This window comes from Streptomyces sp. NBC_01017 (assembly GCF_045162795.1).
GTDB classification, from domain to species: Bacteria; Actinomycetota; Actinomycetes; order Streptomycetales; family Streptomycetaceae; genus Streptomyces; species Streptomyces machairae.
The window spans coordinates 9,100,660-9,158,330 of record NZ_CP108683.1 but is presented as its reverse complement, the minus strand read 5'-3'; the positions used below and the strand labels follow the sequence as shown (position 1 = coordinate 9,158,330).

The window sequence follows — 57,671 nt, the reverse complement described above, 5'->3', positions numbered from 1 at the left end:
ACGGAGCTGTGCAGCGATGAGCGACCCCAGGATCCTGACCGTGCGCCCCGAGCCCGGCGAGTACGCGTGGACGTTCGGCGGCGCACCGCCTGTGGCCCGCATCGCGCCCGGGACGGTGCTCGATCTGTACACGGAGGACTGCTTCGCCGGGCGGGTGCGGTCGGAGAAGGACCTGGTGTCCCAGGTGTGCGAGTTTCCCTATCTCAACCCGCAGACCGGACCGTTCCACATCGAGGGCGCCGAGCCGGGCGACACCGTGGCCGTGCACTTCGTATCGATCGAACCGGCACGGGACTGGGCCGCGTCGACCACGGTCCCCTTGTTCGGCGCGCTCACCTCGACGCACACCACGGCCACGCTGCAACCGCCTCTGCCGGAGACTGTGTGGATCTGGCAGCTCGACCGGGCACGACGTACGGCGTTGTTCCGGGCCCACGACAGTGACATCGAGGCGGAACTGCCCATGGACCCGATGCACGGCACCGTGGGGGTGGCCCCCGCACATCTGGAAGTACGCTCCGCCCTGGTGCCCGACGCGCACGGCGGGAACATGGACACGCCCGAGATGCGGGCGGGCGTGACCTGCTATCTCGGGGTGAACGTCGAGGGCGCGCTCCTCAGTCTCGGTGACGGACACGCCCGGCAGGGCGAGGGCGAGACCTGCGGCGTCGCCGTCGAGTGCGCGATGAACACCGTGGTGATCGTCGAACTGCTCAAGGGAGTTGCCACACCATGGCCCCGCATCGAGTCGGACACCCACATCATCGCGACGGGTTCGGCCCGGCCGCTGGAGGACGCGTTCCGGATATCCCAGCTCGACCTGGTGCAGTGGCTCGTGCGTGACTACGGGTTCAGCGAGCTGGACGCCTACCAGTTCGCGACCCAGGTCGTCGAGTCGCCGCTGGCCAACGTGTGCGACACCAACTACACGTGCGTGGCCAAGATCCGCAAGGAGTGGCTGCCGGCACGCGAGACGCACCGCGGAGTGCACGCGCAACTTCGCGAGACGGCAGCGACTCTGAGTTGAGCGCCCCGGCCGAACTCAACGGCTGAGGGCCGGGGCCAACCCAGGCCGCTGAGCGCCCCCGGCCGACCTGAACCGCTGAGCAAGCCGGCCAACCTGTGCCGAAGGCGCAATTCCCTGACGCTGAAAGACAGACCGCCGCCCCTGAAAGGGAAACCCCTTTGAAACGCGCAAGACCACGCCCCACCCGTCGGCTGATCCTCCAAGGCACCGCACTCGCCGCACTCCCGTATGTCCTGCTCCCCGAGCGACCGGCCGGTGCGCATGCCCCTGCACCGGACTACGCGCTCGCTGTGTGGCGCCCGGCGAGCGCCGCCAACTACACGGTGGCGAACCACTCAGCGGCCCGTCCTGTCGATCGGGTGATCATCCACGTGACTCAGACGATCTACACCAAGACCCTGTTCGTCTTCGAGAACCCCAGGCAACACGTGTCCGCGCACTACGTCGTCCGGTCGGCCGACGGACACACGTCACAGTGCGTCCGCGAGGCGGACATCGCCTGGCACGCCGGGGACTGGGAGCACAACAGGCGCAGCATCGGCATTGAGCACGAGGGCTGGGTCGACGAGCCCGCCTACTTCACCGGCGTCATGTACGAGACGTCGGCCCGGCTCACGGCTGCCATCTGCACCAGGTACGGCATACCGAAGGACCGGGAACACATAATCGGCCACCATGACGTGCCGGGCACCGACCACACCGATCCCGGCCCCCACTGGGACTGGGAGCGCTACATACGGTTGGTCAACGCGGCCTGAAGTGTCACATGGCGTCACCGGCATGGCCATCGTTCGGGTGACCCGGGTCGAAAAGGTTGTCCGCGTGCGCACCCGGAGTGACGATGTCCTCAGCCGCATCGCCTTCCGGGAGGCCGAGTTGACCGATCCATGGGTGGCCCTGGAGCCGGGGGCCGACCCTGCCGAGCGGATACGGGTGCTGCGTCATGCGCATGAGACGTTCACCGAGGTGGGCACGGTGCCGAAGCCGGTACGTGCCGTGGTGGCCGACTCGTGGCGGCGTTCGGCGCGGGCGGGTGTGGGCCCGGACGTTACCGCCAGCGTGGAGCTGGCGGACGGCGATCTCGGCGCCTATCGCGCGGAACATCCGCTGGCGCGGGTGATGCCGTTGTTCCGGGAGCTGTTGGGCACGTTCGCCGCCGACGGGGAGCATCTGCTCGCGGTGTGCGACGCGCACGGCAGGCTGCTGTGGGTCGAGGGCGATCCGACGACCCGGCGCAGGGCGGGACGGATGAACTTCGTGCCGGGTGCGCGGTGGGCGGAGTCCGCGGTGGGGACGAACGCGCCGGGCACGGCGGTCGCGGTGGACCGGCCGGTGCAGGTGTTCGCGGCCGAGCACTTCATCCGCCGGGTGCAGCCCTGGACCTGTGCGGCAGCACCGGTGCACGATCCACGCACGGGACGGGTGCTGGGGGCGGTGGACATCACCGGCGGCGACGGGCTTGCGCATCCGCACAGCCTGGGGTTCGTGCAGGCGGTGGCGCGTGCCGCGGAGTCCCAACTGGCGCTGCTCGCCCCGCGGGTGCAGACCACCGACACGCCCGAGCTGTGCGCTCTGGGCCGCGACGAGGCGCAGTTGCGCATCGGAGGCCGCCGGATCAGGCTCAGTCGTCGGCACAGCGAGATCCTGGTGCTGCTGGCGCGCCACCCGGAGGGGCTGACCGGTGACGAGTTGCTGTGTGCGCTGTACGAGGACGAGTCGGTGACGCCCGTTACCCTGCGGGCCGAACTGGCCCGGCTGCGCCGGATCGTCGCTCCCGGGCTGCTCGGCTCCCGGCCCTACCGGCTCACGGTGCCGGTCGAGTCGGACGTGACGGTCGTCGAACGCCGTCTGGATGCCGGTGCGGTCACTGGTGCGGCCATGGCATACGCCGGCCCGCTGCTGCCCGGCTCCCAGGCACCGGCGGTGGTGCGGCTCCGGCGGCGCCTCGCGGACGGGGTCCGTACGGCGTTGATCGCCCGCCGTGATCCCGACCTGCTGGCGGACTGGGCGCACGCGCCATGGGGCGAGGACGACCTCGACGTATGGCGAGCACTCGCGGCGGTGCGTCCGACGTCGGCGGTACGGTCGCGGCTGACCGCGCTGGAGTACGAACTCTCAGCACCGCATGCTTGGCAGCGCCGTGCGACCCGCTGACCCGCCTCCGGCGCGCTGACAGAACCCTCGGTGCTCCGGCAGAACCCCAGGCGCGCGCAACGTACTTGCAACCTCGCCGTCCCTAGCCTCGCGCCGAGAGCTGCCCAACGGCGGGCAGCGCTTCTTCGGGAGGCAGAGCAGCATGACCCGTTACACGGCGCCCGGCACCGAGGGTGCGATCGTCTCCTACCAGGCGCGCTACGACCACTTCATCGGCGGTGAGTACGTGCCGCCGATCCGGGGGCAGTACTTCGAGAACCCGTCGCCGGTGAACGGGCAGCCGTTCACCGAGATCGCGCGGGGCACGGCGGAGGACGTGGAGCGGGCGCTCGACGCGGCGCACGCGGCCGCCCCCGCGTGGGGCCGCACGTCGGTGACCGAGCGGGCCGACATACTGCTCAAGATCGCCGACCGTATGGCGGCGAACCTTGAGCAGTTGGCGGTGGCCGAGAGCTGGGAGAACGGCAAGCCGGTACGCGAGACGCTGGCAGCGGACATTCCGCTGGCCATCGACCACTTCCGCTACTTCGCGGGCGCGATCAGGGCGCAGGAGGGGTCGCTCGGCGAGGTCGACGACGACACGGTGGCGTACCACTTCCACGAGCCGTTGGGCGTGGTCGCGCAGATCATCCCGTGGAACTTCCCGATTCTCATGGCGACATGGAAGCTCGCCCCCGCGCTGGCGGCCGGCAACGCGGTCGTACTCAAGCCGGCCGAGCAGACCCCTGCGTCCATTCACTACTGGCTCAGCCTGGTCGCCGACCTGCTCCCGCCCGGCGTGCTCAACATCGTCAACGGCTTCGGCGTGGAGGCGGGCAAGCCGCTGGCGTCGAGCCCCAGGGTGGCCAAAGTGGCGTTCACCGGTGAGACCACGACCGGCCGGCTGATCATGCAGTACGCCTCGGAGAACATCACTCCGGTCACCCTCGAACTCGGCGGCAAGTCCCCGAACATCTTCTTCGACGACGTCTGGGCGGCGAACGACGACTTCCGGGACAAGGCGCTCGAGGGCTTCACCATGTTCGCGCTCAACCAGGGCGAGGTGTGCACGTGCCCGTCCCGGGCCCTCGTCCAACGCGGCCAGTACGCCGACTTCATGGAGGCGGCGATCGCCCGCACCGAGCAGATCAAGACCGGTCACCCGCTCGACACGGACACGATGATCGGCGCGCAGGCCTCCAACGACCAGTTGGAGAAGATCCTCTCGTACCTGGACATCGGTCGGCAGGAAGGCGCCAGGGTTCTCACGGGCGGCGAACGCATCGAGCACGACGGCGAGTTGAAGGGCGGCTACTACGTCCAGCCGACGATCTTCGAGGGCGACAACCGCATGCGGATCTTCCAGGAGGAGATCTTCGGCCCGGTCGTCTCGGTGACGTCCTTCGACGACTTCGACGACGCCATCAAGATCGCCAACGACACGCTGTACGGCCTCGGCGCGGGCGTATGGACCCGCGACATCAACACCGCGTACCGCGCGGGCCGCGCGATCCAGGCGGGGCGTGTGTGGACGAACTGCTATCACGCGTACCCGGCGCATGCGGCGTTCGGCGGCTACAAGGGCTCGGGCATCGGGCGTGAGACGCACAAGATGATGCTGGAGCACTACCAGCAGACCAAGAACCTGCTGGTGTCGTACGCGCCGAAGAAGCTGGGCTTCTTCTAGGCGCAGGAAGAAGGGCGCCTGACCAGGCAAAATGCCTGGTCAGGCGCCCTTCGGAGTGCACGGCCGAGTGGTAGGTCGAAATACGCGCCTACTCGCGAGGCAGGCGCCAGGTTGAGAATCCTTGGGCCGGGGGGCTGCTCCTCCGCCTAGGATCCCGATCATGTTCAAGTCAGGGGTGGGGTTCCTCGCGCTGTTCGGGCTCGGCTGGTGGCTGCTGGGCTCGAGCGCATTCGACGGGGTGACGCGGCAAGTTCTGGTCGTAGGTGGCTGTGCCGTTGCGGTGGGGCTGATGCTCGCCGCGCGCCGTTTTCTCCCCTCATCGGCAGGGGGGCCATTTCCTGTCGGCCGGCGTCGGCGGTTCAACCAGATCAACGGGCTTCAGTGGCTGCTGATCATCGCCATCGCCGTAGTCTGCGGTCAGGTCGGCGTGCCGGTGCTCATTCCCCCGCTGGTCGCGCTTGTCGTGGGGCTCCACTTCCTGCCGTTGGCGTCGGTGTTCGAGCAGCCCCGACTGCGGATACCGGCGGCCCTGTTGATCGCTTCCGGGGCTGCGGGCATGACCGTCTGGCTCACGAACGGCCCGGACGAGACCGTTCGCCTCGTGGTGGGCCTTGCTTCTGCGCTCTCCCTGTGGGGCATGGCGATATGGACAGTCGCGGGGGCGGCATCCGCTGCCGACCAAGGGGTAGTCAATGGGTAGTCAATGAGGTATCTGGCGGGGCGTGACAGCCACCCTGTGCTGGTGGCAGAGCGCGTACGCGTGCACAAGATCCGTTCGACCCCGCTCCTCCTTGAGAGTACGAGGCGGTGCCGCCCCATCGGGTCCTGGTCGTGCAGCGTCCGGCGGGGCGCCGGCGGCCTCGGCGCCGCCATTTCCCGACGGCAACTGCCTTTTCCCCGGGGTGACTTCCTTGGCCCCTCGTGCAGCTCTAGGCTCGTGACGCGGGTTCCGCGGGGGAACTTTGCCGTCCGTGGACCGGGGGCGACGTGGATGTGCCGACGCTGATCCTGCTGGGTGCGGTGGGAGGTGTGCTGCGCGGGGGTCGTCGACCTCTACATCCAGTTCGCGAACTGGCGTTCGGCTCGCGGCGCCCATCAGCGCGAACAGCTGTCGGAGCACGTGAGACCCCGCCTGACGCAGTACTTCGACCCGGCCGTCGACCTGGCCGCGGCCGGCGTGCACAGTGTGATGGGCGCCGGGATGGCGGTCCTGTTCGGCACCACGGGCCAGATCAGCGGCCCGTACGCGGCCATCGTCGTCGGCGCCTCCGCCCCGGTGCTCCTGACCCAGCTGGCCCGCATCCAGTCGGTGAGCGAGGCCCTGGGGGGCGGGCAGGCGGGTGCGGGCCCGGCCGACCCATCAGCCGGAGTGGGCGCCGGACCGGCCGAGCCCGCGGTGACCATGGGGGCCGGCCCGGTCGATCCCACCGTGACCATGGGCGCCGGCCCGGTCGATCCCGTTCAGCGGCCCGTGCCGTCCATGGTGCAGCCAACGCTCCCCGAGCAGGGGGCTGCCGTACGCGACGAGCCGCAGGCTGCCGCCGCCTCAGGGGCTGCCGCGCTTCAGCCCGACGCCGAAGCGGGACAGTCGCAGCGGACGTCGTCGCACCTGCGGTCCGCCGCTTTCCGGCAGGACACGGAGACGGCCCAGCCGCACCCGAACGGGCAGCCCGCCGATCCTGGACATGGCCATGGTGGCCGGGGGACGCCGCCGCTGAGGCATGAGCGGGCCGCCGGTGAGGAGGGGAGGCCATGACCACGCGCCCCTCCGTGAGCCGCCGTATCGCCGCGGCGGTACTCGGCGTGGAACGCCCCGGCCGCGGACCGCGGGACGCCACCGCCCGTCGCGACCTGCCCTACGGCCGTCGCCTGCTGGCCGCGGTGCTCGGTGTGCGAGCGGGGGCACGACCGGTCCCGGCCCGGCCGAAGACCCGGGCGCGGATCGAGGAGGCGGACGTGAGCTCTGCCGGGGCCCGGATCGACGAAGCGGACGCGAGCTCTGTCGGGGCCCGGATCGACGAGGCGGACGCGAGCTCTGCCGGGGCACGGTTTGAGACGTCGGCCGAGACACGGGCCGGGGTGGTCACGAACCCGAGGCTCCGACCTCCCTCGCAGAACGAGACATCCGAGCTTCCGACCACACCGGTGGCCCCTCTGCCCTCGGTTGCTGTGGAGCCGGACTCGCCCCCTCACCCACCGGTGGAACGGGAGGAGTCGTGGGAACGCGTCGGCCCCGAGGAGCCGCCGTCGACCCCGCCACGGCGTCCGCCCCGAAGGTCGTACGCAGGGGTGGGGGTGCGCAGCACTCCACAACATCTGCTGGTAGAGGACCGCCGGGACTACGAGCGGCTCCTCGACGAGGCTCTGTACACCGCACCGGACCGCCAGGGACTGACGGCCGTCGGCCGACGGCTCCACCCCGAACAGCTGCGCACCATGGCTCTCAACGCAATCCCGATCATCACCGCTGCCGCGGCGACGGAGTACCAGCACTACGTCCGTGTCCGCGAGGAACTGCGCGACCCTGCGGCGCACCCGCGAGGGTCCGACGTCACCGAGGCGGTGCCGGCCAGCAACATGCGAGCCGTCGAAGAGACGACGGGCGCGGGTGCGCTCGCCGTCGCGGTGGTCCTGACGCCCGTGCTGGCGGGCACCGCCGCGACGATCTTCCTCGGCGTCGGCCACCTCCTGGAGCTCGTGGGCCGTGCCTCCTCCTTCAGCGGCGGCCTCATCACCACAGGATGGGTCTTCGGCGCCGTCACGGCGGCAGCGGTCCTGGTCGCCGCCGTCGGGCTCCTGCTCAGCGCCCTCCGCAATCGGCCGCCGACCGAGACCGGGGAGTACAGCGAGTTGAGCGCCGAGGTGGATCGTGCCAAGGAGGCCTGGCGCGCGGCGCTGCTGGAGCGCGGCATCCACCCCTTCCTGCGGGATGCGCTCGCCGATCCCGGCACGGCATCGGCGCAGTATCGAGCCACGTCCTCGGGCGGCCGCATCCCTCAACTCGGATACAGCCGCCCGGGCTTCAGCAGCCCGGAGGACGAAACCGAGCCGGGGCCGCGCCCGAGCTTCACCAGCAGGGACTTCACGAGTCCTGACTTCACCGGTCCTGACTTCGGAGGCCCCGAACACGAGCCTGAGTAAGTCCCGCACCCCGCATCGCCGTGCCTGGCTGCTGTGAGGCCCGTCCGGTCGAGCATGTGACAGCTCGTTGTATGTGGTTCCGACCGGCCCAGAGGAAAATGGATCTTCGTCCACTGCCGGTTGTGGCAAGGTGCCCGCATGTCCGACCCCATCGCTTACCCGGTCTTCCGCACCACCGACCCCGTACTGGCCCTGCACGTGGCGCGGCAGCTGGTGGCACTGGGCGACCGGCGGTACACGAAGGTTTCCGTGGACGTCGAGCTGCGCACCGCCGGGGAAGTGTTGCGGATACGCGAGGCGCTGCCGGATGCCTGGGTCCGGAAAGAGGACGTCGAGGGCTGGGCGCGGGATCCGTCCGACCCGACGGGCTTGCACGGAGGTGTCCACGCGCCCGAGCTCTCCACTGACCTGGCCTTCCTCTCCTCGCACCTGCCGCTCTGGGCATCGATGGAATACCGGCCCCTGGGCAGCGTTGAGGAAGAGTTCGCTGCCTTGGTGGGCCCGAACATCGGCGAGATCTGGTGGTCGAGCTTGATCTGGCCTGACGTACCGGACCGTGGCATCTACCGCGAAGCCGACAATGCCCGGGTTTCCCTGCTGTTCAATTGCCGCACCACCGAGCTCGACGAACGCGCCGATGACCACACTGTGCTCGTCCATGTGCGCCGCGGGAACCGCGACGGGGCCGAGGAACGGCACGCTTCGTGGCTGGCCGAGCAGATCGGCCAGTCCGTCATCGGCCCACCGCAGGAGTAACCGCCGATCGGCCATGGCTGCGCTCGTCGACGCGCTGGGACAAGGCATGCGCATCGCCGAACCGGCCTTCGGTCCGGCGCCAACGACTGACGGCTCGGGAAGTGGGGCCGCCCCAAGTCCAGGTCACATACCGGGTCGGGCCTCCAGCACCCGGTGCAGCTGTCCGCGGTCGACTCGGACCCGGACTCGGACTGCAGCGCGGCAGTACGCCCTCGGTCGGCGCCGGCGGCGTCCGCGGTCGGCTGCGCGGCCGCGGTCATGGCCGCGGGATCCTTGAGCCTGCGCTCGCCGCCGTCGGAGTGCCGATCGATGAGCCGCGGCAGACGCGCCGTATCGAGGACATCGGCGAGCCCGGCGCCGTGCCGGGGTCGGCCTAGCGGACCGCGATCGGTCGGCACCACGCGGACACCGAGCCGGCCGGTCAGGCCCACGGGCCGCGCGCGGCCAGCCGCAAGGATCCGGGCCCGGTGCATGTGCGTCCGAGCCACACCGCCCCCGTCCGCAGCCCGCCCCCGTCCGCAGCCCACCCCCATCCGCAGCCCGCCCCGGCCGGCTCCCGCCATCGCACGAGCAGCTGCCCGTGCGACATCGGGGCACCGGGTCGGTCAGCGCGAGCGCCGCCGTGCCGCGCTCCGCAGCGCGCTGGACCGAGGCATCCACCATCACCCGGAATCACCCGGAATCACCCGGAATTCGTGCAGACATTCGATCGATGGCTGGGTTGGAGGCCCCTACGGTCCGACCAGGGCTCGGTGAGAGCCGAGCGTGCGGGCGTCCCGGGACGCCCGCACGCCGACTCTGCCGGGATCGGTACCGGAGGTCCGCCATGTCGACACGGGCCACAGGCAGCAGCTAGTCCCGTTTGACACGGTTCGGGCCAGTGGCATGGTGGGAGGCGGGGGTGAGGGTCAGGAGGCTCGGTATGGCATCCGGTTCGGCTTGGCGTTCGGCAGCGCGGCAAATGCCGCTCAGGCTCACCGCCGGTGCGTTCTTTCTCAACTCCGGACTGTCGAAACGCGACGCGGACCAGGCCACCGCTGAGCAACTCCACCAGCTCGCCATCGGCACCTACCCCTTCCTGGGCAAGCTCGACGCTCGGACGTTCACCCGGCAGCTCTCCACCGAGGAGATCGCCATCGGCGCCGCGCTGCTCCTGCCCGTCATCCCTGCCGCCGTGGCCGGGACTGCGCTCACCGCATTCGCCTGCGGCACTCTCGGGCTGTACCTGCGTACGCCGGGCATGCGTCAGGAAGGCGGTCTGCGCCCCACTGAGCTGGGCACCGCGCTGGCCAAGGACGTCTGGTTGCTGGGCATCGGCATCTCCCTCATCGCCGAGGGCGTGACTGGGCACCGGAGCCCCGCGGCCTCTGCCCTCGGGCCGTGGCGCCGCATGCTGCGACGCTGATCAGGCCCTCGCGCCGAGCCTTTCCAGCGCGGAGTCACACGTCCGTCCGGTCGTTGTGCCGGCTCCGTGGCTGACACGCTTTCGATCGTGTCGATGTGCCCCTCGACAGCGGTTTTACAGCTGGGCCGAGGGCGAGAACTTCTGGCCGGCTACGGAAGGCGTCGACGGGGCCCACCCGTTCGCTCCCGCCTCCGGGCTGGTCCCCTTTCTGGCCGCTCAGCGGAGGCTGGACCGTCTTGGAGTTCGGGTTCCAGGGCTACTCCTGGTTGACGACAGCCGGCGCCGCTACCCGGCGGATGTGGCGGTGGTTGAGGACGTTGCCGGCGGCGCTCTGGAAGCGCTCCTGAGTACGTCCTGCACGCGCATCGGATGCCTTGAGCGAGCTGGCAGCGATGCTCGACGTGATGCGCCAGCAGCACAGTGAGCATTAGGGCCGGGTATACGTGCTCGAACGGAGCGACAAATGGGGCGACAAGGCGAGGGGCGCTTCTTGCGAGCAGCTGGTGCTTGAGCGTGCCCTCGGGGATCTCGCGGAGGCGGCCGAACGCAACAGTGGGAGCACGTGTTCCTGCAGCTCGGTTCCCTGCTGGTCCAGTAACACCGCACCAGCCACATGGAGTTCGGGAAACCCTCCGCTGACCAGCAGGGCCTCTTCGACGGCTCCTGCCGGCAGGCGCTTCGTCGCCGCGCCTGCCCGCTGGCCGTCTGCGACTGTCACATCGGCTACGTCCATCTGGAGACCCTGCCGCTGTACGACGTGTTCGCGGGCGGAGTCCCGGAGCGGATACCGGCCGGGCTCCCGGTACCGGCCGGTGATCCGGCGGGAGTCGTCGGCGGCGAGGAGGGCCGCCACGCCGGCCGCATGGGAGGGCCTGCGGATCCGGTCGAAGCCTGATCGCACAGCAGGACTTGTCTTCGCGCCCTTGTCAGGCGCCCTTCGTTCCCTCAGCCCCCTCGTCCACCGCCCAGATCCGGCTGCTCAGGTCCGAGCCGCGTAGGACCTGGACGCGCCAGGGGTCGATGCGCAGCAGGTGGTAGTCGGGGCTGTCGGGGCCGGTGCTCCAGTAGAGGTGTGGGTCGTAGCCGACGCCCGGGGGGCTGTTGCGGTGGTACAGGTTCCAGGCGCGCAGCTTGGTGGCACGGTCGTGTACCCAGGCCGAGACGCTGTCGATGAACACCGCGTCCTGGCGGGGGTGCCAGTACGCGTAGGTCGTGTGGGGGTTGTTCGCCAGGTGGGCGGCCTTGATCGGGGTCCGGAAGACGGCCAGCCAGCCGACGGGGCGCCCATCGGCGGTCTCCCAGACGGGCTGGACGATGCGGGCGCGGGGGCGGTTGTGACGGTCGACGGTGATCATCGTGCAGTAGACAGTCTGCTGGACGTACTCGACGAAGGCGGCCTCGATCTCGGAGAACGAACGCACCTGTGCAGCGCCCATGGCGGTACCTCGGATTCGCGGACGTGGAAAGGGAGAGGGTGCGGGGAGGGAAGCGGAGGGGAGGGGAGGGGAGCGGAGGGGAGGGGAGCGGAGGGGAGCGGACGGAAGGTCGAGGAAACGGGACAGACCGCCCGGCTGCTCGCGGGGAGCAGCCGGGCGGCCGGCCGGAGGTGTCCGATCGGCGGACCCACCGGTCACGGGGCGGGCGGGAAGTGACCTTCCTGGACGAAGAACTCCACGTACCTGGCGAAGAGTTCGCGGGTCAGCGGCGGGCAGGTGATGTGCGTGCCGACGAGGGCCGCCTCGGTCTCGGTCGTGTCGATGGGCGGGTAGAAGCCGTCGGTGTCGGACGTCATCATCTCGAAGGCGTGCAGCAGCGGAAGCAAGGCGTTGTCCCGGTCGGACCGCACCGCTGCGCTCCACCGCTCACGGTCCGTCTCGTCGAGGCGGTACCCGAGTTCGCGCAGGTACGACACGCAGTCCGCGAGACTGAGCGAGCTCCGGTTGAACAGGTGGAAGGTGCCGCCGGCCGGCTCGCACTGCGAGATGCCCACGATGGCGGCGCTGACGTAGTCGACGGGGAGCAGATGGAAGCGGCCGTCGACACCGGCCGGCGCGGCCTGCGCCTGGAGGAGGCCCTTGAGGCTGAGCCAGACGAAGTCGCGGGTCTGGCAGGCCCCGTTGCGGGTGTCGCCGGAGATGACGTCGACACGGTGCACGGACACCGGCAGGCCCCGGTCCCGGGCCAGGCCGACGAGTTGTTCGGCGACCCACTTGGACTGGAGGTAGCCGCTGGGCAGCGCCTCGGCGGGGCCGGTCGGGTCGGTCACCTTCAGGGGAACGCCGGGCGTGACCGGGCCGTTGAAGACACCGACCGTGGAGATGTAGTGCACCGGCACCGTGCGATGGCGGGCCGCCAGGCGCAGGATCTCCCCGGTGCCGTGGACGTTGGCGGCGCGCAGTGCCTCGTAGGGGTGCAGCCAGTGCACGGTGGCGCCCGCGTGGTAGACCGCGTCCACGGTACGGGCGAGGTCGTCGAACACCTCCTCCGTCAGGCCGAGTCGCTCGTCGGCCAGATCCCCGGCGCGGACCCGCAGCCGGCTCTCGTCGATGTCGTCCCAGACGCGGTACCAGGTCAGGCTGGAGCGCAGGCGCCGGTACGCCGTCTCGTCGTCGGCGCCGCGCACCAGGCAGTGGACGCGGGCGGTCGTGGTGCGCATCAGATCGCGCACCAGGAACGCGCCGAGGAATCCGCTCGCGCCGGTGACCAGGATGTCGGACGGGTCGGTGACGGTACGGACCACCTCGTCCGCGGGGCGGATGTCGGCGGGCAGATCGAGGTCGGCGGCGTATTCCACGGCGAGGGCCGGCCCGGACGGCTCGGGCGCGTCCCGGGCCGCGAGGAGTTCGATGCGCAGGTGTGCTGCCAGGGCCCGGGGGGTCGGATGGTCGAAGACCAGGGTGGCCGCCAGCCGCAGGCCCGTGAGCGTCGCGAGCCGGTTACGGAGTTCGACCGAGGTGAGGGAGTCGAAACCGCTGCTCTGCAGCGGGCGTTCGGGGTCGGTTCCGGTGGGGTCGGTACGGCCGAGGACACGGGCGATCTCGGCCAGTACGGCATCGAGGACGACCGTGAGTTGCTCCTCTTCGCCGAGTCCGGCGAGGCGGTCGGTGAGCGCGGGCCCCGCGTCGGCCGCTCCGCGCGCCTTGGCGCGGGCCGGCACGCGCACCAACGACCTCAGCAGCACCGGCACCTGCGGCTGGCGGCGCAGGGCCGGGATGTCGAGGGGGGTGGCCACGAGGTACGGCCGGCCGGTGTCCAGAGCGAGGTCGAACAGGGCCGTGCCCAGCTCCTGGGGGACGGTGCGGAAGCCGCTGCGGGCGATCCGCTTGAGGTCCGTCTCGGTCAGACCGCCCGTCAGCCCGGTCTCCTGCTCCCACAGGCCCCAGGCGATGGACGTGGCGGGCAGCCCTGACGCGGCGCGGTGCTGGGCGAGGGCGTCAAGGTGGGCGTTGGCCGCGGCGTAGGTGGACTGGCCGGGGCCGCCGACAGCGGCGGCCACGGACGAGAACAGCACGAACGCCGTCAGGTCGGCGTCCCGGGTCAGTTCGTGCAGGGCCCACGCCGCGTCTGCCTTGGGCCGCAGTACGGCGTCGAGCCGCTGCGGGGTCTGCGAGCCGATGACGCCGTCGTCGAGGACACCGGCGGTGTGGACGACACCGCGCAGCGGGTGCTCCGCCGGCACCGACGCCAGGACGCGCGCCAGGGCGGTGCGGTCGGCCACGTCGCAGGCGGCCACGGTCACGGACGCGCCCAGGGCGTGCAGTTCGGAGCGCAGTTCCGTGGCGCCGGGGGCGTCCGGGCCGCGCCTGCTGACCAGCAGCAGGTGGCGGACGCCGTGGTGGGTGACCAGGTGACGTGCGAAGTGGGCGCCGAGCGATCCCGTACCGCCGGTGACCAGGACGGTGCCGTCGGCGTCCCAGACCGTGCGGGGGCCGTCGGTTGCGGGCTCCGGGAGCGGGGTGCGCAGCAGGCGCGGTACGTGGATTCGGGGCGCGCCGCCCGGGGTGGTCACGCGGATCGCGGCTTGCGGTTCGCCGGAGGCGACCACGGCGGACAACGCGTCGGGGACGGAGGAGGTGTCCACATCCACATCCAGGCCCAGGCCCGGGTCCAGGTCCAGGTCCAGGTCCAGGTCCGTGTCCGTGTCCGTGTCCGTGTCCGTGTCCACCAGGACGATCCGTCCCGGCGTCTCCGACTGGGCCGATCGCAGCAGGCCCCAGGCCGCCGCGGCGGCAGGGTCGGTGACGCCCTCGTCGCCGGTGACGGCCACGGCGCCGCGGGTCACGACGACCAGCGGCGTCGTGGCCAGGGTCTCCTGGGCGAGCCACTGGCGGGCCCAGGACAGGGCGAGGCCCACGGTGTCCCTTACGGCGTCCTCTGCGGCCGGCCCTGCCGGGGTGGTCAGGTCGAGGCGTACGGCCCCGATGGGCTCGCCGGTGGCCGTGGCGGCCGCGAACACGGCCTGGACGTCCGGGTGTGCGGAGGAGCCGAGGGTCAGCCAGTTCAGGGAGGCGGCGGGCAGAGGCCGGGGCAGCCACTCCACGTGGTGGAGCGCGTCGCGGTGCCGGGAGCGGGCGGCCCGCAAGGCTTCGGCGCGGACGGGGCCGACGGTTACGGCGTCGGCCACCGCGACGGGCTGTCCGGCCGGGTCGGTGAGGCGCACCGCGTAGGTGTCGTCGGCGCCGGGGAGCGGGGCGAGGTGGACGCGCAGGGAGCCAGCGCCGGTGGCGTACAGGCGCAGGCCGCGCCAGCGGGTCGCAGCGGGCGGCAGGCCGGGCAATCCGGTGGCGTACAGCGGCTGCAAAGCCGCCTCCAGCAGGGCCGGGTGGAGGCCGAACCCTTCGTCGCGTGGGTCGGCGTCGGAGGCCAGGTCCACCTCGGCGAACAGCTCACCGCCACGCCGCCACATCCGGGTGAGGCCTCGGTAGGCGGGCCCGTAGTGCACACCGGCGGCGGCGAAGCGGTCGTACAGAGCGGACGGGACGTCAGGGGCGTCAGGGGCGTCGATGCCGTCCAATTCGCTGCCGGTGCGCGGGACTGTGGTGGTGACCGGTTCGGCACCCGAGGCCGACTCGGCACCCGTGGCCGGCTCAACACCCGAGGCCGATTCGACTCCCCCAACCGACTCCCCGCCCGTGAGTGGCTCAACGTCGCTCGGCGGCCAAGGCGTGCCCGGTTCGGTGTCCGCCGAGGGGACGAGCGGACCCTCGCTCAGGAGTCCGTGCGCATGGCGCGTCCAGGACGCGTCGGCGTCGTCGGGCCTGGCGTGGACGGTGAGGACGCGTCGGCCGGCGGTGTCCGGTTCGCCGACGCGGACCTGGAGGTGCAGGGCCCCGTCGCGGGGGAGCACCAGCGGCGTGTCGACGACGAGTTCGTCCACCGCCGTACAGCCCGTCTCGTCTCCGGCCCGGACGGCCAGTTCGGCGAGGACCGTGTTCGGCACGACGGTTTCCCCTGCGACGGTGTGCGCGGCGAGTAGGTGGTTCGTGCGGGCCGACAGACGGGCCGTGAACAGGGCCTCGTCGCGGTCGCCGGGGAACAGCGCGGCGCCGAGGAGGGGATGATCGGTGCTGTCCAGCCCGAAGCCACCGGCGTCGCGGCTTCCGGCAACGAGCGCCTCGGCCCAGTAACGCTGGTGGCGGAAGGCATACGTCGGCAGCTGAACCCGGCGGGCTCCGGTGCCGGCGAAGAACGCCTCCCAGTCCACGGTCACGCCTCGCGCATGAAGCGTGCCGATGCCGTCGACCAGCGCTGACGGTTCGGTCCTGTCAGGTCGCTGGAGAGCATGTACGGCGATGTCGTCCCGGTCGGCGAGGACGGTCCGGGCAAGGGCGGTGAGGACGCCGCCGGGGCCGATCTCGACGACAGTGCGCACCCCTTGCTCGTACAGGGTGGTGACGGCGTCGGCGTAACGGACCGGTTCACGTACCTGGGTCACCCAGTAGTCCGCCGACCGCAGATCCTCACCCACAGCCACCCGACCCGTCACCGTCGACACCACCCCCAACCGAGGCGCCCCGTACCGCACCTCCTTCGCCACCGAACGGAACTCCTCCAACATCGGCTCCATCAACGGCGAATGAAACGCATGCGACACCTCCAACCGACGCACACGCCGACCCGGCAACGCCCCCAGCACCTCCCCCACCGCATCCCCGGCACCCGACACCACCACCGCCGACGGCCCATTCACCGCCGCAACCCCCACCCCATCACCACGACCACAACCACCGATCGCAGCCCGAACCTCCCCCTCCGAAGCCTCCACCGCGACCATCACACCCCCCGCCGGCAACCCCTGCATCAACCCCGCACGAGCCACCACCAACCGCCCAGCCTCACCCAGACCCATCACCCCCGCCACATACGCAGCAACCAACTCCCCCACCGAATGACCCACCACAAAATCAGGCCGCACACCCCACGACTCCACCAACCGGAACAACGCCACCTCAAACGCAAACAACCCCGGCTGCGTCCACCCCGTCCGCCCAAGCAAACCCGCCCCAGCAGAACCCTCCGACGCGAACAACACCTCCCTCAACGACCCGCCCAACAACGGATCCAACACCCCACACACCTCATCCAACGCCCCGGCAAACACCGGAAACGCCCCATACAACTCACGCCCCATCCCCGCCCGTTGAGCACCCTGACCGGAAAACACCACAGCCAGACCACCGGGGCGGGACAGGGCCTCGACGCTCGCGGGCGCGGCGCCCGGTTCGGCGGCGAGGTGGTGCAGGGCATCGGCCAGTTCGTCGCGGCCGGTTCCGGTCAGTACGACGCGGCGGTCGTGCAGGGTGCGTGTGGTCGCGAGGGAGTAGGCGAGGTCGGTGGCGGACTGCTCGGGGTGGGCGGCGACATGCTGGTGCAGCCGCCGGGCCTGGGCGCGCAGGGCGTCCTCGTCCGGGGCGGACAGGAGCCAGGACACGGCCGGGAGCGTCCGGTCCGGCGACTCCGGGGCGGCGGCCTCCGCTGCCGGGGCCGCCTCCCCCGCCGGGGCCTCCTCCAGGATGACGTGGGCGTTGGTCCCGCTCACGCCGAACGCCGAGACGGCGGCACGGCGCGGGGCCGATGCCCGGGCGGGCCACTCGCGGGCCTCGGTCAGCAACTCGACCGCACCGGACGTCCAGTCGACCATGGGCGTGGGCCGGTCGACGTGCAGGGTCCTGGGCAGCACTCCGTGCCGCATCGCCTGCACCATCTTGATCACGCCGCCCACGCCGGCCGCGGCGACGGTGTGGCCGATGTTGGACTTCAGCGAGCCGAGCCACAACGGCCGCTCCCGGTCCCGGCCGTAGGTCGCCAGCAATGCCTGTGCCTCGATCGGATCACCCAACCGCGTCCCCGTACCGTGTGCCTCCACGGCGTCCACGTCGGCCGGGCCGAGACGGGCGTTCTCAAGGGCCTGGCGAATGACGCGTTCCTGCGACGGGCCGTTGGGCGCCGTCAGACCGTTCGACGCACCATCCTGGTTCACCGCACTGCCCCGTACGACCGCCAGCACCCGATGCCCGTTGCGCACCGCGTCCGACAACCGCTCCACCACCAGCAGACCCACACCCTCCGACCAGGAGGTGCCGTCGGCGGCGGCCGCGAACGACTTGATGCGCCCGTCGGGGGCGAGTCCGCCCTGGCGTGAGAAGTCGACGAATCCACCCGGCGTCGCCGTGATCGTCGCTCCGCCGGCGAGCGCGAGGGTGGACTCCCCGCGGCGGACCGACTCCACCGCGAGGTGAAGGGCGACCAGCGACGAGGAGCAGGCGGTGTCGATCGAGACGGCCGGACCTTCGAGACCGAAGGTGTAGGAGATTCGGCCGGAAGCGACACTGCTGAGCTTCCCGGTCATGAGGTGGCCCTCGAGCTCGGACGGGCCTTCGAGTCCGAGGTAACTCTGCTCGATCACGCCGGCGAACACGGCTGTACGGCTGCCGCGCAGCGTGGCGGGGTCGATGCCAGCGTCCTCGAACGCCTCCCACGCCGTCTCCAGGAGAACGCGCTGCTGCGGGTCCATGGCGCGGGCCTCGCGGGGCGAGATGCCGAAGAAGTCGGCGTCGAACAGGGCGGCTCCGTCGAGGAATCCGGCATCCCGGGTGTACGACGTGCCGGGCTCGTCGCGGTCCGTGCTGTACAGGGCGTCGAGGTCCCAGCCGCGGTCCGTGGGGAACGGGCTGATGGCGTCCCTGCCTTCGGCGGCGAGGCGCCACAGGTCGTCCGGTGACTCGACGCCGCCCGGGAAGCGGCAGGCCATGCCCACGATCGCGACCGGTTCGGTGGCGGCCGACTCGAGCGTGTCGATGCGCTCGCGCGCCTTCCGCAGGTCGGCGGTGACCCACTTCAGGTAGTCGACGAGCTTCTGTTCCTTGGTCTGGGCCTGCTCCTGCGCACGGGACATGTCAGCGGACATGCGGAATCAGTCTCTCCTCGGTACCTGAAGGGATGGTGGTGCGGGCGGCGGGACGCGCGGCGTCAGTCCGCGGCCCGGCCGAGCTGTGTGTCGATGAAGTCGAAGATCTCGTCCGCGGACGCGTCCTGGAGGTCGGCGACCCCGGCCTCGGCGGCGGACGGGAACGATGCGTCGGCCGGTCCCGCGAGGCGGTCGGCCAGCGCCCGCAAGCGCTCGGACAGCGCCACGCGGGTCTCGTCGGGGTGCGAGCCGGCCACCGCCAGGGCGTCGACGGAGGCCTCCAGCCGGTCCAGTTCCTCGTTCGCGGTACGGGCCGGCGTGCTGCCGGGGCCGGGTGCGGCGGCCCGCGTCTGTACGTAGGCCGTGAGCGCGGCGGGGGTCGGATGGTCGAAGACGACGGTTGCGGGCAGCGGGAGACCGGTCTCGGCGCCGAGCCGGTTGCGCAGTTCGACGCCGGTCAGGGAGTCGAAGCCGAGTTCCTGGAACGGGCGGTGCGGCACGACGGCCGAGGTGTCGGGGTGCTTGAGCACCTTCGCGACCAGTTCCGTGACGAGGGTCAGGAGGTACTGCTCCCGCTGTGCCTCGCTCAGCGGCGCCAGCCTCTCGGCCAAAGGCACGATCCGGGGTGCCTCCTCCGGGACTTCGGGCGTGGCCGGCGAGACGGGACCGGCGTCATGGCTGCCGGTCACGCGTTCGTCGAGCCAGTACCGCTGGTGGTGGAAGGCGTACGTCGGCAGCTGAACCCGGCGGGCTCCGGTGCCGGCGAAGAACGCCTCCCAGTCGACGGTCACGCCTCGCGCATGAAGCGTGCCGAGCGCTTCGACCAGGGTTTCCGGCTCGGGGCGTCCCGCGCGGGTGGCGACCGTGGCGGTCAGGGCGTCGGGGTCACGGACGGCCTGGGCGGCCAGGGCGGCGAGGACTCCGCCGGGGCCGAGTTCCAGGAGTGTGGTGACGCCCTCGAACTCCAGGGTGGTGACGGCGTCGGCGTAGCGGACCGCTTCGCGTACCTGGGTCACCCAGTAGTCCGCCGACCGCAGATCCTCACCCACAGCCACCCGACCCGTCACCGTCGACACCACCCCCAACCGAGGCGCCCCGTACCGCACCTCCTTCGCCACCGAACGGAACTCCTCCAACATCGGCTCCATCAACGGCGAATGAAACGCATGCGACACCTCCAACCGACGCACACGCCGACCCGGCAACGCCCCCAGCACCTCCCCCACCGCATCCCCGGCACCCGACACCACCACCGCCGACGGCCCATTCACCGCCGCAACCCCCACCCCATCACCACGACCACAACCACCGATCGCAGCCCGAACCTCCCCCTCCGAAGCCTCCACCGCGACCATCACACCCCCCGCCGGCAACCCCTGCATCAACCCCGCACGAGCCACCACCAACCGCCCAGCCTCACCCAGACCCATCACCCCCGCCACATACGCAGCAACCAACTCCCCCACCGAATGACCCACCACAAAATCAGGCCGCACACCCCACGACTCCACCAACCGGAACAACGCCACCTCAAACGCAAACAACCCCGGCTGCGTCCACCCCGTCCGCCCAAGCAACGAACCTTCTGTAGCGAACAGCACCTCCCTCAACGACCCGCCCAACAACGGATCCAACACCCCACACACCTCATCCAACGCCCCCGCAAACACCGGAAACGCCCCATACAACTCACGCCCCATCCCCACCCGTTGAGCACCCTGACCGGAAAACACCACAGCCAGACCACCACCGGAGGGGGCGACCGGGGCCAGGTGACGGAGACCGTCGAGGAGTTCGGTGGCGTCGGCGCCCACGACCGCGGCGCGGTGCGGGAGAACGGCGCGGGTGGCGGCCAGGGAGTAGGCGATGTCCAGGGTGTCGGGGGCGCCTGGGGCCGAGGCGAAGGCGTGCAGGCGTTCGGCCTGGGCGGTGATTGCCTGGGGGGTGCGCGCGGACAGGAGCCACGGCAGTGCGGGCAGGGTACGCCCGCCGGTGGGCTCGGCGGGTGGGAGGGCCGGGGCCTCCTCCAGGATCACGTGTGCGTTGGTGCCGCCGAATCCGAAGGAGGAGACGCCCGCTCGACGCGGCGCTTCCTCACGCGCCGGCCACTCACGGGCCTCCGTCAGCAGCTCGACCGCACCCGTGTCCCACTCCACGAACGGCGAAGGCTCGTCCACGTGCAGCGTCCGGGGCAGGACTCCGTGCCGCATCGCCTGCACCATCTTGATCACGCCGCCGACACCCGCAGCAGCCTGCGCATGCCCGATGTTCGACTTCAACGACCCCAACAGCAGGGGCTGTTCACGGTCCTGGCCGTACGTCGCCAGCAGCGCCTGTGCCTCGATCGGATCACCGAGACGCGTGCCCGTGCCGTGTGCCTCCACCGCGTCCACCTCGGCGGCGGACAGACCGGCCGCGGCCAGCGCCTGCCGGATCACGCGCTCCTGGGACGGGCCGTTCGGCGCCGTCAGACCGTTCGATGCGCCGTCCTGGTTCACCGCACTGCCGCGTACGACCGCCAGCACCTGGTGGCCGTTGCGCACCGCGTCCGACAGGCGCTCCATCACCAGCAGACCCACACCCTCCGACCAGGCCACACCATCGGCCCCCGCCGCGAAGGACTTGCAGCGGCCGTCGGGAGACAGGCCCCGCAGGCGGGAGAACTCCAGGAAGGCCACCGGTGTCGACATCACCGTGACGCCGCCGGCGAGGGCGAGCGAGCACTCGCCGCCCCGCAGCGCGTTCACCGCCAGGTGCAGGGCGACCAGCGAGGATGAGCAGGCCGTGTCGACGGAGACCGCCGGGCCCTCGAAGCCGTAGGTGTAGGAGAGCCGGCCGACGGCGATGCTGCCGGCGCTGCCGCTGTACAGGTAGCCCTCGAAGTCCTCGGGGGGCAGGTGGGGGCGTGAGCCGTAGTCGTTGTACATCTGGCCGGTGAACACGCCCGTGTCCGAGCCGCGCAGGGCGGTGGAGTCGATGCCGGCGTGCTCGAAGGCCTCCCACGCCGTCTCCAGGAGCAGCCGCTGCTGCGGGTCGATCGCCATGGCCTCGCGCGGCGACATTCCGAAGAAGGCCGGGTCGAACTGGTCGGCGTCGTAGAGGAATCCGCCTTCGCGGGTGTACGAGGTGCCCGTGCGGTCGGGGTCCGGGTCGTAGAGGCCGTCCACGTCCCAGCCCCGGTTGCCGGGGAAGCCGCCGACGGCGTCGGTGCCGTCGGCCACGAGGCGCCACAGGTCGTCGGGCGAGGACACGCCGCCGGGGTAGCGGCAGGCCATGCCCACGATCGCGATCGGCTCGCGCTGCCTGTCCTCGACGTCCCGCAGCTGCCGGCGTGCCTCACGGGCATCGGCGACGGCCTTCTTGAGGTAGTCGCGGAGCTTGTCCTCGCCCGCCATGGTGTGTCAACTCCCGTGTGTCGTGTGGTGATCGGTGCCGTTGTGGGCGTTGGGTTCAGTTCAGTTCGTCGACGAGGGCGAACAACTCCTCGTCCGTGGCCGAGTCCAGGTCGTCGACCAGGTCGTCGTCCGGGTCGTCACCCAAGTCGTCGTCCAGGCCGTGGTTCCGGTCCTGGTCCGAGGTCCCGGCCGCGCTGTCGGCGGCGTCGAGGAGTTCCCGGAGGCGGGCGGTGATCCGGCCGTGTGCGGACGCGTCGGTGGCGGCTGCCTCGATGGCGGCTTCGAGCCTCGCCAGTTCCGCGAGCACCGGCTCGTCCGGCGAGGTCTCCTCGACGGTGAGCCGTTCGCCCAGGTACGTGGCGAGCGCCCTCGGCGTGGGCTGGTCGAAGACCAGGGTGGTCGGCAGCCGCAGTCCCGTCTCGGCGGCGAGCTGGTTGCGCAACTCGACGGCGGTGAGGGAGTCGAAGCCGAGTTCCTGGACGGGCCGGTCGGCGTCGATCGCCGTGTGGTCGGCGTGCCCGAGGACGGCGGCCACCCGGCCCCGTACGAGCTCCACCAGGGCCCGTTCCCGGTCCGGCGCGGACAGGACGGCGAGCCGCTCGGCGAGGCCCTGGCCCTGGCCCTCGGGACGGCCGACCGGGGTGTTGCCCGCGGCAGCGGGGCGGCGGGCACTGTTCCCGCTGTTCCCCCGCACGAGCCCGGCGAGAAGGGGAGGTACCTGGTCTCCCAGGGCGCGGATCGCCCGGGTGTCCAGCCGGGTGACGGCGAGCACGCTCTCGCCGGTGGCCGGGGCGGCGTCGAAGAGGGCCATCGCGTCGTCGGTGGCCAGGGGCAGGAGGCCGGAGCGGGCCAGACGGCGCAGGTCCGCCTCGGCCAGGTGGCCGGTGATGGTGCTGGTCTCCTCCCAGAGGCCCCAGGCAAGGGAGGTGGCGGGGAGCCCGGCAGCGCGGCGGTGGGCCGCCAGCGCGTCCAGGAAGGCGTTGCCCGCGGCGTAGTTGGCCTGGCCCGCCGTGCCCAGCAGGCCCGCGATCGACGAGTACAGAACGAACGCCCTGAGGTCCATGTCCCGCGTCAGCTCGTGCAGGTGCAAGGCGGCATCGACCTTGGGACGCAACACGGCGTCCAGCCGGTCAGCGGTCAGTCCCTCCACCGTCACGTCGTCCAGCACACCCGCCGTGTGCACCACACCGGACAGCTCGCCCACCTCGGCCAGCAGCGCAGTCAGGGCCGACCGGTCCGACACGTCACAGGCGGCCACGGTCACCGAAGCGCCCAGAGTCTCCAGCTCCGCACGCAACTCCCCCGCACCAGCGGCCGACTCACCACGCCGGCTCACCAGCACCAGCGACCGGACCCCGTGCTGCACCACCAGATGCCGGGCCACGACAGCGCCCAGCCCACCGGTGCCGCCGGTCACCAGCACCGGACCCGAACCCCACGACACCGCGCCCTGACCGGGCACAGCCCGCCGCAATCGGGGCACCAGCAACTCACCCGACCGCACCGCCGCCTGCACCTCACCCGAGGCGACTGCGGCCGGGAGGGCGGGCGTGTCGGCGGCGTCGAGGTCCAGGAGCCGGATGCGGCCCGGGCTCTCGGTCTGAGCCGAGCGCAGCAGGCCCCACAACGGGGCGTGCGCCAGGTCGGTGACGTCCTCGCCGGCCGCGGTGGCCACGGCACCTTGGGTGACGACCACGAGGCCGGAGTCCACGAACCGTTCGTCCTGGAGCCACTCCTGCACCTGGACGAGGGCCCGGTGCGCCGCCTCCCGCGCGGCGTCCGGCAGAGAGTCACCGGCCGGCGCGGGGGTGTGGGGAGCGAGGACGAGGGCAGGCAGGGGTTCGCCGGCGTCGACGGCGCGTGCCAGCTCGCCGAGGTCGGCGTAGGAGCGGACCGTGCCGGCCGGCAGGCCGAGGTCCGACGCCGGGCCGACGACCGCCCAGGCGGAGAGGTCGGCCGTGACGTCCGCCGTGGCCGGCCTGCTCCACTCGACCCGCAACAGGCCGTCGGCGGAGCCGGCGTCGGCGGCGCGCAGCGACTCGGCGGTCAGCGGGCGCAGGGTCAGCTCCGCCACGGTCGCGACCGGTGCGCCTGTGCCGTCGGCCACCGTGAGCGCGACCGTCGTGGAGCCGCTGTTCGCGGTCTCGGGGGCCGCGGCTCCGGCGAGCCGGACCCGCAGCACGGACGCGCCCGCGGCGGTCGCGCTCACTCCGGCCCAGGTGAACGGGAGCAGTGGTTCGCCTTCGTCACCGACGACTCCGGGCAGCAGCGGGTGCAGTGCGGCGTCGAGCAGCGCGGGATGGAGGGTGAACCGGCGCGCCTCGGTGCGCTGTTCGTCGCCGAGGGCGACCTCGGCGCAGAGGTCGTCCCCGACGGTCCACAGCCGGCGCAGGTTGCGGAACGCGGGCCCGTAGCCGTAACCCCGCTCGGCCAGACGCTCGTAGGCACCGGTGAGGTCGATCTCCCGGGCCCCGGCGGGGGGCCAGACAGTGAGCGCCTGAGCAGCCGTGTCGGTGCCGGCGCCGCGCAGAGTGCCGTAGGCGTGCAGGGTCCAGGTCCCGTCGTGGCCGGGGTCGCCGTGCGGCCGGGTGTGGATACGCAGCGGGCGGGTCGCGTCGGTGTCCTCGGCGCCGACGGACACCTGGAGGTGCACGCCGCCCCGCTCGGGCAGCACCAGCGGGGCGGCCAGGGTGAGTTCCTCGACCGTGGTGGCGCCCAGTTGTTCGCCTGCCCGGAGGGCGAGTTCGAGCAGTCCGGTGCCGGGCACGAGCACGGTCCCGGCGACGGTGTGCTCCGTCAGCCAGGGGTGCGTGCCGCGGGCCAGACGGCCGGTGAGGACGTGTTCGTCGCGGTCGGCCAGCGGGACGGCGGCGCCGAGCAGCGGATGGTCGGCGGGTACGAGTCCGAAGCCGGCGGCGTCGCTGACGGTGGTGGGCGCGTCGAGCCAGTAGCGCTGCCGCTGGAACGCGTAGAGCGGGAGGTCGGTCCCGCTCGCGCCGGGGAAGACGGTGTCCCACCGGACGTCGGTGCCGCGAGCGGCCAGCAGTCCGAGGGCGGCGGCGAACGCCTCCGTCTCGGAACGGCCCCTGCGCAGGACCGGGACCACGACCCCGGAGGCCGTCTCCAGGGACTCGGCGGCCAGGGCGCTCAGCACGCCGTCGGGGCCGAGTTCCAGCCACTCGGTGACGCCCCTGGCCTCCAGAAGGCGTACGCCGTCGAGGAAGCGGACGGCTTCGCGGATGTGGCGGGCCCAGTAGTCGGGCGAGGCCAGGTCCTCGGCCGTGGCGAGCTCGCCGGTGACGTTGGAGACGACGGGGATGCGCGGTTCGTGGAAGGTGAGGTCCGCGGCGAGGGAACGGAACTCGTCCAGGACCTCGTCCATGTGCGGCGAGTGGAAGGCGTGGCTGACGGGGAGGCGCTTGACCCGGGCGCCCTGCTTCTTGAACCGGGCGGCGAGCTCGTCCACGACGTCGTCGTCGCCGGAGATCACCGTGGCGCGCGGCCCGTTGACGCCGGCGACCGCCACCCGGTCGCCGTACGGTGCGAGCGCGGCGCGTACCTCGTCCTCCGCGGCTTCGACGGCCGCCATGGCACCACCCTCGCGCGCGGCCTGCATCAGCCGGCCGCGTTCGGCCACGAGGACGCAGGCGTCGGGCAGGTCGAGCACGCCCGCGAGGTGGGCGGCGGTGACCTCGCCGATGGAGTGGCCGAGCAGGAAGTCCGGGGTGAGGCCGTGGTGTTCGGCCAGGCGGAACAGCGCGGTCTCCAGGGCGAACAGGGCAGCCTGGGTGAACGCCGTCTGGTCGAGCAGCGCGGCGTCCGCGCTGTCCTCGGCGGCGAAGAGCACCGACTTCAGAGGGCGCATGAGTTCGGGGTCCAGGTGGGCGCACACCTCGTCGAGGGCTGCGGCGAACACCGGGGAGGCGGCGTACAGTTCGCGGCCCATTCCGAGGCGCTGGGCGCCCTGCCCGGTGAGCAGGAAGGCGGTCCTGCCGCGCGGGGGCGCGGGGGTGCGCTGCGCCGCCGGGGTGGTCTCGCCGCGGCTCAGCGCGGCGAGTCCGTCGAGCAGTTCGGTGCGGTGCCGGGCGACCACCAGGGCTCCGCGGCTGTGCCGGGCGCGCCGGGTACCGAGGGACCAGCCGAGGTCCGTGAGGGACTGTTCGGGGTGGCTTTCGAGGTGGTCGTGCAGGCGCTGGGCCTGGGCGCGCAGTGCCGGTTCGTCCCGTGCGGACAGCACGAACGGAACGGGCCCGGACGGCTCCGACCGCTCGACGGCGGCGGCGTCTGTGGCCACGAACTCCTCAACCACCACGTGCGCATTCGTCCCGCTGATGCCGAACGAGGAGACACCGGCTCGACGCGGCACACCGTCCCGCGCGGTCCACTCCCGGGCCTCGGTCAGCAGCTCGACCGCGCCCGTGTCCCACTCCACATACGGCGAAGGCTCGTCCACGTGCAGTGTCCGGGGCAGGACTCCGTGCCGCATCGCCTGCACCATCTTGATCACGCCGCCGACACCCGCAGCCGCCTGGGCATGCCCGATGTTCGACTTCAACGACCCGAGAAGCAGGGGTCGTTCGCGGTCCTGGCCGTAGGTCGCCAGCAGCGCCTGTGCCTCGATCGGATCGCCGAGACGTGTGCCCGTGCCGTGTGCCTCCACCGCGTCCACCTCGGCGGCGGACAGACCGGCCGCGGCCAGCGCCTGCCGGATCACGCGCTCCTGGGACGGGCCGTTCGGCGCCGTCAGACCGTTCGATGCGCCGTCCTGGTTCACCGCACTGCCGCGTACGACCGCCAGCACCTGGTGGCCGTTGCGCACCGCGTCCGACAGGCGCTCCACCACCAGCAGACCCACACCCTCCGACCAGGCCACACCATCGGCCCCCGCCGCGAAGGACTTGCAGCGGCCGTCGGGGGACAAGCCCCGTTGGCGGGAGAACTCGACGAAGACGTGCGGACTGGCCATGACGGTCACGCCGCCGGCGAGGGCCAGGGAGCACTCGCCGCCCCGCAGCGCGTTCGCCGCCAGGTGCAGGGCGACCAGCGAGGACGAGCAGGCCGTGTCGACCGTGACCGCCGGGCCCTCGAAGCCGTAGGTGTAGGAGAGCCGTCCCGACACCACGCTGGAGAGGTTGCCCGCGAGCAGGAAGCCCTCGTACTCCTCGGGGCTGGCCGCGAGGCGGGACGCGTAGTCGTCGTACATGGCGCCGGTGAACACGCCGGTGTCCGAGCCGTGCAGGGCGGTGGGGTCGATGCCGGCGTGTTCGAAGGCCTCCCAGGCCGTCTCCAGCAGCAGTCGGTGCTGCGGGTCCATGGCGGTGGCCTCACGCGGCGGGATGCCGAAGAAGGCGGGGTCGAACCGGTCGGCGTCGTGCAGGAATCCGCCGTGCCGGACATAGGAGGTACCTGTGTGGGCGGGATCCGGGTCGTAGAGGCCGTCGAGGTCCCAGCCGCGGTTTCCGGGGAACTCGCTGATCGCGTCCCCGCCTTCCAGGACCAGGCGCCAGAGGTCGTCCGGTGAGGCGACGCCGCCGGGGAAGCGGCAGGCCATGCCGACGATCGCGATGGGTTCGTCGTGGTCGGCGGTGGGCCGCGCGGTGCGGGCCGGGACCGGGGCGGCGGTGTCCGCGATCCGGGTGAGCAGGTGGTCGACGACCGCGTCGGGCGTCGGGTGGTCGAAGACGACGGTGGCGGACAGCCGTAGTCCGGTGGCGGTGTTCAGGCGGTTGCGCAGTTCGACGCCGGCGAGGGAGTCGAAGCCGCTGTCCTTGAAGGCGCGCCTGGGATCGAGGCGTTGCGGGTCGGTGTGGCCGAGGACGCCGGCCACGATGCCGCGGACCATGTCGAGAACGGTTTCGCGGCGCCGTTCCTGCGGCAGTGCGACGATCCGCTGCGCCCATGTGGTGCCCTCACCGCCCTCGTCGGCCGCGCGCGCCGCCGTGCGCCGGGAGCGGGCCGGGGCGAGGTCGCGCAGCAGGGGTGAGGACTCCGCGCGCAGTGCACGCGGCTCGAAGACCACGGGGACGCGCAGCGCGTCGTCGCCGGTCAGGGCCGCGTCGAAGAGGGCCAGGGCCTGCTCGGGGGTGAGGGTCCTGATGCCCTGGCGCGTCCAGCGGGCGAGGTCGGCGTCGCCGAGGGTGCCGCCCATGCCGTGGGTGCCGTCCCACAGGCCCCAGGCGAGGGACGTGGCGGGAAGCCCGGCAGCCCGGCGGTGTGCCGCCAACGCGTCCAGGAAGGCATTGCCCGCCGCGTAGTTCGCCTGGCCTGCCGTGCCCAGCAGACCCGACACCGACGAGTACAGGACGAACGCGCCGAGCGCCATCTCCCGGGTCAGCTCGTGCAGATGCCATGCCGCGTCCACCTTCGGACGCAACACGCTGTGCAGGCGGTCGGCCGACAGCCCCTCCACCGTCACGTCGTCCAGCACACCCGCCGTGTGCACCACACCCGACAGCTCGCCGACCTCGGCCAGCAGGGCCGCCAGCGCCGAACGATCGGACACATCACACGCCGCCAGCGTCACGGCAGCGCCCAGGGCTTCCAGCTCCGACCTCAACTCCCGTGCGCCGGGGGCCGATTCGCCGCGTCGACTCACCAGCACCAGCGACCGCACCCCGTGCGCCGCCACCAGATGCCGGGCCACGACAGCGCCCAGCCCACCGGTGCCACCCGTCACCAACACCGGGCCGGAGCCCGAGCCCCACGACACCGCACCACCGTCGCTGGGCGCGGCTCGCCGCAGCCTGGGCACGGCCAGCCCACCCGACCGAAGCGCCACCTGTCCCTCACCGGACGTGAGGGCGGCGGCCAGTAGCCGGTCGTCGGCGGACATCTCCTCGTCCGCGTCGATCAGGACCACACGGTCCGGGTGTTCGGACTGAACGGTGCGCAGCAGACCCCACAACGGGGCCTGGGCCGGCTCCGGGACGAGGTCGCCCGGTGCGGCGGCCACGGCACCGCGGGTGAGCACCGCGAGGCGGGCGGCGGTCGGACGCTCGTCGGCGAGGAAGTTCTGCACGAGGTGCAGGAAGACCTCCGCGGTGTGGTGGGCGGCGGCCGCCACGTCGCCGTGTCCGCCGGCGGCGGGGGCGCGCACGAGCACCACGTCGGCCGTGTCGTCCACCTGCGAGAGGTCGGACGCCTCCACGACGTGCGGGGCGGCGGCGTCGGGTGCCGTGACCGGCGTCCACTCCACGGCGTACAGGGAGTCGTTGAGCCGCTGCTCCGAGCGGAGCCGGTCCTTGGCGACCGGGCGCAGGGCGAGGGACTCCACGCTCATGACCGGCGCGCCGACGGTGTCCGCGGCGTGCAGCGCGTAGGTGCCGGATCCGCCGGGCTCGATCCGTACCCGGAGCGTGTCGGCGCCGGCTGCGTGCAGGGACGCGCCGGACCAGGCGAACGGCAGCCTGATGGTGTCCGCCGCGGTGTCGTCCCCGGCGGCGTGCAGGACGACCGGGTGCAGGAGCGCGTCGAAGAGGGCGGGGTGCAGTCCGTACCGGTCGGCGCCGTCCTTGTGCGCGTCGGGCAGGGCGACCTCGGCGTACAGCGCGTCGGCCGTGCGCCACAGACGCGTGAGGCCCTGGAAGGCGGGGCCGTAGGCGTAGCCGAGTGCGGTGAGGCGTTCGTAGGCGTCGTCCAGTGCGACCTCGTCGGCGCCGGCGGGCGGCCACTGCCGCAGGTCGGGTCCGGTCGGTGGGGTGCCGCCGAGGGTGCCGGAGGCGTGTCGCGTCCATACGCGCTCGGCATCCGTGCCGTGCTCGGAGGCGCTGTCGGGGCCGGCGTGGATCTCCACGGGCCGGTTGCCGGTGGCGTCCGGAGCGCCGACGGCTACCTGGACGCGTGCGGCGCCCCGCTCCGGCAACTCCAGCGGGGCTTCCAGGGTCAGTTCGTCGATCTGGTCGATGCCGAAGCGGCCCGCCGCGGCCAGGGCCAGCTCCAGGAACGCGGTGGCGGGCACGAGGACCGTCCCGGCGATGGCGTGGTCGGCGAGCCAGGGCTGGTCGGTGACGGCGAGGCGGCCGGTCAGGACCAGCCCGTCGCTTCCGGCCAGTTCCATCGAGGCGTGCAGCAGCGGGTGACCGGCCGGGTCGAGGCCCAGGCCCCGTGCGTCGAGCGGCCGTCCGGGCGTCAGCCAGTAGCGCTCCCGCTGGAAGGGGTACGTCGGCAGGTCGACGAGGCGGGCGCCGGGGTGGAACGTCTCGGCCGCGAGCGGAGCGCCGCCCGCCCAGGCCGCGGCGACCCCGGCGAGGAAGGTCTCGCCCTCGGCGCGGGCAGCGCGCAGCAGCGGGACGACGACCGCGTCCGCGTCGGGCAGGGCGGCGCGGGTCAGCGGGGCCAGCACGGCGTCGGGCCCGGTCTCGACGAACACGGTGGCGCCGTGCCGGTGCAAGGTGCGGGCGGCGTCGACGAACCGTACGGGCCGGCGGATCTGCTGCGCCCAGTAGCCGGGCGAGGTCAGTTCGTCGGGGCCGGCGAGTTCGCCGGTGACCGTGGAGACGATCGGGATACGCGGCCCGTGGAAGGTGAGGCTCTCGGCGACGGCACGGAACTCGTCCAGGACGTCGTCCATGTGCGGCGAGTGGAAGGCGTGGCTGACCTGGAGCCGACGGGTGCGGCGGCCTCGGCCACGCCACTGTCCGGCCAGGTTCTCGGCCGCGTCCTCGTCGCCCGAGATCACGACGGAGTCGGGAGCGTTGACGGCGGCCAGGGCCACCCGGCCCGCCGTCTTCTCCAGGTCTGCGGCGAGTTCGGCCTCGGTGGCCTCGACAGCGATCATCGCGCCGCCCGCCCGAGCCGCCTCCATGAGCCTGCCCCGGGCCGCGACCAGCCGGGCCGCGTCGGCGAGGGACAGCACGCCCGCGACATGGGCCGCGGCGAGTTCGCCGATGGAGTGCCCGGCGAGCAGGTCCGGTGCCGTGCCGTGGTGGGCGAGGAGCCGGAACAGGGCGACCTCGACGGCGAACAGGGCGGGCTGGGTGTAGGCGGTGCGGTGCAGCAGCCTGCCGGGCTCGCTGTCCGCGTCGGCGAACATCACCGTGCGCAGCGGCAGTTCGAGGTGCTCGTCGAGAGCCGCGCACACCTCGTCCAGGGCCGCCGCGAACACCGGGGAAGCGGCGTACAGTTCGCGGCCCATGCCGGCGCGCTGGGCGCCCTGCCCGGTGAACAGGAAGGCGGTGCGGCCCGCGCCGGCAGCGCTGCCGGCGACGACCTGTGCGGTCTCCTCGCCCTGGGCCAGGGCGGCGAGTCCGGCGAGGAGCGTGTCGGTGTCCGTGGCGGTGATCACGGCGCGCTGAGGCAGGGCGGTGCGGGTGACGGCGAGGGACGCGCCGGTGTCGGCGAGGTGCGCGCCGCTCTCGGCGACGAAGTCGTGCAGTCGCCCGGCCTGGGCGCGCAGTGCCGGTTCGTCCTGCGCGGACAGCACGAACGGAACGGGCCCGGACGGCTCCGGCCGCTCGACAGCAGCCTCCTCCGGCACCACGAACTCCTCGACCACCACATGCGCGTTGGTCCCGCTGATGCCGAAGGAGGAGACACCCGCGCGACGTGGTGCGTCCTCCCGCGCGGCCCACTCACGCTCCTCGGTCAGCAGCTCGATCGAGCCCGCGTCCCACTCCACGAACGGCGAGGGCTCGTTCACGTGCAGCGTGCGCGGCAGTACACCGTGCCGCATCGCCTGCACCATCTTGATCACACCACCGACACCCGCAGCAGCCTGCGCATGCCCGATGTTCGACTTCAACGACCCCAGGAACAAAGGTCGTTCACGGTCCTGGCCGTAGGTCGCGAGCAACGCCTGCGCCTCGATCGGATCGCCCAACCGCGTCCCCGTACCGTGCGCCTCCACCGCGTCCACCTCGGCAGGGGTGAGACGGGCGTCGGACAGGGCGTCGCGGATGACGCGCTGTTGGGAGGGGCCGACCGGGGCGGTGAGGCCGTTGCCGGTGCCGTCCTGGTTGATCGCGCTGCCTCTGATGACGGCGAGGACGCGGTGGCCGTGCCGGCGGGCGTCCGAGAGACGCTCCACGACGAGGAGGCCGACCCCCTCCGCCCAGGAAGTGCCGTCGGCGGACGCGGCGAAGGACTTGGAGCGCCCGTCCCCCGCCAGGCCGCGCTGGCGGGAGAACTCCACGAACATGCCGGGCGACGACATGACGGTCGCGCCGCCCGCGAGGGCGAGGTTGGTCTCCCCGCTGCGCAGCGACCGTACGGCCATGTGCAGGGCGACCAGTGAGGAGGAGCAGGCCGTGTCGACGGTGACCGCCGGGCCGATCAGCCCGAGTTGATAGGCGATGCGTCCGGACATCACGCTCGGCGTGGTGCCGGTGAGGAGATGCCCCTCGACGGTGTCGGGTGCCTCGTGCATCCGGGGCCCGTAGTCGAGGGTGGTGGCGCCCACGAACACGCCGGTACGGCTGCCCTTGAGGGTGGCGGCGTCCAGGCCGGCACGCTCGACGGCCTCCCAGGCGGTCTCCAGGAGAAGGCGCTGCTGCGGGTCCATGGCGAGGGCCTCGCGGGGCGAGATCCCGAAGAACTCGTTGTCGAACAGGGCCGCTTCGTGCAGGAAGCCGCCCTCACGGACCGTGCTGTGTCCGCCGTGGGTGGGGTCGGCGTCGTACAGGTCGGCGTCCCAGCCCCGGTCGGCGGGGAAGCCGGAGATGGCGTCGCGGCCGTCGGCGACCAGGCGCCACAGCTCCTCGGGAGAGGTGACGCCGCCCGGATAGCGGCAGGCCATGCCGACGATGGCGATGGGTTCGTGCGTCAGGTCGGAGGTGCCGCGCCCGGCGCGGTCCTCGGCGGGGGCGCCGGTCTCCGGGCCGGCGAGCAAGATGGTGAGGTGGGCGATCAGGGCGGCCGGGGTGGGGTGGTCGAACAGCAGGCCGCTGGGCAGCTTCAGGCCGGTGGCGGCGGCGAGCGCGTCGCGCAGCTCGACCGACATGAGGGAGTCGAAGCCGAGGTCCTTGAACGCGGCGTGCGGGTCGACGCGTTGGACGTCGGTGTGCTCCAGCACGGCGGCGACCTGCGCCAGCACGAGGGCGGTGGCGTCGGGGCCCGCAGCTCGGGCCGGGGCGGCCAGGGGTACGGCGTCCTCGGGCGGAGGAGCTGCAGCCGCGGGGGCTGCCATGTCGTCGATTCGCGCGGTGCCCTCAGCCACAGGGGCGGCCGGGCCGTCGATCCAGTGGCGCTCGCGCTGGAAGGCGTAGGTGGGCAGGGGGACGCGGCGGCCGGGGCCGTCGGCATGCACGGCGGCCCAGTCGACGGGCGTGCCGCGGACGAACGCGGCTGCGACGCCCGCGAACAGGGACCGCACCTCGGCACGCCCGGCGCGGAGCGTGGCGACGGGCGCGGCGGTCCCGGTGTCGCCGGCGCTCGCGGCGGCCAGCGCCGTCAGGACGCCGTCGGGCCCAAGCTCCAGCAGGGTGGCGGCGTTCAGGTTCTCCAGGGTGCGTACGGCGTCGAGGAAGCGCACCGGGCGGCGTACCTGCTCGACCCAGTAGTCGGCCGAGGTCCACTGGCCCGGCTCGACGACGGTGCCGGACACGGTGGACACGGCCGGGATCCGCGGTTCGTGGAACGTCAGTTGCCGCACTACGGCGCGGAACGCCTCCAGCATCGGGTCCATGAGCGGGGAGTGGAAGGCATGGCTGACCGTGAGGCGATGGGTCTTACGGCCCTGCGCCGCGAGGTGCTCCGCGACGGCGGTGACGCTGTCGTGCGCACCGGAAAGCACCACGGAGCGCGGCCCGTTGACGGCGGCGACCGCCACCGGCCCCGCCTGCGCAGCGATCAGCGGCGCCACCTCGTCCTCGGTGGCCTGTACGGCGATCATGGCGCCGCCGGCCGGCAGTTCCTGCATGAGCCGGCCCCGGGCGGCGACGAGGCGGGCGGCGTCGTCGAGCGACAGCACGCCGGCGACGTGCGCGGCGGCGACCTCGCCGATGGAGTGTCCGGCCACGTGGTCGGCGGCGACGCCCCAGGAGGTGACGAGGCGGTACAGGGCGACCTCGACGGCGAACAGCGCCGGCTGGGTCCACGCGGTGTCGTCCAGGCCGGTCCCGGAGTCCACCACCTCGGCGAGGGGGCGGTCGAGCAGCGGGGCGAAGGCCTGGCACACCTCGTCGAATGCAGCGCGGAACACCGGGAAGGCGGCGCGCAGTTCCCGTCCCATGCCGGCGCGCTGGGCGCCCTGCCCGGTGAACAGGAAGGCCGTCGTGCCGGGGCGGACCGCGCCCGTGACGACCTGCGCGGAGGTCCGGTGCTCTGCCAGGGCGGACAGGCCGGCGACCATCCCGGCGTGGTCGTCGGCGAGCACGACGGCACGGTGGTCGAAGACGGTGCGGGTGGTGGCCAGGGACCGGCCGACGTCCTCGGGACGCGGCTCGGGTACGGCGGTCACGGCGGCCAGCAGCCGGTCCGCCTGGGCAGCGAGGGCGGCCGGGCCGCGCCCGGAGACGACCCAGGGCAGGAGGGTGCCGCTCGGTTCGGGGGCGGGGGCCTTCGGCTCGGCCTGGGGCGCGGGGGCGCCCTTCGCAGCGGGAGCTGCGGGAGCTGCGGGCTTCGCGTCGGCCGAGGGCAGGGGGACGTCCCCCGCCTCGGGACCGGCGGGCTTCGCGTCGGCCGAGGGCGACAGGACGCCGTCCGCCTCAGAGGCGCCGGCTTTCGACGCCACCGGCCGCTTCGGCCCCTCCCCCACCACCACATGGGCGTTGGTGCCGCCCATGCCGAACGACGAGACGCCGGCGATCAGCGGCCGGTCGGGGGCGGGCCAGTCGCCGGTCTCGTGCTGTATCTCCAGGCCGAGGTCGGCCAAGGGGATCGCCGGGTTGGGGGTGGCGAAGTTGAGGCTGGCGGGCAGGCGGCGGTGGCGCAGTGCCAGCAGGGTCTTGATGAGGCCGACGATGCCCGCGGCGCCCTCCAGGTGACCCACGTTGGTCTTGGCGGACCCGACGCGCAGCGGGGCGGCGTCGGCGCGGGACGCTCCGAGCACCGCGCCCAGCGCCGCGGCCTCGATCGGATCGCCGACCGGGGTGCCGGTGCCGTGCAGTTCGACGTACTGGACGGCGTCGAGGTCGAGGCCGCTGCGGTCGTACGCCTCGCGCAGGACCCGTTGCTGGGTCTCCTGGCCGGGGACGGTCAGTCCGGGGGTCGAGCCGTCGTTGTTGACGGCGCTGGCGTGGATCACGCCGAGGACGTCGTCGCCGTCCGCGAGGGCCCGGGACAGCGGCTTGAGGACGACGGCGCCGCCGCCCTCGCCGCGCACGAAGCCGTTGGCGCGGGCGTCGAAGGTGTACGTGGTGCCGTCGGGGGAGAGTCCGCCGAAGCGCTCCCCGGCGACCGCGGCCTCGGCGAGGATGTTGAGGTTGACGCCGGCGACGATGGCGGCGTCGGACTCGCCGGTGCGCAGGGACTCGCACGCCAGGTGCACGGCGACGAGCGAGGAGGACTGCGCCGAGTCGACGGTGAGGCTGGGGCCGCGCAGGCCGAGGTGGTAGGACACCCGGTTGGCGATCACGCCGCGGTTGACGCCGGTCATGGTGTGCTGGGTGACGGACCGGGCGCCGTGCTGGTAGAGCAGCGCGGCGTAGTCGTCGCGCAGGGTGCCGACGAAGACGGCGGTGCGGCTGCCGCGCAGGGTGGCCGCGACGATGCCGGCGTTCTCCAGTGCCTCCCAGGCCAGTTCGAGCACGAGGCGCTGCTGCGGGTCCATGACGCGCGCCTCGCGCGGGGCTATGCCGAAGAAGCCGGCGTCGAAGGTGTCGACGCGTTCCAGGAAGCCGCCGTGGCGCAGGCCGGGTTCGGTGCCGGTGGGTGCGGCCTCGGCCTCGCCGGTCGCGGACGTCCAGCGGTCCCGGGGTACCGGGGTGATGGCGGAGGTGCCGGTGCTGAGCAGGTCCCAGAAGGCCTCGGGATTTCCGGCTCCGGGCAGGCGGCAGGAAAGGCCGACGACCGCGATTGCCTCGCTCTGTGCACGGCGCGTCCTCATCGATTCGGACTGGTGCTGATTCGTCATCGCGCTCGACTGCCCTTTCCTGCCGAATTACCGCAAGGCTCTTGAGTGGGGGAATGTTCGGCCCGATCGTAGGCAGGGTGGTCTCTCCCCCTTCTCAGTGTTCGGCCTCGCTTCGGTAATTCGGCACGATCGGTTCGCCGGATAAACCGCGCCGGAAAAAGAGAAGGCGCCATGACCGGGCGATGGACGGGGACCGCACTCCCCGTTTCCCACCGCCCGGTCATGGCGCTGCCGTCGGTCAGCCGGCGAGGGTTGCCGCCTGTTCCGCGGCACGGAAGCCGGACTCCAGGGCACCTTCGACGAAGGCGCCGTTCCAGCCGCTCGCTATGTCACCGCCCGCGAAGACGATGCGGCCGAACGGCTGCTGGATGTCCGGCAGCTGGCGCAGGAGCTGCCCCGGCCGGCGCAGGCCCCAGCCGCCGCGCGCGTACGGGTCCTTGTGCCATTCCTTCGCCCGGTACTCGACCACCCTGGCCTCCGGCAGCAGCCCGCGGACGGCGGCGTGCACCGCCTGCCGGTCGGACACGTCGAGGGAGGGGCCGGTGAAGGCGACGAAGATACGGCCGTCGGGCAGCTGTTTCTGCGGGATCAGCAGCAGAATGGGGGCGCCCTCCGGTGCCTGGGCGGAGACCGCCTCGGAGGTGCCCCGTACCCGCAGCCACAGTTTGGTGGCGTGCGGGACGCCGAGGCCCTCGCGGGCGGCGTCGGCGTACACCTTGGGCAGGCCCGGCTCGAAGGTGAGCGTGGACCACATGTTGACGGGTGTGGCGAGCACGACGACCGGCGCCTGGTAGACCCGGCCGCCGCGGACCTGGACGTGGGTGAGGCCGCCGCGCTCACGGATCGCGGTGACCGGCGAGTTGAGGCTGACGGTCGCCCCGGACTCGCGCAGCATCCGCTCCAGGATGGCGATCATGCCGCCCTGGGGCAGCTGGCTCATCACCGACAGGAACCGGTCGTAGGTGCCGCCCGCGAGCTGGTACCACTGGGCGAGGCCGGTGAGGGAACCGGTGTGGTTGCCGCCGGCGAACACCGAGGTGGCACCGCTCACCCAGTCGTGGTCGACGCCGGACAGCCCGAGCTGGGTGATGCGGTCGGCGAGCGAGACACGGTCCACCGACGCCAGCAGGTCCTTGCGGTACAGCGGCTCGTAGGGCCGCTCGAAGTACTGCTCGGAGCCGGCGTAGAAGTCCGCGAACAGGCTGTTGAGCCGGGCGCCGGCCTCCTGCGGGGAGTGGCTGACGTAGCCGTCCGGGCCGGGCATCACCATGCGGGTGGCGTGTACGTCCTCGGTGGTGGTCAGCGAGTAGCGCCGCAGTTCGCGGGCCACGAGGTCCTGGCCGGGGCCGAACCAGCCGCCGCCCAGTTCGATGTGCTCCCCGGCCAGGGTGCCGGGCTCGATGCGGCCGCCGATCCGGCCGCGTGCCTCCAGGACCAGGACCTTCATGCCACGGGCGCCGAGCTCGCGGGCCACGGTGCCGCCCGCGTAGCCGGCGCCGACCACGATGGCGTCGTAGGCAGTGCCGTCGGCCGCGGCGGAGGGCGCCGTCGCGGTGACGGCACCGGCGGTGAGCGCGGTGGCGCCCGCCGCCTTCAAAAGCGTTCTTCTGTTGACGCGTCCGTTGGCGCGTGGGGTCGTGCTGTCGCCGTTCTCGGTCATGGAACACACCTTTCGCGAAAACCGGGAATTGCAGGACGGAAAGCGCACGGGACCGGCACACGAATCGGCAGCCGGAATCAGAACGAAGGCCCATTGGATTACGCGACGCCGGTGTGCGGGCATGTGGAAGGGGCCGGCTCCGACGGGGGATTCAGAACCGGCCCCTTCGTCAGGGGGTGAAGCGAGTACCGGACCCGGTCACTGCTGCGGGCGGCGGTACGCCTTCACGACACTGGCGTAGCTGTTCTTGGCGTGGCCCTGGGCGATGATGCCCTCCATCAGCGCCTCGGAGTACTTGGGCAGTTCGGTGTCGACGCCGAGCGCCTCGCTCTCCTCGACGAGGTGCTTCAGTGCGCCCAGGTGCGTCTCCAGGGTGGCGTCGTTGGCCGGGAACTTCTCGTCGCCGGCGTCGATCTGCGCGGCGTAGTCGGCAGTGAACATCTTGATGGCGTCGAGCCACATGTGCGCCCACGGCAGGAACTCCTGAGCCTTGACGCCGCCGGTCTCCACGATGGCGACGCCGTGCAGGAAGCTGTTGAGGGCACCCCACATCAGGCCGAGCAGCGACACGTCGAACAGGGCGGGCTTGCCGTGGTCGGTGCCGAGGTAGGTGGTGCCGCCGCCGAGGAGCTTCAGGACGGGCTCGTGGGCGTCGAAGACGGCCTGGTCGCCGGCGTAGAAGAGGACCGAGGTCTCGGCACCGATGCCGGGCGGGGTGATCATGATGGCGCCGTCGAGGTACTTGGCGCCGTTCTTCTCCGCCCACTCGGCGGTCTGGCGGGCCTGCTCGGAGGAGCCCGTGGTCAGGTTGACCACGGTCTTGCCGTGCAGGGCGTCGCCCAGCGAGCCGATGACGTCGTGCACCACGTCGTACGTCGACACACACACGATCACGAGGTCGCTCGCGGCGACGGCGTCGGCGGGGTTCGCTGCGAGCACCGCGCCGTCCGCGACGAGGCCGTCGGCCTTGTCCGCCGAACGGTTCCACACGGTGGTGGCGTGACCCGCCTTCAGGAAGGCGGCGGCGAGGGCCTGCCCCATCAGGCCGAGGCCGAGCACCGACACCGAGGTGTGGTTGTCACCCATGAATCAATTCCTCCAGTACGAAGTGGTGTTGCAGTACGAAGTGGTGTTGCTCAACGGGCCGGCCCGCTGGGCGTGCCGGTGGGAATGCGGTCCGGGGCGCGAGCCCCGGGGGAATGGGCGTCGACTCAGAGGAAGACGGTGCCGGGCTCCAGGCCGACCAGGACGCGGCCCTGGAGTTCGAGGTTGACGTCGGCGTTGGCAAGCGCGTGCAGGGAGAAGCCCTGGATGTCGCGGTGGAAGCGCTGGAGGTGGACGTCGCGCCGGATGACGGAGCCGCCGCCCGCGTTGAACAGGATCTGCACGGCCTCCTTGGCCAGTTGGGCGGCGAAGCCGGTCTGGCCGCGCACGATCGCCTTCTCGGCGTCGGTGGGCTGCTCGCCGGCGTCGGCGCGCTCCTGGAGGAGGGTGAGCCAGCGGGTCGACAGGGCCTCGGCGGCGTCGATCTTGTTGGCGGCGGTGGCGACCTGGATCTGGGTGAGCGGGTGCAGCTTCTGGTCGGTCCAGTCCGTGTACGTGATCCCGCGGCCGGGCAGCCGGTCGAGGAACAGCTCGTACGCACCGCGCGCGATGCCGATGAACACGGCGGCGCACTCCGCCATCACGAAGCTGAGCAGGCCGTAGTTGCGCCCGGTGGCACCGGTGTTGGAGCGGTCGCCGGTCGCGCTGACCATGACCTCCTCGAACGACACGGCGTGGTGGGCCGGCACGAAGACGTCCTCGGCGACCGCGGTGGCACTGCCGGTGGCGGCGCCCGCGGAGACGTCCCAGTCGTCGACGATCTTGAGCTGGTCCATGGGGACCAGGGCCATGATCTCGCCCTCGGTGCCGTTCGGGTTGCGCACCATCGCGGCGGTGAAGTCCCAGTCGGCGCCTTTGCAGCCGGTGTTGAACTTCCAGGTGCCGTTGAGGGTGTAGCCGCCCTCGGTGGGGACCGCGACGCCGGTCGGCGCGAACGCGCTGGAGATCTTGACGGAGCCGGCCGCGAAGACCTCCTCCTGGGCCCGGTCGGGGTAGAGCGTCGCCGTCCAGGTGCTTGTCACCCACACCATCGCCACCCAGGCGGCGGCCGGGCAGCCGCGCCCGATCTCGGTGATGACCCGTGCCTGGTCGGCGAGCGGCAGGTCGAGCCCGCCGAACCGGCGCGGCACGGCCATGCGGAACACCCCGGCCTTCTCCAGGAGTTCGATGCTCTCGTCCAGCAGCCAGCCGCGGTCCTCGGCGGCGCGCCCGTTCTCACGCAAGGTCGGGACAATGCCGTCCACGGCTTCCAGTACGGCTGCCAGGTCGTCGTTCGTAGCCATTTCCGGCTCCTCGATAGTGATTCCTACTGCCGGTCGAGAGGCGCGAGAACCCAGCGCTCTCCGGGCAGTTCAAAACCTTACTGAACGGCCCGGAGAACTCAGTAAGAGCACACTCATCGCCCGGTCATCACCCCTACATCTCAGGGAAACCGGCCGGACCTGACGCACAATTACTCGCCAATTACCGGACACAGACCGGAAAATGAGCGGACGGTGCGCGCGAGGCCTCGTATGGGAACATCCCCACATGACTCTTTCATGGCCCGAACTCGTACGGACGGCGGCCGAGGACACCACTTCGGCACTCGAAAAGGGAGCAGATCAGGACTGGCGCGGAAAGGCGGGTGATCTGGACTGGAGCTGTCGTGAAACCCTTTCGCACATCGCGCTCGGGGTCGTGGGTTACGCGGGTCTGCTGATCGCCCGTCCCACCGACCGCTACATCACCCTGTTCTCCTCGATCGACGGGCACGCCCCCGTCCCGGCCGCTCTCGAAGGCATCCGGATCGCCGGCAGGCTGCTCGCCGGCACGGTCCGCGACACCGAGCCCGAGGCCCGCGCCTGGCACCCGTACGGGCACTCCGACGCGGCCGGTTTCGCCGCGATGGGCGTGCTCGAACTCGTCGTCCACGGGCGGGACATCGCGCAGGCGGTAGGCGTGGAGTACACGCCGTCGGACGCCCTGGCGGCGCCCGTGGTCGAGCGGCTCTTCCCCGACGCGCCGGTCGGCCACTCCCCCGCCGAGACGCTGCTGTGGTGCACGGGACGCACCGGGCTGCCGGGCCTGCCGCGGCGCGGCGCCTGGCGGTGGGACGGCCGGGTGCGCCAGTCCTAGCCCTCCCCCACTCACCGGACCAAGTGCCGCCGGGCGACTCCCAGTCAGTCGCCCGGCGGCACTTTTGCATGGTGCCTGGTTCACGCCCTACCGCGGTGAGACCACGGCATTACCGCAGCGTGGCTGGAACGTTGAACCTGCCCGAATAGTGTCGGCCACGGAAATGCACGAGCGCCCGCACCGACCGTGCGTACACCCATGGAGCGTTCCTTTCTCCTGGACGTTCCTCCCAAACGTTCTCCAGCCAAGAAGGCAGGTCGATTTCCGCCATGTCCGAGCTCGTCGCGGAACTGGAAAACCACACCGCCCGCTACGTAGAGGCCGTCAATGCCGGCGACTTCGAGACGGTCGAGAAGTTCTACACCGCCGACGCCGTCGCCGTATGGGAACCGGGCAAGCCGCTCAGCGGTGACGAACGCCGGAAGTACCAGCGGGAATTCCTGGAGGCCGGGCCGCGGATGGCCGCAAAGCCCCGGCAGGTGTTCGTGACCGGAGAGACCGCGCTGATGATCGTCGACTGGACGATCGACATCCCCGGCGACGACGGCACGACGGAGCACCTGGAGGGCGTCGGGGTGGACGTGCTGACCCGGGGTGCGGACGGGGTGTGGCGCTACGCCATCGACGACCCGTACGGCCAGGCGAGCTGACCGGCGAGAGCGCCGCGGCACGCAGACCCGAAAGCACCTTGGCTCATGAGTGAGATGTCGGTTCCGCACGGCGGACCCGCACCTAGTACACGGGGGACACACAGCACCATGCACAGCACCGGACCCACCAGCCGGCAACGGCCGGCGCGCCGCACCCTGCTCAAGGCGGCGGGGGCGGCGGCCGTCGCCGTACCCGCCCTCGCCCCGGTCGCCTCGGCCGCCACCCGGGCCGCCGAGGCGGCGGACTGGGACGTCGTCGTCATCGGCGCGGGGTTCGCGGGCATCACCGCCGCCCGCGAACTGCGCGCCCGCGGCAAGCGGGTGCTCGTCCTGGAGGCCCGCGACCGCCTCGGCGGCCGCACCTGGACGGACACCTACGGCGGCCGGCTGATCGAGCGCGGCGGTACCTGGGTCGAGCCGACCCAGCCCTACCTCGGCGCCGAACTCACGCGCTACTCGCTGGCGTTGGAGGAGGACGAGCCGATCTCGACCACGTGGCTGCCGACGCCGAACGGTCCGCGGCAGTTCACGCCGGAGGACGGTTTCGGCCGGATGGGCACCCTCTTCGAGCGCATGTTTGACGGCTCGCGGACGTACTTCGAGAAGCCGTTCCAGCCGCTGCACCGGGCCGACCTGCTGCAGAGCCTGGACAAGCTGTCGCTGCGCGACCGCCTGAAGCAGCTCGCCCTCACCCCCGAGGAGGAACTCCTCGTCAACGGGCAGACGGCGGTCTACTCCGGCGGCGCCAGCACCACGGGCGCCTTCACGATGTTCGCCCACTGGTGGGCCCTGGCCGGCCACACGAACCAGGGCTGGAACGACACCATGCGCTGGCGCATCGCCAAGGGCACCAAGGCGCTGCTCCAGGCGATGGTCAACGAGGCCAAGCCGACGATCAAGCTCAGCTCGCCGGTCGCCTCGGTGAACGACACCGGATCACTGGTGTACGTCACCACCACCTCCGGCACGCGCTACAGCGCCAAGGCGGTCGTCGTCGCGATGCCGGTCAACGCCCTGAACACGGTCAAGTTCACCCCGTCCCTGCCCGCGGCGCTCACCACGGCCGCGAGCCAGGGAATCGCGGTCTCCAACGCGGTCAAGCTGTGGATCCACGCCCGCAAGGGAGCCGGCCGGGTCTACGGGCAGGGCGCCGAGGGCGGCTCGCCGATCCCGATGCTGCTGCCGTTCAAGGAGACGTCCGAGGGCATGCTCTACGTGGCCTTCAGCACCGATCCCCGCTTCGACGCGACCAACGTCACCCAGGTGAAGAAGGCCGTGCAGCAGCTGGGCGTGAACCTGGACGTCATCGGCGTCAAGGTGCACGACTGGGGTCGCGACCCCTACGCGCGCGGCGGCTGGGCGTTCCGCAAGCCGCGTCAGCTCACCACGCTCTACCCGGACGTGACCTTCACCAGCGGGCGGCTCTCCTTCGCCAGCGGCGACATAGCCAACGGCTGGAGCGGCTACATCGACGGCGCCATCGAGTCCGGTCTGCGCGCCGCCCGGCAGGCAGCGGGCGAGGAATGACCGCCGGCACATCACCCACCCACCCCCCGGAAGGGAACCGCACAGCCATGTCAGCCACCTCCTTCACCGTCCCCTTCGACCCGGAACGGCCCGACCTCACCTCCGACACGGACATCCAGAACGAGATCTTCATCCAGGTGTTCAACTCGGGTGACGGCGAGCTGTTCAACCGTCTCTACCTCGACGACTCGATATCGAACTTCTCCGGCGAGCCCCTGACGGGCGCCGCCCGGCTCAAGTTCTTCAAGGACTTCCTCGCCGCGAAGCCGACCCTCAAGGCGAAGGTCACCCACTCCTACGTGGCCGGGGACGTGGCGCTGATCGGTGTCGAGTACTCCATCGACACCACCGGCCCGGACGGTGAACCGGTCCGGCTGGAGGGCGTCTGCACCGATGTGCTGCGCCGCATCGAGGACGGCCGCTGGCTGATGGCCATCGACCGTCCGGTGGCCGCGAGCGGTCTCGTCGCCGACTAGTACGCCCGGGAGCCCCCCTGGTGCGCCAGGGGGGCTCCGCCGTGCCGGAAAACCCAGATGCCCCTCAGACGGCCCGAGGAGAAGCAGTGACCGAACAGCAAGACCTGGCGTCCGTACTGGACGCCGTACGCGATGTCGTCCCCACGCTGCGCGCGAACGGCGCGGACGCGGAGGACCGGCGATGGATCCCCGACGAGAACATCGAACTGCTCGACAGGGCGGGAGTGTTCCGCACCGCGGTGCCCCGCGCCCACGGCGGACTCGACTTCGGCGCGGCCGACCAGTTCAAGGTCATCGCCGAGGTCGCACGCGGCTGCCCGTCCACCGGCTGGCTGACCATGGTGTGGCTCACCAGCACCTGGTGCGCCTCCCTCTATCCCGACCGGGCGCAGAAGGAGGTCTTCGCCGACGGCAGCGCCCGCGTCTCCATCGTCTTCGCCCCCACCGGCACGCTCGCCCCCGTCGACGGCGGCTACCGCCTCAACGGCACCTGGGGCTACAACTCCGGTGTCCGGGGCGCCGACTGGGACCTGCTGGCGGCGATGGTGGAGCGCCCCGACGGGACCCACGAGGAACTCGTCGCCCTGGTCCCGGTCTCCGAGCTGAAGGTCACCGACGACTGGCACGTCAGCTCGGGCTCCGCCACCGGCAGCTGCACGACCACCGCCGAGAACGTGTTCGTGCCCGCCCACCGGGTGGTCTCCCTGGAGGAGGCCATGGTCAGCGCGACCGGCGACCGCGCGAACACGGGCGCCACCGGACGCAACTACGGTCTGCTCGGGTACGTCCTGTCCGGCGTCGCGGCCGCCTTCACCGGCATCGCGCGCGGTGCGTACGAGCTGTTCCTCGACCGGCTGCCCGGCCGCGGGATCACGTACACGGACTGGACCGACCAGAAGCTGCACCCGCTCACCCAGATCCAGGTCGCCACCGCCGCCAACAAGATCGACGCCGCCGAGGCCCTGGCAAACCTGTGGCTCGGGGTCCTGCAGACCCGGGCCGACGTGGGCGAGCAGCCCACCGACGAGGAGAAGGCCGTGATCCGCGGCCGGACGGCGTACGCGGCGCAGCTCGCCAAGGAGGCCGTCGAGCTGTTGTACGCGGCGAGCGGCGGCTCGGTCATCCGGCGCGAGGTCGCCCTGCAGCGGTTCCACCGTGACATCCAGGGCTTCTCGCTGCACGCCCTGGTCCAGCGCGACGCCAACCTGGAGGTCCAGGGGCGCGTCCTGCTCGGCATGGACCCGGGGACGTACTTCCTGTGACGGCCGGCCTCCCGCGACGGCGGGAGGCCACCGACGCGCGACAGGGCGGCACCATCCCGGTGGGTGGTGCCGCCCTGTCGTCACGTCCGCCGGCGGTGGTCAGGAGGCGGTGACGGGCTTCCCGAAGCGGCCGTTGACGAACAGCAGCTCGTCACCGGCAGCGCCCGCGCCCGCCGCCAGTACGGTGCCGATGAAGATGGTGTGGTCGCCGAACACGTGGGACTCGGTCAGCTCGCACTCCAGCCACGCCACCGAGTCGTCGAGCAGCGGAGCCCCGGTGTGCTCGCCGGCGCGCCAGTCCCCGCGCTCGAACTGGGCGGCACCCAGCGTGCGGCTCTTGTCGGCGAAGTGCCGGGCGAGGGGCTCCTGGTGGGCGCCCAGTATGTTCACGGCGAATCGTCCGGCCCCGGTGAGAGCACCGTGCATGACCGCGCTGTGGCCGACGCTGCACAGCACCGACGGGGGGTCGAGGGAGACCGAGCTGAAGGCGTTCGCCGTCATGGCGTGCAGGTGCTCTCCGCCCACGGTGAGGACCGTGACGCCGGTGGCGAAGCGGGACATCACCTCGCGCAGCCGGTCCGGCCGTACCGGCTCGTGACCGGAACGCACGGCAGCGTGATCGAGTTCGGCGGACGCGGAATTCATGCCACTCTCCGATGGGTCACGGGACACGTCTGTGCCGTCCGCACGGAATGGGCGGCCGGCGAAATCAACGTAGTCGCGGCGCCTCGCGGTTCCTTCATGCCCGGGTAACCGGTGGGCCTCCTGCGACGGGGCGGGACCGATGACCTTTCAATGACCGGATGTTTACCCGGCCATCGGACCCTGAGGGCATGACTGAGACCTCCGCCGCAGCCGCGGAACGCGAACTCGCCGAGCCCTATCTGCGCCAGGTACTCGACACCGCGGGACTGGCGGTGGAATACGTGCGGGCCGAGGCGAACACGCTGTACGTACGCGACGACGACGGCACCGAGTCGCCGGTCGTGGACTTCGCCGGCGGGTACGGCTCGGTGCTGCTCGGCCACCACCACCCCGAGATCACCGCGTATGCCCGCGAGCTGCTCGCCGAACACACCCCGATCCACGCGCAGTTCTCACGCCACCCGTACGCCAACCGGCTGGCCGCCGAACTGAACCGCATCATCGCGCGGGAACTCTCCGATGACGAGCCCTATTACGCCATCTTCGGGAACAGTGGCGCGGAATCGGTGGAAGCCGCTGTCAAGCACGCCGAACTGGACCGGGGCATACGCATATCCGAACTGCTGGGCTCCGTCGACGCCGAGCTCGCGGCGGCGCGCACCGCCGCGGCGAACGGGTCCGCCACCGTCCACGGCGAGGCGGCCGCACGTCTCGGGGTCGCTCTGGCCGCCGACGACAACGATGCCGTCCGCCTGCTGGAGACGGCGATCAGACGCCGCAACGACGAAGTCGCGGCGACTCCACCGCTGTTCCTCGCCCTGGAGGGCGGCTTCCACGGCAAGCTCGCCGGCAGTGTGCAGCTGACCCACAACGAGGGCTACCGGCTGCCCTTCAAGTCCCTCGGCGCGCAGGCGCGGTTCGTCCCGCACGACAGCCCCGAGGACCTGAACGCCGTCCACGCGCGCGAGCGCCGGGTCCTGCTGGGACTGAGCACGCACAACGGCAAAATCACGGTGACGGAACACGAGTTCCCGGTGTTCTGCGCCTTCCTCGTCGAACCCATCCAGGGCGAGGGGGGAATTCGCGTTCTGTCCCGCGAGTTCGCCCTGGAGATCCAGGAGTTCTGCGCCCGGATCGACTGCCCCGTCGTCGACGAGATCCAGAGCGGAATGGGCCGCACGGGCGCACTGCTCGCCAGTTCCCGAATCGGGCTGCGCGGTGACTACTACACCCTTGCAAAGACGCTCGGCGGCGGCATCGCGAAGGCGTCCGTGATGCTGGTGCGCGAGAAGCGTTATCGCCGGGATTTCGAGATCGTGCACAGCTCGACCTTCGCAAAGGACAGCTTCTCCTGCCACATCGCGTTGAAGGTCCTCGAACTGCTGGAGAGGGACGGCGGAGCGGCCTATCGGCAGGCCGAGGAACGCGGTGCGGCTCTGCGCGCGAAACTCGACTCGCTCCGGGCGGAATTCCCCGACGTGGTGGCGGAGGTGCGCGGACACGGGCTCATGCAGGGCCTGGAATTCCGTGACCAGTCCGAGGCCTCGTCGCCCGAGTTGCGCCAGATCTCGCAGAGCGGCCTGTTCGGCTATTTCCTGGCGGGCCATCTGCTGCGCAGGCACCGGGTGCGGACGTTCCCGACGGCCAGCGCGGTCGGAACGTTGCGCTTCGAGCCCTCGATTTATGTCACAGACGCCGAACTGGATCAGTTGCACTCCGGACTGCACGACGTGTGCACACTGTTGCGCAAGCAGGCCGGCGACGAACTCACTGCCGGTCACTGATCCACTCCTGGTGGATCCGTCGTCTCCCCCCACCGGCGGACTCCCAGGGCATCTCCGGCGACGGGCCGGCCGTGACCGGGCCGGCTCGCTCGACCGGACGCAGTACGGGAAACGGACCGTGATGAGACCCGATCGGGCGACACACCGAACCCGCGCAACGCAGCACGCCGGAGCGAGCAGAAACGGGGGAGTTCATGCAGTTCCGCTTATTGGGGCCACTGGAAGTCGAGAGTTCGGGCGGACCACCGGGCAGTCTGGTGGACCTGGGCGGGCACCGGCAGCGCGCGGTACTGGCGTATCTGCTGCTGCAGGCGAACCAGGTGGTGTCCACCAGCCAGTTGCTGTCGGCCCTGTGGGCCGACGACGGCGCGCCCATGACCGCGCGCAAGATACTGCAGAACGCCGTCTGGAAGCTGCGCGGCGTCCTGTCGCGGCCACCGCGGGCCGAGCACGGCCCCGAGTTGCTGACCCGTGCGCCCGGCTATCTGCTGCGCGTGCCCCCGCTCCACGTCGACCTGCTCGACTACGAGCAACGGGTGGTGACGGGCCGGGCCGCCCTGGCGGCGGGCGAGGTGGAACCCGCTCGTCGGTCGCTCGGCGAGGCGCTGGCGTTGTGGCGCGGGCCCGTCCTGTCCGACCTCGTGGAGGAGGGCATCTGCTGGCCGGAGCTGACGGCCCTGCAGAACCGGCGGCTCGATGTCATGGAGGACCACTTCGAGGCCGCCCTCGCCTGCGGCCGGCACCAGCTGGTGCTGCCCGACCTGGAGAGCCTGGTGGCCGCAGAGCCGCTGCGTGAACGCGCCTCGGGTCAGCTCATGGTGGCCCTGTACCGGTGCGGGCGGCAGGCCGAGGCGCTGGCGGTGTTCGGCCGGGTGCGCACCGCCCTCGTGGAGGGGCTCGGACTGGAGCCGGGGCGTGAACTGCACAGGCTCCAGCAGGCGATCCTCACCCAGGACCCGACGCTGGAGGTGCCTCGCGCGGTGGGCGGCCGGGGGGCGGCGAACCTCGCCCCTGTCCTCCGGCCCGCGGAATCTCCGCCGGCACCCGCCGCGCCCGCCGCGGCCCCCGCACCTGCGACACCGACAGCGCCCGCGGAGCCGGCCGCGGCCACAGAACCGACGGGACGCACTGAGCCGGCGGATCGCGCGGAGCCGACGGCGCCCGCGAAGCCGGCCGTGCCGGCCGCCGAGGTCTCCTCCCCCGGCCGGCACGAGTCCCGTACCGCCAGCGTGGTCATGTTCCGCTTCGGGCTCGGCGAGGAACTGGGCCAGGTGCCGGCCGAGGACCGGGACCGGGTGCTCGACGCGCTGACCCAGCTCGCCCGCGAGAAGACCGAACTGCACGGCGGCCGGGTCACGGCAGTGCTCGGTTCGAAAGTGCTCGCCGTGTTCGCCGACGGGGCGGATCCGGCCGACAGCGCCGAGCGCGCGGTCCGCACCGCGTCCGCCGTCCGCGCCGGCCTCAGTGTCCCGACCGGCACACTCACGCCGCCGCAGGCCGCCGTGCGCGGTCTCACCGTGCATGCCGCCGTGGCGTCCGGCGAGGCCCTGCTGCCGCGCCGGCCCTCGGACGACCCGCCCCCGCCGTGGGGTGGCGGCAGGCTCGTCGACACCTGCCGGTCGATGCTGGCCCATGTGCAGGCCGGCGAGATCCACGTCTGCGACGAGACCCGCCGGCAGGTCGAGCGGGCGGCAACGTTCCGGCGCGCCTGCGCATCGGCTGTCGCCCCGTGGGAACTGCACGCACTGCACGACGGGGCATCGGACCTGTCGTGGGATCGAGTCGGAGCCGGTGTCCACGTCAGCGAACTGGCGCTGATGCATCACACCCTGCAGCACACCCGCCGGCGCTCGGCGGCTCATCTGATCACCCTCATCGACGGCTCCGGCCGCGCCCGGACGCGCCTGCTCATGGAGTTCCAGCGGCAGGTGGAGGAGCTCCAGGGCGGCCCCGTGCGGGTGCTGGCCGGCACGGTTCCGCCGCCGCAGCAGGCCGGCTCGGCGCTGTCGGTGCCGGCGGAGATCCTGGCGGCCTACTGCGGCATCGACCCGGGCGGCCCGGAGGCCCACGCGGCCGGGCGGCTGCGAACCACCCTGAATCGCCTCTGCGGCGATCCGGCCACCGTTGCCGACCTGTACGCACCCCTGGCCCGGCTGCTGTCGCCACAGCGTGCGGCGGACGAGGAGGAGGTCGCCGAGATGCTCCGGGCGTGGGGAACGTTCCTGGCGCGGGCCGCGCGCGAGCAGCCGCTGGTGCTGATCTGGGACGACCTCCAGCACGCCGACGACACATTGCTGGACTTGGTGGAGCGGATGACGCAGACCCACGTCGGCGCGCCGCTGCTCGTCGCGGTCGGCGCGGACTCCCGGCTGCCGGACCGGCGTCCGGGCTGGGCCACCGCACGCCCGCGCACGGTGACCCTCAGCCTGAGCCCGGAGACGGGCGACTGTCTGGACCGGCTACTGGAGTCCCTGCTGCCGCCGCTCCGGGAGTCCGAGGTCGCCTGAGCGCGTCCCGCCCGTGCCGGTGAGGCGGATGGCACGGGCGAGGGCGCCCAGGGCCCGCGGGACGCCCGCAGACCCGTCGGGCAGGACGTCCGCCGCCGATTCGACGAGCAGGGAGCCCGCGACCGCCTCCCAGCGAGCCCCGGCGCCCGGACGCACCGGTCCGGCGGACCCGGCCGGACCGAGCACCCGCCGCGCCCACGCGGTGATCCGGGTCCGTTCCGCCGCGGTGACGCCCGGTAAGGCCCGCAGTCCGGCGGCGAAGCGGGCCAGTATCTCCTCGGCGTGCTCGGCGAGCAGGGCGTCCTGCCGCGCTCCCCCGCAGCCGGGCGGGCGGGCGAGGGGCGCGGAGTCAGCCGGCCGCGCCGGTCCGGCGCCCCGGGGGCGACTGGCTCGGCTCAGCCCTTCGTGCAGGGCCTCGGCGAACCGGGTGCCGACGAAGACGGCCAGCGGGGCGTCCACCTCGCCGGCGGGGGCAGCACGCACCGGCCGGGGCGAGGCGTGCGCGGGGCGGCGGGTCTGTGGGGATGCGATGTCCATGCGGACAGCACATCAAGTCCCGCACACACCCCGCCCATTCGCGACTCCTCGGCCCGGTCATCACACGGCCCGCCGCCCGGGCCGCACCTCGACCGGCTCGGCTCCCTTGCCCCGGAACCCGGGGTGGATCCGGCCGGACGCCCACGCCCGCTCCTCCTGCCGCCGCGGGCGGTGGTCCGGGCCGGGCAGGGTGCGCCGCGGCAGCGAGGCGGCCGGGTCCCGCAGGCGGGGCAGGGTGAGCCGGCTGGCGTGCTCGCAGCCGCTGCCCCAGAAGGGGCGGCGGCGCAGCAGGTCGGCGTGGCCGCACGCGACGACGAGCAGCGCGCCGGTGCCGGCGCCGCCCAGGGTCTCCACCCAGTCGAGCACCACGTCGTCGGCGAGGTGCAGGTCGTCCAGGCACAGGACCAGGGGGCGGTGACGTGCCTCGTGCTCGAACACCTCGCTCCACGCGGCGAGTACGTCGGCCCCGCGCCCCGGCAGGCCGGAGTGGGGTGCTGGGCACAGCACGCGCAGCAGCCGCGCCGCGTCCACGTCGGAGTCGACCGCGGAGCGGACCACGGCTCTGATCCGCTGCTCCGGCGGGTCGAGCCGCACCCCCTGCCGCGGTGCCCACGCGTCCAGCAGCGCGGCGGCCGTGCCCGGGGCGTCCTGGCCGCCCTTGGGCAGGCGCGGCCGCAGGACCCGCACCTCGTCGAAGTCGTCGGTGACGCCGCGCTCGAACTGGGCGAGGAGGCGTGTCTTGCCGACCCCGTGGTCGCCGAGCACCGTCAGCATGGAGGGCACGTCGTGGTGGCGCGAGTACTCCAGCAGGTTCTCCAGCAGGGCGAGTTCGGGCCGGCGCCGGGTGTCGGTGGCGGGCGCGACGGGCTCGCCCGAGTGCAGGGCCCGGGCCCTGCGGATGCCCACGGCCCCGTCGGCGGGGCGGGTGGCCTCGTCGTAGCTCACCCATGTGCCGGTGTCGGCCGCCACGTCCTCGCTCACGTACAACTCGCCCTCAGGGACGCCGGCGAGCAGTCCGTGCGCCTTGTCGAGCAGGGTGCCCACCACGGAGACGGCGGCCCGCGGGTCGTGCGGATCGTGCCGCACGATCGCCTTGCCGGAGATCACCACGGCACGCATCACCATGCCCGCCCGTGAGGCCAGCCGTTCACGGGCCGCGAAGGCCGCGCGCACCGCGTTCAACGACGCCTCGGGGCGATCGGAGCGCAGCCCGAACAGGGCGGCGCACAGCCCGCCCATGGAGCCGACGACCGTGCCGGAGCTGGTCTCCACGCTCTCGGTGAGCACGGTGACCGCGTCGTGCAGCGAGGTGTCCAGCTGCTCGCTCCCCATGGCCGCCGCGTCCCCGGCGGACTCGGTGCACACCACGAGCACGCACACGTCCCGGCGCTCGGCGACCGTTCGGGTCTCCACCGCGCCGAAGGACGACGGCGCGCGTAACAGGTCGCCGCTCTCCACAGCACCGCGAGGTGCAGGAACACGCGTCCCTCCCGAGGGCTCCACAGCCTCGTAGGACGACGGAACGCGAGCACGGCTGCCGGCGGCCGCGAGGGTGGCCGCGCGCAAGGGTTCCGGTGTCGACGTGCCCAACTCGCCCACTGCGGGGGCCCTGACGCGCGCGCTGATGGGTACCGGCGCCTGCGCGGGGCCCGCCTCGTCGACCGGGTGCCGCCGAGCGGCGCCCACCTCGGCGGCGGCCCGCTCCGCGCGGTCCTCGGTGGGAGAGGCCAGGGCCTGGTCGTGACGCAGTATGCGCCGCTGGAGGGTTTGCAGGGCGGCGGACGGCTCCAGGCCGTACTCCTCCACCAGGGCGAGCCGCACCCTGCTGAACACGCTCAGCGCCTCCGCCTGCCGCCCGCAGCGGTACAGGGCGAGCATCAGCTGCCCGCACAGCCGTTCCCGCAGGGGCTCGGCCTCGGCCAGCGAGGTGAGTTCGCCCAGCACGGCATGGTGCCGGCCGCACGCCAGCTCTGCTTCGAAGCGGTCTTCCATGGCGTCCAGGCGCAGCTGCCGCAGTGCGGTCAACTCGGTCCATTCCACGCCCTGTTCGGCCAGGTCCGACAGGGCCGAGCCGCGCCACTCCGCAAGGGCCTCCCCCAGCAGCTCGGCGGCCTCGGCAGCCGCACCCGCGTCCAGACGCGCCCGGCCCGCGGCGACGGCGCGCTCGAAGCGGGTCGCGTCGAGCTGTTCGGGGTCGACGCGCAGTACGTAGCCCGGCGCCCGGGTGAGCAGTTGCGGCGGCTCATGCCCCTCGGCGCCGCCGCTCTCCAGCAGGGCACGCAGCCCCCACACGGCGTTCTGCACCATCTTGCGTGCCGTGACGGGCCTCGCGTCCTCGGGCCACAGGGCGTCGAGGAGCTGGCTGGTGGCGACCACCTGGTTGGCGTGGAGGAGCAGCAGCCCGAGCACCGCTCTCTGCTTGACGCCGCCCAGCGGCAGACTCCGTCCGCCGCTGACCACGTCAAGCGGCCCGAGAACCTTGAATTCCACGCCTACCCCCGTACGTCGAACACCCATGGTCAGTCATGGCAGGCGCCGTTGCCCGCCGCGAGCGGCACTCGCCGAGCCGACGCCGCTCAGCACCACCTCGGCGACGTCGCCGAGCCACTGGTCCAGATAGAAGTGACCGCCGGGAAAGACCCGCACCTCGGTCTCGGCGCGGGTGTACGTCCGCCAGCCGTCCGCCTCAGCCACGGAGACGACCGGGTCGGCGTCGCCGCACAGCACGGTCACCGGCGCCTGCAGCGGCTCCCCGGGCGTCCAGGAGTACCCGGCGAGAGCCGCGTAGTCGGCTCGCAGAGCGGGCAGCACCATCGCCACCAGCTCGGGATCGTCGAACAACGCCGCCCCGGTTCCCCCCAGTCGGCGTACGGCGGTCAGGATCGCAGCGTCGTCCGCCAGCTGATCGTGCGGACGCGGCGTCGGCCCAGGTGCGGCGCGGGCCGACAGGAAGAGCCTGCGGGGTGGTCGTGCCCCGCGCTGCTCCAGGAGCCTCGCGGTCTCGTACGCGACCAGTGCCCCCATACTGTGGCCGAAGAACGCGAAGGGCGCTGCCCCGTCGTCGTCCTCCAGCTTCCCGGCGACGACCGCCGCGAGTTCCCTGATACCGGCCGCCGGTGGCTCGTGCCGCCGGTCCTGCCGCCCGGGGTACTGCACGGCCCGGACCTCGATGTGCGGTTTCAGCTGCCGTGACAGCGGCCGGTACGCGCTGGCGGCACCTCCCGCGTGCGGGAAGCAGATCAGCCTCAGGGCGTCGGGCTCGGGATCGCCGAAACGTCGGAACCACTGGCCGTCCATGGCGCGCTTTTCTCCTGTCCGTTCATCCGGGGTACGTGGTACCCGCGCTCGGCCCTGGCCCGGTGCAGCACACCGGCCCACCAGCTGAGGCGGTCGAACATCTGCCGGGCCGACAAGTCCCAGTCGTCGCAGGCGGCGAGGGTGCCGTCCGGCCCGAGCCGCTCCCAGTAGTTGTGGAAACTGACGGTCTCGTGCACCGTCACGGAGTGCACCTCGCCGAAGACCTGGCGCAGCGCGGCCACCGCGCACAGGCCGCTGGAGGGTCCGCCGTAGGAGAGGAATCCGACGGGTTTGGCGTGCCATTCCTCGTCGTACCAGTCGATCGCGTTCTTCAAGGACGCCGGGAACGTCTGGTTGTGCTCGGGAGTGACCACCACGAACGCGTCGGCCGCCGCCAGCCAGGGCGCCAGGTCCTTGACGGCCTGGGGTCTGGGTGCCGCCGGGTCGGCGGACATCACGTCGGGCAGCCAGGCCGTGGCGAGGTCTATGACGTCCACGTCGAAGTCGTGCCGCAGCCGGGCGCGCGAGGCGAGCCATTCCGCCGCGACGTGCCCGAACCGTCCTTTCCTGATGCTGCCGATGATGATCGCCAGCCGCAGTCGCTCATTCTCGGCCACCTGCCCACGCCTTCCGCACCGCCGCCGAACCGCATTCCTCAAGGAACCCTGGCATATGCCCCTTCGGATTCGCTTCGGACGGCTTCGGAAATGCTGCGTGCCGGCACTTCGGGCCGGTGGCCGAGCCCTTTTCGTCGCAAGTCGCGGCGGCCTACGGCCGGTTACGCTGAGATCATGGAATTCGGGGTACTGGGGCCGCTGGAGGTGCGCACGGACAGCAGACGTGTCGTGCGGGTACCCGAAGTCAAGGTGCGGATGCTCCTCGCCGATCTGCTCGCCCACCACGGGCAGGTCGTCCCGGCGGGCCGGCTCATCGAGGGCCTGTGGGGCGGCTCGACGTTCACGGCACGGCCCACCGCGTCGCTCCAGGCCAAGGTGTCCCAGCTGCGGCGCGCGCTGGAGGACGCGGAGGCGGGCGGCCGCGAACTGATCGCGCACCGGCCGCCCGGATACGTCCTGGACATCCCTGCCGGAGCGCTCGACGCCGGGCGGTTCCGCGAACTGGTCGCCCGGGCCAGGTCCGGGGAGGACCCGGTGACACGGGCGGCGCTGTACACCGAGGCGCTGGGGCTGTGGCGCGGCCCCGCCTTCGCGGAGTTCGCGGACCAGCCGTCCGTGCGGCCGACGGCGGCGAGCCTGGAGGAGGAGCGCCTCACGGCGGTGGAGGAGCACGCCGGGGTTCGGCTGGAGTTGGGCGAACACAGCCTGCTGGTAGGCGAGTTGACGGAGCTGGTGGAGCAGCATCCGTTGCGCGAAGGGCTGCGGGGCGCGCTGATGTGGGCGCTGTACCAGGCGGGACGCTCCTCCGACGCGCTCGACTGCTTCAACGATCTGCGGCGCCGGCTCGACACCGAGCTGGGGCTGACCCCGGGACCGTCCCTGGAGGCACTGCAACAGGCCATCCTGCGCCACGACCCCGTGCTTGCCCGGCCGGAGCCGCCCGCGCAGCCGGCCACGGGGGCGCCGGCCGGTCCGGGGCCGACCGGTTCGGCCTCGCCCCTGGTGGGCCGCGAACAGGATGTGCGGGCGATCCGGACGCTGCTCCTACAGCGCCGTCTGGTGACACTCACGGGCCCGGGTGGGGTCGGCAAGACCCGCCTCGCCCAGGCCACGGCGCAGAGCCTGGCCGGCGCATTCGGCGAGGGCACCTGGCTGGTGGAACTCGCGGACGCCGGGGGCCTGGAGCGGTTCGCCGACGCGGAGTCGCTGGCCGAGCAGGTCATGGCGACGGTGGGCATCCGGGAGAACACCTCGGACGACGACGCCAAGGGCCCGACGGAACGCCTGGCGAGCGCGCTGGCCAGCCGGCGGCTGCTGCTCGTGCTGGACAACTGCGAACACGTCGTGGAGGCCGTCGCGCGGCTGGCCGGCCTGCTGCTGGGCCGGGCCCCGCACCTGCACATCCTGACGACCAGTCAGGAACCGCTGCGCACCCGGGACGAGACGGTGTATCCGGTGGCGCCGCTGTCGCTGCCCCCGGAGGACCTGCCGGACCTCGACGCGCTGACGAGCGCGGGCGCCGTACGCCTCTTCGTGGACAGGACCAGGGCGACGGACCCGGAGTTCGTGCTCGACGCCACCACCGCCCCGCTCGTCGCGGATGTCTGCCGGCGCCTCGACGGCATCCCGCTCGCCCTGGAACTGGCCGCCACCCGCGTGCGATCGCTGGGCATCAGGGAACTGCACGACCGTCTCGACGACCGCTTCAAGGTCCTCAACAGCGGTTACCGGGACGCCCCTTCACGGCACCGGACCCTTCAGGCCACGCTCGACTGGAGCTGGGGTCTGCTCGACGCCCGGGAGCAGACCGTGCTGCGCAGGCTGTCGGTGTTCAGCGAGGGATGCGGCCTGCGGGCCGCCGAGGACGTGTGCTCCGGGGGCGGCGTGTCCCCCGCCGACGTCCTCGACGCGCTGAGCCTGCTCGTGGAGCGCTCGCTGGCGGTCCGCAGCGAGGGACCGCAGGGTCCGCGCTACCGGCTGCTGGAGTCCGTCGCGGTCTACGCGCGTGACAGGCTCGCCGAGTCCGGTGAGCACGCCGAGACGGCGGCCCGGCATCTGCGCCACTGCGTCCGCCTCGCCGAGCGCGCCCGGCCTCATCTGCACGAGCGGGAGCAGTCCCGCTGGTTCCAGTACCTCGACCTGGAGGCGGGCAATGTGCAGCGCGCGCTGGCCGAGGCCGCCCGGGCCGGGGCCGCTCAGGAGGCGTTGCGCCTGGTCAACTCGCTGACCTGGTACTGGTACGTCCGGGGCCGGCTCGGTGAGGCCCGCAGGGCGCTGGCCACGGCCCTGGACACGCCGGGCGAGGCGGCGCCGGAGGAGCGCGGGGAGGCGGAGTTCTGGTACACGGGCATCCGCCTGCTGCTCGGCGAGCACGACCGTGAGTGCGACGCCCTGGACGCGTACGATCCCGCGTCCACCCTGGAGTCGACGAGGGCGCAGTGGTTCCTGGCGCACGCGCAGTGGACGGTCGGGGCGCTGGTCGCGGGCGAGCAGCGGGTCGAGCGCGTCCTGGTCCGCTTCCGCACCCTGCGCGACGCGTGGGGCACCGCCGCCGCGCTGACCACACGCGCCTGCTTCGCCCTGGCCCGCGGTGACCTGGAGTCGCTGCGCGGCAACGCCGAGGACGCCCGCGCCCACTTCGCGGAACTGGGCGACCTGTGGGGCCGGTTGAAGACGACCGACGTGCTCGGCAGGCTCGCCGAGATCAACGGCGACTACGACCGGGCGGCCCAGTTGCACCGGGAGAGCCTGCGGATCGCCCAGGCCCTGGAGACCTGGCCGGAGATGTCCACGAAGCTGTCGGGCCTAGGCAGGATCGCCCTGCTCACCCAGCGCTACGACGAGGCCGACGATCTGCACACGCGTGCCCTGCGGCTCGCGGTGGAGCAGGGCAACCAGCCCGCCGAGCAGTTCGCCGCGCTGGGCCTCGCGCTGAGCGCCCGGCGCCAGGGCCGGCTGGACGCCGCCGAGGAGTGGCTGCGGCCCTGGCTCGCCTGGAACCGCCGGCGCGGTGACGGACCGGGCCTGGCTCTGGTCCTGGCCGAGCTGGGCTTCATCGCCGAGCAGCGCGGTGACGCGGGCCGGGCGCTCGCGTACCACCGGGACGGCCTCGCGGCAGCCGCGACGACCAAGGACCCCCGCTCGGTCGCGCTGGCCCTCGAGGGCCTGGCGGGTGCGTACTCGCTGGCCGGGGCCGCGGAGCGGGCGATCCGTCTGCTCGGCACGGCGGCGGCGGCCAGGGAACGGGCCGGGGCCCCGCACCCCCCTGCGGAGCGGGGCGACGTGGAGCGCATCGCCGGCCGTCTGCGCGCCACGATCGACGAGGCCGCGTACGCCCACGAGTTCACCGTCGGCGCCCAGCGGGACCACGAGAGCCAGGCCGCGGCGGAGTCGACGCACCCGGCGACGCCATGAGCCGGTCGCGACCGGCCGCGGGCGTCAGCGTCGGCGGCGGGTGTTGAGACGGGCGGCCTGGCGGGTCAGGTAATCGCGTTCGGCGAGGTTGAGGGCCTGCTGGGCCGCCTCGGC

29 protein-coding genes and 2 pseudogenes (1 of these 31 running past the window's edge) are annotated in these 57,671 nt (G+C 72.2%); 18 read left to right on the top strand and 13 right to left on the bottom strand.

Annotated features, from left to right (window positions below; genetic code table 11):
* Positions 1-16 precede the first annotated feature (16 nt).
* The 10 genes and pseudogenes from OG331_RS41970 to OG331_RS41925 all read left to right on the top strand — a co-directional run.
* Entirely contained in the window at positions 17-1,027 is a 1,011-nt protein-coding gene (locus OG331_RS41970; protein WP_406206915.1) for an acetamidase/formamidase family protein, read from the top strand.
* 158 nt (positions 1,028-1,185) lie between these two features.
* Entirely contained in the window at positions 1,186-1,785 is a 600-nt protein-coding gene (locus OG331_RS41965; RefSeq protein WP_406206912.1) for an N-acetylmuramoyl-L-alanine amidase, read from the top strand.
* 118 nt (positions 1,786-1,903) lie between these two features.
* A complete protein-coding gene (locus OG331_RS41960) occupies positions 1,904-3,181 on the top strand; it encodes a GAF domain-containing protein (RefSeq protein WP_406210659.1) in 1,278 nt (425 codons plus the stop codon).
* Between the two features lie 142 nt (positions 3,182-3,323).
* Positions 3,324-4,847, top strand: a complete 1,524-nt coding sequence (locus OG331_RS41955) for an aldehyde dehydrogenase family protein (protein ID WP_406206910.1) — start codon at positions 3,324-3,326, stop codon at positions 4,845-4,847.
* A gap of 160 nt (positions 4,848-5,007) precedes the next feature.
* Positions 5,008-5,547 (top strand): hypothetical protein, encoded by a 540-nt coding sequence (locus OG331_RS41950; RefSeq protein WP_406206909.1) that lies wholly within the window; start codon positions 5,008-5,010, stop codon positions 5,545-5,547.
* A gap of 315 nt (positions 5,548-5,862) precedes the next feature.
* A complete protein-coding gene (locus tag OG331_RS41945) occupies positions 5,863-6,603 on the top strand; it encodes a hypothetical protein (RefSeq protein WP_406206906.1) in 741 nt (246 codons plus the stop codon).
* Positions 6,600-7,988 (top strand): hypothetical protein, encoded by a 1,389-nt coding sequence (locus tag OG331_RS41940; protein WP_406206903.1) that lies wholly within the window; start codon positions 6,600-6,602, stop codon positions 7,986-7,988. The genes OG331_RS41945 and OG331_RS41940 overlap by 4 nt, the downstream gene beginning before the upstream one ends.
* A gap of 138 nt (positions 7,989-8,126) precedes the next feature.
* The gene (locus OG331_RS41935) at positions 8,127-8,744 is read left to right on the top strand and encodes a hypothetical protein (protein WP_406206900.1); all 618 of its coding nucleotides are present in this window, start codon (positions 8,127-8,129) and stop codon (positions 8,742-8,744) included.
* Positions 8,745-9,666: 922 nt separating this feature from the next.
* On the top strand, positions 9,667-10,149 hold the full coding sequence (locus OG331_RS41930) for a hypothetical protein (RefSeq protein ID WP_406206897.1): 483 nt from the start codon (positions 9,667-9,669) through the stop codon (positions 10,147-10,149).
* Positions 10,150-10,798: 649 nt separating this feature from the next.
* Positions 10,799-11,044, top strand: a pseudogene (locus tag OG331_RS41925) (radical SAM protein); the annotation flags it as partial.
* A 31-nt stretch (positions 11,045-11,075) separates the two neighbouring features.
* On the opposite strand, the gene OG331_RS41920 reads toward OG331_RS41925, so the two are convergent.
* The 7 genes and pseudogenes from OG331_RS41920 to OG331_RS41890 form a co-directional block, all read right to left on the bottom strand.
* Positions 11,076-11,585 carry a pyridoxamine 5'-phosphate oxidase family protein gene (locus OG331_RS41920; RefSeq protein WP_406206895.1) on the bottom strand — a complete coding sequence of 170 codons (510 nt, stop codon included), beginning with the start codon at positions 11,583-11,585 and terminating at the stop codon, positions 11,076-11,078.
* Between the two features lie 194 nt (positions 11,586-11,779).
* The gene (locus OG331_RS41915; RefSeq protein ID WP_406206892.1) at positions 11,780-18,556 is read right to left on the bottom strand and encodes a type I polyketide synthase; all 6,777 of its coding nucleotides are present in this window, start codon (positions 18,554-18,556) and stop codon (positions 11,780-11,782) included.
* A gap of 62 nt (positions 18,557-18,618) precedes the next feature.
* Positions 18,619-21,924: pseudogene (locus OG331_RS41910) on the bottom strand (type I polyketide synthase); the annotation flags it as partial.
* An 82-nt stretch (positions 21,925-22,006) separates the two neighbouring features.
* Positions 22,007-35,959, bottom strand: coding sequence for a type I polyketide synthase (locus OG331_RS41905; protein WP_406206889.1), 13,953 nt, complete (start codon positions 35,957-35,959; stop codon positions 22,007-22,009).
* 238 nt (positions 35,960-36,197) lie between these two features.
* Positions 36,198-37,619, bottom strand: a complete 1,422-nt coding sequence (locus OG331_RS41900) for a flavin monoamine oxidase family protein (RefSeq protein ID WP_406206887.1) — start codon at positions 37,617-37,619, stop codon at positions 36,198-36,200.
* Between the two features lie 198 nt (positions 37,620-37,817).
* On the bottom strand, positions 37,818-38,705 hold the full coding sequence (locus OG331_RS41895; protein WP_406206884.1) for an NAD(P)-dependent oxidoreductase: 888 nt from the start codon (positions 38,703-38,705) through the stop codon (positions 37,818-37,820).
* 125 nt (positions 38,706-38,830) lie between these two features.
* Positions 38,831-40,006 carry an acyl-CoA dehydrogenase family protein gene (locus tag OG331_RS41890; protein WP_406206881.1) on the bottom strand — a complete coding sequence of 392 codons (1,176 nt, stop codon included), beginning with the start codon at positions 40,004-40,006 and terminating at the stop codon, positions 38,831-38,833.
* A 247-nt stretch (positions 40,007-40,253) separates the two neighbouring features.
* Between OG331_RS41890 and OG331_RS41885 the strand changes: the two genes are divergently transcribed.
* The 5 genes from OG331_RS41885 (at position 40,254) to OG331_RS41865 (ending at position 44,756) form a co-directional block, all read left to right on the top strand.
* Positions 40,254-40,841, top strand: a complete 588-nt coding sequence (locus OG331_RS41885; RefSeq protein WP_406206878.1) for a maleylpyruvate isomerase N-terminal domain-containing protein — start codon at positions 40,254-40,256, stop codon at positions 40,839-40,841.
* 269 nt (positions 40,842-41,110) lie between these two features.
* On the top strand, positions 41,111-41,491 hold the full coding sequence (locus OG331_RS41880; protein WP_406206875.1) for a YybH family protein: 381 nt from the start codon (positions 41,111-41,113) through the stop codon (positions 41,489-41,491).
* Between the two features lie 108 nt (positions 41,492-41,599).
* Positions 41,600-43,018, top strand: a complete 1,419-nt coding sequence (locus tag OG331_RS41875; protein ID WP_406206872.1) for a flavin monoamine oxidase family protein — start codon at positions 41,600-41,602, stop codon at positions 43,016-43,018.
* Between the two features lie 47 nt (positions 43,019-43,065).
* Complete coding sequence (locus OG331_RS41870; RefSeq protein WP_406206869.1) at positions 43,066-43,494, top strand: YybH family protein; 429 nt, start codon at positions 43,066-43,068, stop codon at positions 43,492-43,494.
* 86 nt (positions 43,495-43,580) lie between these two features.
* Positions 43,581-44,756 (top strand): acyl-CoA dehydrogenase family protein, encoded by a 1,176-nt coding sequence (locus OG331_RS41865; RefSeq protein WP_406206866.1) that lies wholly within the window; start codon positions 43,581-43,583, stop codon positions 44,754-44,756.
* Between the two features lie 99 nt (positions 44,757-44,855).
* On the opposite strand, the gene OG331_RS41860 is transcribed toward OG331_RS41865, so the two are convergent.
* Positions 44,856-45,401 carry a flavin reductase family protein gene (locus OG331_RS41860; RefSeq protein WP_406206863.1) on the bottom strand — a complete coding sequence of 182 codons (546 nt, stop codon included), beginning with the start codon at positions 45,399-45,401 and terminating at the stop codon, positions 44,856-44,858.
* A gap of 188 nt (positions 45,402-45,589) precedes the next feature.
* Between OG331_RS41860 and OG331_RS41855 the strand changes: the two genes are divergently transcribed.
* Positions 45,590-47,185, top strand: a complete 1,596-nt coding sequence (locus OG331_RS41855) for an aspartate aminotransferase family protein (protein ID WP_406206861.1) — start codon at positions 45,590-45,592, stop codon at positions 47,183-47,185.
* Between the two features lie 194 nt (positions 47,186-47,379).
* Complete coding sequence (locus tag OG331_RS41850; RefSeq protein ID WP_406206858.1) at positions 47,380-49,692, top strand: BTAD domain-containing putative transcriptional regulator; 2,313 nt, start codon at positions 47,380-47,382, stop codon at positions 49,690-49,692.
* Here the strand turns inward: OG331_RS41850 and OG331_RS41845 are convergent.
* From OG331_RS41845 to OG331_RS41830, 4 genes are read right to left on the bottom strand one after another with little or no spacing between them, the layout of a single operon-like run.
* Positions 49,645-50,229: a hypothetical protein gene (locus OG331_RS41845; protein ID WP_406206855.1), complete on the bottom strand. Its 585-nt coding sequence runs from the start codon at positions 50,227-50,229 to the stop codon at positions 49,645-49,647. The two genes, OG331_RS41850 and OG331_RS41845, sit on opposite strands and share 48 nt — an antisense overlap.
* Before the next feature lie 60 nt (positions 50,230-50,289).
* Positions 50,290-52,719 carry a BTAD domain-containing putative transcriptional regulator gene (locus OG331_RS41840; RefSeq protein WP_406206852.1) on the bottom strand — a complete coding sequence of 810 codons (2,430 nt, stop codon included), beginning with the start codon at positions 52,717-52,719 and terminating at the stop codon, positions 50,290-50,292.
* Positions 52,720-52,752: 33 nt separating this feature from the next.
* Positions 52,753-53,526 carry a thioesterase II family protein gene (locus OG331_RS41835; protein ID WP_406206849.1) on the bottom strand — a complete coding sequence of 258 codons (774 nt, stop codon included), beginning with the start codon at positions 53,524-53,526 and terminating at the stop codon, positions 52,753-52,755.
* Complete coding sequence (locus OG331_RS41830; RefSeq protein ID WP_406206846.1) at positions 53,475-54,143, bottom strand: NADPH-dependent FMN reductase; 669 nt, start codon at positions 54,141-54,143, stop codon at positions 53,475-53,477. The genes OG331_RS41835 and OG331_RS41830 overlap by 52 nt, the downstream gene beginning before the upstream one ends.
* Before the next feature lie 174 nt (positions 54,144-54,317).
* Between OG331_RS41830 and OG331_RS41825 the strand changes: the two genes are divergently transcribed.
* Positions 54,318-57,557, top strand: coding sequence for a BTAD domain-containing putative transcriptional regulator (locus OG331_RS41825; RefSeq protein ID WP_406206844.1), 3,240 nt, complete (start codon positions 54,318-54,320; stop codon positions 57,555-57,557).
* Positions 57,558-57,581: 24 nt separating this feature from the next.
* Here OG331_RS41825 and OG331_RS41820 read toward each other — a convergent pair whose 3' ends face one another.
* Positions 57,582-57,671, bottom strand: partial view of an RNA polymerase sigma factor gene (locus OG331_RS41820; RefSeq protein ID WP_406210656.1) — the 3' end only. The gene runs 1,056 nt beyond the window's last position; the window shows 90 of its 1,146 coding nt (coding positions 1,057-1,146); its start codon lies off the right edge, out of view; it ends in the stop codon at positions 57,582-57,584.

Bases quoted from the DNA above. Each gene is read 5' to 3' on its own strand.
- OG331_RS41970 (WP_406206915.1), top strand. From the start codon at position 17: ATGAGCGACCCCAGGATCCTGACCGTGCGCCCCGAGCCCGGCGAGTAC.
- OG331_RS41955 (WP_406206910.1), top strand. From the start codon at position 3,324: ATGACCCGTTACACGGCGCCCGGCACCGAGGGTGCGATCGTCTCCTAC.
- OG331_RS41950 (WP_406206909.1), top strand. From the start codon at position 5,008: ATGTTCAAGTCAGGGGTGGGGTTCCTCGCGCTGTTCGGGCTCGGCTGG.
- OG331_RS41940 (WP_406206903.1), top strand. From the start codon at position 6,600: ATGACCACGCGCCCCTCCGTGAGCCGCCGTATCGCCGCGGCGGTACTC.
- OG331_RS41935 (WP_406206900.1), top strand. From the start codon at position 8,127: ATGTCCGACCCCATCGCTTACCCGGTCTTCCGCACCACCGACCCCGTA.
- OG331_RS41930 (WP_406206897.1), top strand. From the start codon at position 9,667: ATGGCATCCGGTTCGGCTTGGCGTTCGGCAGCGCGGCAAATGCCGCTC.
- OG331_RS41920 (WP_406206895.1), bottom strand. From the start codon at position 11,585: ATGGGCGCTGCACAGGTGCGTTCGTTCTCCGAGATCGAGGCCGCCTTC.
- OG331_RS41915 (WP_406206892.1), bottom strand. From the start codon at position 18,556: ATGTCCGCTGACATGTCCCGTGCGCAGGAGCAGGCCCAGACCAAGGAA.
- OG331_RS41905 (WP_406206889.1), bottom strand. From the start codon at position 35,959: ATGACGAATCAGCACCAGTCCGAATCGATGAGGACGCGCCGTGCACAG.
- OG331_RS41900 (WP_406206887.1), bottom strand. From the start codon at position 37,619: ATGACCGAGAACGGCGACAGCACGACCCCACGCGCCAACGGACGCGTC.
- OG331_RS41895 (WP_406206884.1), bottom strand. From the start codon at position 38,705: ATGGGTGACAACCACACCTCGGTGTCGGTGCTCGGCCTCGGCCTGATG.
- OG331_RS41890 (WP_406206881.1), bottom strand. From the start codon at position 40,006: ATGGCTACGAACGACGACCTGGCAGCCGTACTGGAAGCCGTGGACGGC.
- OG331_RS41885 (WP_406206878.1), top strand. From the start codon at position 40,254: ATGACTCTTTCATGGCCCGAACTCGTACGGACGGCGGCCGAGGACACC.
- OG331_RS41880 (WP_406206875.1), top strand. From the start codon at position 41,111: ATGTCCGAGCTCGTCGCGGAACTGGAAAACCACACCGCCCGCTACGTA.
- OG331_RS41875 (WP_406206872.1), top strand. From the start codon at position 41,600: ATGCACAGCACCGGACCCACCAGCCGGCAACGGCCGGCGCGCCGCACC.
- OG331_RS41870 (WP_406206869.1), top strand. From the start codon at position 43,066: ATGTCAGCCACCTCCTTCACCGTCCCCTTCGACCCGGAACGGCCCGAC.
- OG331_RS41860 (WP_406206863.1), bottom strand. From the start codon at position 45,401: ATGAATTCCGCGTCCGCCGAACTCGATCACGCTGCCGTGCGTTCCGGT.
- OG331_RS41855 (WP_406206861.1), top strand. From the start codon at position 45,590: ATGACTGAGACCTCCGCCGCAGCCGCGGAACGCGAACTCGCCGAGCCC.
- OG331_RS41850 (WP_406206858.1), top strand. From the start codon at position 47,380: ATGCAGTTCCGCTTATTGGGGCCACTGGAAGTCGAGAGTTCGGGCGGA.
- OG331_RS41845 (WP_406206855.1), bottom strand. From the start codon at position 50,229: ATGGACATCGCATCCCCACAGACCCGCCGCCCCGCGCACGCCTCGCCC.
- OG331_RS41835 (WP_406206849.1), bottom strand. From the start codon at position 53,526: ATGGACGGCCAGTGGTTCCGACGTTTCGGCGATCCCGAGCCCGACGCC.
- OG331_RS41825 (WP_406206844.1), top strand. From the start codon at position 54,318: ATGGAATTCGGGGTACTGGGGCCGCTGGAGGTGCGCACGGACAGCAGA.